This is a genomic window from Thorsellia kenyensis (assembly GCF_042432445.1).
In the GTDB taxonomy this organism is placed as follows: domain Bacteria; phylum Pseudomonadota; class Gammaproteobacteria; order Enterobacterales; family Thorselliaceae; genus Thorsellia; species Thorsellia kenyensis.
Map to the genome: position 1 here is coordinate 1 of NZ_JBHLXE010000090.1, position 57671 is coordinate 57671.

Genomic DNA, 57671 nt, shown 5'->3' on the forward strand with positions numbered 1-57671 from the left:
AGAACTAACAGGCATAACCAGAGAAAAAATTATCGTGGGGTATGCACTTATGTCTTGAATTCACCAAAAAATGGAAATGCGCTTGTCTAACAAATCACAGTAACTAACGGTTGTAAATAGAGTCAGTATTATATCTTCTGCTGACTGTAAATTTAAGGAGATAATCTTGAAATTTCCCACGCCGTTCCTTCATTTTTATCCTTCAATTCATACTTGAATCTATCATGTAATCTATGTACTCCTCCTTGCCAAAACTCAATAGAGTGTAAAGCGATTTCATATCCCCCCCAATTATTTGGAAAAGGAACTTTTTCTTCTGCGTAAGTTTCACACAAATGATGATAGGTTTCTAAAAGAGGCTTTTTACTTTTTAGTTGAGTTGATTGTTTCGAGCTAATAGCCGCAATCTGACTCTCTTTAGGGCGACTATAAAAATAGTCTTTTGAAATATCAATTGAGGTTTTTTTTGCAATACCTATTGCAATTACTTGTCTTTCAAGCATATACCAAGGGAACAGCACACTGACTTGGTTATTATCGTCTATACAACGGGCCTTATTACTCTCGTAATTGGTAAAAAAGGTGATGCTGTGGGCGAGTTCATCTAAGGCTTTCATTAAAACGATTCTTGAAGACGGTTGGTGTTGTTTGTTTACTGTGCTTAATACAAATGCACTTGGATCAGGAATATTAGCTAATTTTGCCTCTTCCAACCATTTGATTAATAGTGTTAAAGGATTATTTGGTAACTCTTGACGTGTTAATTGGCCCTTATCATATTCTCTACGTAAGCTGGCAAGTTGCTTATTATCCATAAATAAATCCTCTGAATTTGAATCAAATTGTGCGCGTTTATTCAAGAAAAAAGTACACGCAGATAGGTTATATTGTTTAATTTAATGAATAAATATATCTCAACATAATAATTTATTGTCCTCGATAATATAACATAGGAGAAAAATATTTTTGAACTCGATAAGTTATATAAGAGTTTTATTTTATTATTTTAATGAACGCTCTTTAGATTGAATAGTTTTAAATCCAAAGTAAATACGCGTGAAGATAGTAATCGAGGCTAAAAAGGCAAATATCAGTGCTAAAAGAGAAAAATATGCCGGAAATATGCAAAAAGCACAAAAAAATAAAATGGTTTCCGTTCCTTCGGTCAGTCCATTTAAATAATAAAAACTTTTGTAGGCAAATTGAGGTCTATCAAGTTTAAATGTCTCTGCATGGATTGCAAAAGCTAAAAAACTGCTCCCCGTTCCTATAAATGTCATCAGCAAGATAGCAGCACTCAATGCATTTTCAGTTGGAGAGGCTATTGCAAATGCAACAGGTATTGAGGCATAAAAAAGGAAGTCCAGGCAAATATCTAAAAATCCGCCAGAAGGGGTATCTTCTTTTAAAGTTCTGGCCAGTGCCCCATCAAGTCCATCACAAAGGCGATTTATCATGATCCCTATTAGTCCGAACCAAAAATAACTTAAACTTATAGCAATTGCAGCCATTAGACCAATAATAAAACCCACTATTGTGATTTGGTTTGATTTTATTCCTTTATTAATTAACAGTTTAACTGTCGGTGTCAGTAAGGGCGTTAATTTGGGTGTAATTTTAGCATCCAGCATTAATATTAACTCGTTTTGTAGGTAAATTATCAGGATTAGAGTCAATTTGATTTAACGCCTATTCCATGTGTGATATTTTTTTAACCAATTAAGTGTCCAGGGCTTAATTCTACTCTTTTGCCATAAACCCGCAATATGTTTATTTCCTTCACTCCAAGTAGGGTAGGGGTGAGGAGTTCTTAAAATTTTCGATAGACCAAGTTTATATTTCATGGCTAGAGTAAATTCACTTAGCATATCATCAGCCCTTTTCGCTACGATGCAAACTCCAATAATCGAATCTGAATTAGGTACCGTGAGTACTTTTATAAAACCATGATTATCAAGCTCTGTAATTGCTCTATCAAGCTCATCTAACGAAAAATGAATCACATGATAGGGAATATTTTTCTCTTTTGCCTCTTTTTCAGTTAATCCAACCCGTGCAATACAAGGCGAAATATAAGTACAAACAGGCAAAATACTTTCGTCTACTTTGAATTTTTTAAATCGACCAAATAGAGCATTTACCGTAGCGTACCAAGCATGATGTGCTGCTAAATGGGTGAATTGTCGGCCTCCAACACAATCACCTGCAAGATAAATATTACTAAACGGTAGTTCTAAATATTCATTTGGTTCTTTATGTGTAATAACATGCGTATCATTTTTTGCAGTTTCTGTTGCACCATGATTTGACTTGCGCGTTAGGGATAAACTATTTATTCCTAGGTTCTCTAATCCAACCTCAGTCAGTCTAGGTTTTCTACCTATCGCCGTAATAAAAACATCAAAGTTCAGCAATGTCTCATTCTGAATTTCATGTTTATGCTGACGCCCGATGTCACATTTTTGATTAATCCTTGCATAGTAGGGTAAAATTGATTCCTTTGATTTATGCAGTGAGGTTATTTCAGCATTAAATAAGATATTAACCCCACTTTTGATTAAACTCTCTTTAGCTATTGTGATGACGTCATTATCCTCTTTACTGAGAATATTTTCCCCTCTGGCAATTATGGTCACTTGGATACCAAGGTGACTAAAACTCTGCGCCAGTTCCAAAGCAATAGGACCAGATCCTTGTATGAGTATATGGCGAGGTTTTTTAGTTCTAGCAGAAAAGGCATCCCAAAGAGTATCTGTTGTCAAAGTGGGAACCTCCTCAATACCAGGTATAAGGGGCATTTTTGGCTCAGAACCTGTGGCAATAATGATGCTTTTGGTTGTTACTGTTTTCGTCCCACCTTGTCTACCAGTGATATTTATTTGCCAAGGTGTGATAATTTGAGCATTCCCTATGACCACCTCAACACCTAAGTCGGTATAGCGTTCTATACTGTCTTTGGGAGCTATTTTAGCAATTCTTTGCGTGATTGATTTAAACAAATGTACGAAATCTTCATCGGTCAAATCTATGATTCGTTTTTGCACAAATCCTTTAGAACCAAGCTCCCTTGCCGCATGGAAATAGGCCGCACTACTTATTAACGATTTACTTGGAACACACCCATGATTGAGACAATCACCACCCATCTTATCTCGTTCAATTAATAGAACCCTAGCCTTTACACTAGAGGCAATATAGCTACTTACAAGGCCAGCTGCGCCGGCGCCTATGACAACTAGGTTGTAATCAAAGTGATTAGGCTGTGTAAACGGTTTAAGTTGTTTTTTTCTCTTAACAAAGGAGAGGGTCTTCTTTATCACAATAGGGAATAAGCCTAACAAAGTCAGTGTAATAAGTATGGGAGGGGAAAATATATCTTCCATTTGTTTTATTTTGGAAAGTTCTGTGCCTGCAAAAACGAAAATCATGGTGCCGGGCAACATGCCTATTTGGCTAATTAAATAGAATCTTAGAGAATTAAATTTTGTCAATCCCATCACAATATTGATGAGGAAAAAAGGAAATATAGGAATGAGCCTTAGTGTTAAGAGGTAGAGCCATCCTTCTTTATCTAGACCTTGATTTATTTTTTCGAGAGAGTCTCTAAATTTGTTCTGTAATAGGTTACGTAATAAATACCTTGAGGATAAAAATGCAATAGTTGCACCTAGGCTTGAGGCAAATGAGACAATCAAAAGCCCAGTGGTAAAACCAAAAAGTGCGCCTGACAAAAGTGTTAAGATAGCAGCTCCAGGTAATGAAGCACTGACCATAACAAGATAAATAATAAAAAACAGAGTAGCATAATATAAATAGTTAGTGGGGGACTCATGTAGGGTTATCTGCCATTGTCTATAGTGATTTTGAATTCTATCTAATGTTAAATGGTCTGAGACATCAAAATAAAAAAAAGCGGCTATTAGTAACAACCAAAGAAGAATAATCGCTATTTTTTTGAACATTTTAATATCCTTAAGTGAAAATAAAAACGGCGTAATATCGCTACGCCATCTTAAACGAAAACTAATGCATCAGTTAGACTGGAGTATACTAAATTCAAATCAAGAGGCGGGTTTCAATATTACTGCTCGCCCAATCAATAGCAATTAGAATAATATTGTTTCCTGCAACTATGAGTAATTTTAGTATAAAAGTATTAAATCAATTTATCTACCAGTGAATAAAAGTTATGCTTTATCAAATAAACTTAAATATTTGCCATATCCTTTTTCAGCAAGTTCAACTTTAGGAATAAAACGCATACTGGCTGAATTCATACAGTATCTGAGTCCAGTTGGCGCAGGGCCATCATCAAATACATGCCCTAAATGAGAGTCACCAAATTTACTTCTTACTTCTGTACGTTTCATAAAAAAGCTGTTGTCTTCTTTTTCTACTATGAAATTGTCATCAATGGGTTTTGTAAAGCTTGGCCAACCTGTGCCAGAATCATATTTATCAGTTGATGAGAATAGAGGTTCACCGCTGACAATATCTACATAGATGCCTTCTTCTTTAAAATCCCAATAGCGGTTATCAAAAGGTTTTTCGGTGCCATCTTCTTGTGTTACCTTATATTCAATATCACTTAGCATTGCTTTAATTTCTGCATCAGAAGGGCGTTTGTATACTACATCATTACCAGTTAAAAGGCTAACATCAGCATTTTTATCAGTTGGCATTGTCCCTTTTTTCTCATCAATTAACTGGCGTAAAGTAATTGGATTAGTTTTTCTATCTATACCGAAAATTCCATCTAGATATTGGTCACGACCAGAACCATGGCGATAATAACGATAGCGTAAAGGATTGTTAATGTAATAATCTTGATGATAATCTTCAGCTACATAAAAAGTATCTAGTTTGATAAATTCTATTTTTAAGGGTTGTGGAAATATTTTGGCCGCATCAACTTCAGCAATGAAACGCATCGCTTCGGCTTTTTCTTCTTCAGAGCCATAGAAAATAGCAGGACGATAGTGTTTCCCCCTGTCGACAAATGAACCTTCTGAGTCAGTGGGATCAATGCCACGCATGAAAGCATCAAGCATAGCTTCATAACTTAGCACAGTAGGATCGTAAGTGACCTCGATGACTTCTAGATGACCTGTTGTACCGGAAGATACTTCTTCATAAGTTGGATTTTTTGTTGTGCCGCCAGCATAACCTGAAACAACATCAATGACACCTTCGATTTTTTCCATATCTGCTTCAGTACACCAAAAGCACCCACCGGCAAGAACAGCTTTTGCATATTGGCCATTATTCTCTTGCTTATTAGCTGTTTCATTAGCATGACTAAAAGGAGAAAAGATATAGAGTAAAGGGATAACTATCATCATTATGATGAGTGCTCCCCATTTTGTTAGCCTTAAATTAGACACAGTTGGGTTATTCATAGACACTCCTAAGCATCAAGTTTATAAAATAATACGTAAAACTAATAAAATAAATTAAATAAGGAATGTTGCATCCTAGTGTAAGACTAACAAATTCATATTTACCTAAAGACTACTTTCAAATTAAATTAAATTAATGTTTTAGTTATGTTTGTTACCAGCTAGTCTGAGTATTAGGTAAAGTTTTTTGTGCAAGTGCTATTCTTCTACCAGTAGTAAGATCGCAAGGGTTCGCTAGCTAATCATAACTTTTAGAATCTTTGTGTTTTGATTGTTCAGGTAGTTTATGAAAAGTGATTTTTTTGAAGAGTAACTTAATCGCTTGATAGTGGATTAATGTTATTGCTTTGAGCGTTACTAAAGGTGATCGCCAAAAGGCTTTATTTAGGTTTTTCTTAGTCAAAGAGGAAAAATTTCCTTTTAATGAGGTAACCAGCATTTTATTATTATCTTTGTCGTAGTAATCGATATTGATATAAAGTAAGTCATCTGTAATATCAAAACGAAAAAGATACTTCCCTTCTCTAGGTAAAAAGGGAGAAACATGGAAGCATTTATCGGCATTAATCCAAATACATGGTTCAATATTCCCTTGATTTTTATCGTGTTTACTTTGAGATGTTATAGGGGGTAAACATACATAAGTGTGAGTTTGACCAAAGGTGTTATTTACCTCGCAAATAATAGTCTTAATATTTTTATTCTCATCTTTGCATACCCAAAAACTCACAGGGTTGAAAACATAACCGAAAATTCTCGGCATGCAAATGAGAGTAATATCTTCGTATAAGGGGCACTCATATTTAGCTAACAAATCATGTGCCCATTGTTTTAAGCTGCGTTCGTCTCGATAACCATGATCTTTTGGATTAAAACTATGTCGATTATAGTGGTGTTGCCCAATTGGCAATTCCGTCCTTTTAGATGCATTATCAATTAATTCAAGGGGTAGTGATAGGTAATAGACATGATATTTGAATGCATTTACTTTTGGTAAAAAGCGTTTGTGCATGACTTCTGCATTGAGTACTTTTGCATCGGTTATTAGCGTGTCGGTATTTAACATGATTATTTCCTTAATCATCACTCGTTAGGCATTATCCCTAAAGCCTTTTTATCCTTTATGTTTCGGATTTATTTGCCAAGGAGGAGAAATTCCCATTTTTGCAGCTACATTGACGGCACTTAAAAGACCATCTTCGTGGAATCCATATCTTTGCCAAGCACCACAATACCAGATTTTATTTGTCCCTTGAATTTCGTCTATTCTTTTTTGTGCATTAATAGCACTTTGATCGAATTTTGGGTGCTCAAATTGATGAGATTCAAAAGTCAGAGCATCTCTAGGAGGGTTTAACGGATTTAATGTGACAAGAATAGGGCTTTGGGTATTTAAAGGTTGTAAATTATTCATCCAATAAGTCAAACATAGCTCATCTTGCTTAGAGGCTTTTTCATTTGATAGATAGACCCAACTAGACCAAGCTTTTTTACGTTTGGGCATAAAATCAGAGTCTTGATGCGCAAACGTAATATTAGGTTGATAGTGAATGTTGCCTAAGATTTGCTTTTCTTGTTCTGTCGGATTCTTCAATAGGTTAAGGGCTTGATCACTATGACAGGCAAATATGACTTCATCAAACTGAACTGGTGGCTTATCACTAAAAGTTATGGTGACTTTTTCATTTTCACGGAATACAGAGTCAATTTGGCTATTGAGTTCAATAGTTCCTTTTAATTTAGAGATAATGCGCTTAACATATTCTCTGCTGCCACCTTTAACTGTAAACCATTGTGGTTGATCATTCACAGTTAAAAGGCCATGGTTATCAAAAAATTGAATCATAGTTTTGGCTGGAAATCTTAGCATATCTTCAAGAGGAGTACTCCAGATTGCACCACCCATTGCAAGCAAATAGTAGTTTTTAAACCATTCGCCAAGACCTAGTTCTTCTAAACATTGCTGCATGCTAGCATTAGGGTTTTTATCAACAAAATAGAGGGCTTCTTTGTTAAACCTCAAAACATCTTTAAGCATTTTATAAAATTTGGGATTAAAAAAATGGCTCTTTTGCGCAAAAAGATAACTCAGTTTTCTTGTACCATACTCAATTTGTCCCTCATTAATACTTACACCAAATGACATATCACTTTTTGAGATAGGTACATGTAAATGTTCAAATAGGGCTGTTAAATGTGGATAATTTCGATAATTAAATACAATAAAACCTGTATCTACTGCAATAGATTGGCCTTCGGACTCAACATCGATTGTGCGGCTGTGTCCTCCTAGATAATCATTTTTTTCAAAAAGTGTTATATCGCAATGAGAGTTAAGAATATACGCTGCACCCAATCCTGATATGCCGCCACCGATAATTGCAATTTTTTTTCTGCTCATTTTGACCCTTGCTGTATTATGTTAACTGATGATTATTTTATCATATTCTTAATTCTTAATTCTTAATTCTTAATTCTTAATTCTTAATTCTTAATTCTTAATTCTTAATTCTTAATTCTTAATTCAATATTGTAGGCTAAATTCATAGCATACGGAATTATGTACTTCTTTGAAGTATATTGAATGTAATGACTATTTTTAATAGTAAAGCGTAACTTTTATAGAAACATAAAATTGGTTTCTTTCATTTTAATAGCAACAAGAATGACTAATTGATGTAATCTAATTGCACTGCTCTATAATTAATTCATAATATAGCTAAAGTATATCTTTCGAGTTGATAAGTCTCAAATTACATATAATTAATATACACGCAACATCATTTAAAGTGGTAGAGTGTTATACTTGTTGAAGAAACGCAATTAAAAATAATCCAAATAACGTAAACTAGTTGAATTCACCCATTTTTAACTGTTATTTTTGTAGTTTGCATTTTATTTGAAAATTGATTTAACTATTAAATGAGTTGATAGAGCATCTATTGCCATTTGAGGGGTATTATGATTAGTCAAACATTAAAAACAAAATCTACAGATGTTTTTTTAAATGCATTATCCTGCCTAAATACAGGGACGTTAAAACTCACGTTACCTAATGGCAAAATTTATGAGTTTGAAGGACAAAATAATGGTCCTCATGGGCAAATTGAAATTCATGATTTTAGTGTCATTTCTCATTTGGCATTAAAAGGGGATATCGCGTTCGCTGAAGATTATCGAGACGGTAAATGGGATAGCCCTGACATTGCTAGTTTAATAGAATGCGCTATTTTGAATTATGATGCTTTATCTAGATACATTTCAGGAAGTTGGTTGCAGCGTTTTTTAAGCCAAATTTATTATTTGTTTAAAAAAAATACCAAGAAAGGTAGCCGTAAAAACATTCATGCTCATTATGATTTAGGGAATGAATTTTATAAATTATGGCTCGATAAAACAATGACATACTCCTCTGCATTATACTTAAATGATACAGAAGATTTATCATCGGCCCAAAATAATAAATACGACAGAATTTTACATCGTGTTGCTGATGCAGGCGAAAATGTGTTAGAAATTGGCTGTGGTTGGGGTGGGTTTGCTGAAAGATTAGCAAGTTCTACTGCTAAAGAAACATCGAACCTTAGGTTAAAAGGTTTAACCATTTCCCCTTCTCAATTAGCTTTCGCCCAACACAGATTAAAGCCTTTTGAGCAACGGGTAGATTTAGTATTAGAAGATTATAGGGACGTAAAAGGAAAATTTGACTCAATTGTATCCATTGAAATGTTTGAAGCGGTAGGAGAAGAGTATTGGAAAACCTATTTCGATAGAGTTAAATCATTACTTACTCAGAAGGGTAAAGCAGTTATTCAAACGATTACGATTGATGATCCTTTCTTTGAAGATTATCGAAAAAGTGGCGATGCGATAAGGAGCTTTATATTCCCTGGTGGTATGCTTCCTAGTCCTAGTCGCTTTGAGCAAGTAGCAAATGATTCAGGATTGAGTGTTACAGACAAATTTTTCTTTGGTCAAGACTATGCCACTACGCTATTAGTTTGGCTGAAAAACTTTGATGAACAGAAAGAAATTATTTTATCCCAAGGTTTTGATACCCCATTTATTCGATTATGGCGATTTTATCTTGCTTATTGTGCAGGTGCTTTTCGTGCGCAAAGAATTAATGTTATGCAAGTCGAATTAAAGCCTAATAGTTAATTTTGAGCTAAAGAATATATCTTACAGTTCAAAACTTCCTTAATAAATTCTCAATAAGGGAAAATAAAATGAGCATAAAAAAAATTATAGCCAGTTTAAGCGCACTTCTTGCCGGCTGTGGCGGCATTGATGGTCAGCAATATACTGAATTGTCTCCTGAGCTTAAATTAGAGTCCTATTTCAATGGCCCAATAAAAGCTTGGGGATTTATTCAAGATCGCAGTGGAAACGTAATAACTCGTTTTGATGTGGTTATGGAAGGCTCTTGGGATGGGAATAAAGGACGACTAGATGAAGTTTTCACTTACTATGATAATGGTAAAGTACAAAATAGAACCTGGGAAATTACTAAAATTGATGAATTTACCTATGAAGGTAAAGCGGGAGATATACTAGGTACAGCTAAAGGCAGTGCGCATGGAAATGCAATAAACTGGGTTTATGAAATGGACGTACCAGTGGATGATACGACTTATCGCTTAAAATTTGATGATTGGATGTGGGCAATGAATGACGGCGTTGTCATCAATCGCTCTTATATGAAAAAATTTGGCATTACCGTTGCTGAATTAACCGTATTTATGCAAAAGGTACCAGATGGAAGTATTTCCTTAAAACCAAGCAAAGATTCATCACTTTAAAATAAGAAGGGTAAACCTAAACAACAGTACATAAACACTATTCAATAAGTCTGAATTCAACATAGTTGATTAAATAGGCAAATTGGACAACATGACAGATATAAAATTATTACTCTGTAATATTAACTTGAACCTTCTTTTTACAAGTGGAAATCATTCGTGTTGAGGTAACTAAAATATGGCTCAGATGAAAACTAAAACTATTTGGATATTAGGGGCTAGCAGTGGTATAGGCTATGAACTAGCAATCTTATTAGCTAAGCAAAGCCATCAGCTTATTTTAAGTGCTCGCAATGAGAAACTCTTATCTGAACTTCATGATAAATTGCAACCAACTGCTAGTGTTGAGCATTTAGTTGTGCCTTGTGATTGTAGTGATTATGAAAATCTAAAAGAGGCAAAGGCTTTGATTAGCGAGAGAATCAAACGTATTGATAGTGTGATTTTTATGGCAGGTCAATATGAGCCATTATCTATTCTGGACATACAGAAAAAACATATTGATAGCATCATTAAAACAAATCTTAATGGACCAATGTACCTTACCGAATTAGTACTTCAAGAACTACTTACACAAAAAGAGAGTCAACTGATTTTCTGTGCAAGTGTCGCAGGTTTTGTCGGTTTACCAAATGCACAACCCTATTCAGCTTCTAAAGCAGCTCTAATTAATTTTGTACAATCATTGCATGCAGAGCATGCCAAAGATATTGATATTAAAATAATTAATCCTGGTTTTGTTAAAACACCGCTAACTGATAAAAATAGCTTTAAAATGCCTTTCATCATTACCGCACAAGATGCGGCCGAATCGATTATGAAATCTATTCATAAGCGTAATGTATTTGAAATTCATTTCCCCAAAAAATTCACGTTCATTATGAAATTATTAGCGCTTTTACCTTATCGTGTCTTGCATAGATTAGTAAAGCGTTAATTCAACTTAGAGATAGCCTAAATGAGATTACTAGTTATAGAAGATGATGTTAAAGTCGCTCAATTTATTCAAAAAGGGTTCAAAGAGTTAGGCCACAGTGTAGACTTGGCCTGTGAGGGCAAAAAAGGCCTTTTTTTAGCAATGACAGAAGCTTATGATGCGATAATTTTAGATAGGATGTTACCTGAGGTAGATGGATTGACTATATTACAAACTCTTCGCGCATCTAACCATAAAACTCCAGTGCTCATTTTAAGTGCCCTGGGTAAAGTAGATGACAGAGTTAAAGGATTACGCTCAGGTGCTGATGATTACCTCGCCAAACCGTTTGCCTTTGAAGAGCTTTTAGCTAGAATAGAAATTTTAATTGAACGTTGCTCTAAACAAGATATCAGACAGACACAATTGGTGGCATTTGATTTAGTGATGGATTTATTAGCAAGGCGAGTTTCTAGAGCTGGTATGGAAATTGACCTTCAATCTAGAGAATTTCGTTTACTAGAATATTTACTACGACATAAAGGACAGATGGTCACTAGAACTATGCTTCTTGAGCATGTATGGGATTATCATTTCGATCCGCAAACTAATGTAATTGATGTTCATATTAGTCGTTTACGTAACAAAATTGATAAAGGCTTTGAGCAAAAAATAATAAAAACTATACGTGGTTCTGGATATATCATAGAAGATAATTCAGCATCTAATCCCCTTTAAATGCAAATGATTTATGTCTAGAACTATCAAAAATTTTCGTCAAAGCTCTAGTTTTTTTATGGCAACGCTCTGTTCTATTTTATTACTTGCTGTAGCAGGGTTTGTCTTTTATTTTACTCATGTAGTAAACAGTGATGCTTTTTTAGCAGAATCAAGAGCTGCGATTGATGCAAAAATAGAAAAGTTGATATTGCTAGAGCAGATTGATAAAGAAGCACTCTTTATGATGCTCTCAATGCAAGAAGATAATCCCCAAGATGATTTTGTTTATGCTCTTTTTTCTGAAAATAAATCACTTTTAAGTGGTGATAAAGACTTTTGGACTCCCTTACTCGCGCAATTAGAAAAAAAACAGGCCTCATTAACACAATACCAAATTGCTCGAGAAAAAGCAGCAGACTCCTCTTCACAATTTCAACGACTAGAAAGCCTAGCACTTGAAAAAAACTATTTATCTAAAGTTGTTCAATTGGATTCGCGTAATTACTTAGTGGTTGCTAGGAATATTGATGAATTTAGAACGGCTAGGTGGTTTGCCATGACTTTTGGCTGGGTAGTTTTAGTTATAACTCTCGTACTTATTTTATGCTTTTATGTGATAGGGCAATTTGTAGTAAAAAAAGTGAATTCGATTTCCCAAATAGCGAATGAAATTGTAACGACAGGAAATATCAGTAAGCGAATCGTTCGTGATAGTCATTGGGATGATTTGAGTAAACTAGAAATTGTGCTGAATAAATTGCTTGATGAAATTGAATCATTAATGCTTGGCATGAAAAAAGTGACTGATGATATTGCTCATGATTTAAGAACACCTCTCACGCGATTAAGAAACTCCTTAGAAACGGTTGAACCTGCAAATTTGAGAGAAGATCTATTAAGGGAAGCAGATCTTTTACTCGCTATGTTTAATGGCTTACTGCGTATTACTGAAATTGAAAGTGGTAGAAGACGATCTGCCTTTGAATGGTTATCATTAGACGAAATTGTCAGTGATGCAGAAGCTTTTTATGCCCCTTTAGCTGATGAAAAAAACATCTCAATTAATTGTATGATTAAATCCACTCGATTTTTTGGCGATAGAAATTTATTATTCCAAATGTGTATAAACTTAATTGATAATGCCTTGAAATACACTCCGAATGGCGGGGCTATTGATATTACACTATTGGCACGCGATGCTGAAATAGTATTGAAAATAAAAGATACAGGCTGTGGCATAGACACTAAAGAAATAGCACATATATTTAAAAGATTATATCGAGTTGAATCAAGTCGCCACAGTCAGGGTAATGGACTGGGTTTATCAATTGTTGAAGCCATTGTTCATCTTCATAATGGCATGATAACAGTAGAAAACTTAAACCAAACTGACTCAAGAAAAATCAGTAAAGAGCGTCTCAATCAAGTGGAAAAAAACTATCCTCTTGAGCACACTCTTAAAGGCACTTTGTTTACAGTGAGTTTTCCTTTACCAAACAGTTGATACAACTATTATAGTGCGAGTATTTCGACAAATTTTTACGTCAAGACCTGCTGTATTTTATTTGCGATTCTAGATATTTGGCTATAAAGATAAAACATTTTTACAAATAAGATAACGATTTATAATATTGAGATAATCAGCATTGATGCCCCGCCATTAGTTATAAATTAAATACCAATTTAGATAACCTGATTAAGTTCTTAGTTATAACTGCCTCAATTAAATATTTTGTTGAAAAAAGGAAAATGCTAGCCTTTTTGTCTGTGATATGGTATAAATCGCGCCGCAAAGTTCTATTAGGTATTTTTTGCTTTATATTTTATTTTTAGCAGTGAATAATACGTACTGATGGCGATAATGCGATAACCGCTGACGTAATCTTAATATTACGTATGTGTAAATACACACATGCATCGACACAATTACCGGGGTGCTCCGCTGATGGGAAATATAGCAGTTTGCTGCTAAATTACACCGTCAATCGAGTCGGTTAATTGGGATGTATGGAGGCAAAACCCCAACTTTATTATATAGAGGTCTATTATGACAACAGTTTCAATGCGCGATATGCTTCAAGCAGGCGTCCACTTTGGTCACCAAACTCGTTACTGGAATCCAAAAATGAAACCTTTCATTTTTGGTTCACGCAACCGTGTTCATATCATCAATCTTGAAAAAACAGTTCCTATGTTTAATGCGGCATTAGCTGAATTAAGCAAAATTTCTGCACGTAAAGGAAAAGTTTTATTCGTTGGTACTAAACGTGCTGCGGGTGAAGCAATCAAAGAAGCTGCGAAAAGCTGTGATCAGTATTATGTAAATCACCGTTGGTTAGGTGGTATGTTAACTAACTGGAAAACAGTACGTCAATCAATTGGTTTGTTAAAAGATTTAGAAAAACAATCTCAAGATGGTACTTTTGAAAAGTTAACCAAAAAAGAAGCATTACTTCGTACTCGTGAGCTAGAAAAATTGGAAAATAGCTTAGGTGGTATCAAAGACATGAATGGTCTTCCTGATGCACTTTTCATCATCGATGCTGAACATGAGCATATTGCTATTAAAGAAGCAAATAACTTGGGTATTCCTGTTTTTTGCGTAGTTGATACGAACTCTAACCCAGATGGCGTTGATTACATCATTCCTGGTAATGATGATGCTATTCGTGCAATTACACTTTACCTAACTGCAGCAGCTGATGCTGTTCGTCAAGGTCGTTCACAAGAAGTTGAAATTATTCCTGCTGCTACAGAGAGCGTTGCTGAATAATTATCAAACTGATTGAATTATTAATTTGTTTGATTTTTTGCAAGGCCAAATGATTAAATTCAATTGATTAATACATTAAAAGGCCTTATATAGGCCTTTTTTATTTAAATTTTTGTTATTCAAAATAACCAACCTATTCTAAGAGGATTTAAATATGGCAGATATTACTGCGGCACTCGTAAAAGAACTGCGTGAACGTACCGGTGCAGGTATGATGGAATGTAAAAAAGCACTAGTTGAAAGTAATGGTGATATTGAATTAGCGATTGATAATATGCGTAAGTCAGGTCAAGCAAAAGCAGCTAAAAAGTCTGGACGTGTTGCAGCTGAAGGCATCATTTTAGCTAAAGTTGCTGATTGCGGTACTTATGGTGTTTTAGTTGAACTTAACTGTGAAACTGACTTCGTTGCAAAAGATTCAGGTTTCGTCGCTTTTGGTAACGAAGTCGTAGATGCGGTACTTGCTGGTAAGATGTCAGACATTGCAGCAGTTCAAGCAAAATTCGAAGATCAACGTACTGCACTAGTGGCTAAGATTGGTGAAAATATCACTATCCGCCGAACTTCTGTTGTGGAAGGTGAAAAATTAGGTTCTTATTTACATGGCGCGCGTATTGGTGTTATCGTTGCAGCAAAAGGTGCTGATGAAGAAACAATTAAGCACGTTGCTATGCATATTGCAGCAAGCAAGCCTGATTATGTCAAACCAGAAGATGTCCCAGCTGACGTTGTAAACCGTGAGCATCAAATTCAATTAGACATTGCAATGCAATCAGGTAAACCTCGTGATATCGCTGAAAAAATGGTTGAAGGCCGTATGCGTAAATTTACAGGTGAAGTTTCTTTAACAGGTCAGCCATTTGTTATGTCTCCAGACAAAACAGTTGGTCAAATGCTGCAAGAAAAAGGCGCTGATGTCTCTAACTTCGTACGTTTTGAAGTCGGCGAAGGTATTGAGAAAGTTGAAACTGACTTTGCAGCTGAAGTTGCTGCAATGAGTAAAGGTGTTTAATTTTAGCTTTTAGTTTAATTTAGATCTATTTTTTAGGGGTGTTATTGCACTGACATTAACACCTCTTTTATTTATTATCAGCTTAGTATTTATCATTGTGTTGTGTGTTGATTTTTTCGCAGTCAATGATAAGTATTAATTGTTATATAGTTAAAAACATTAAAAAGAGGCCTAGCATGACAAATCAACCTTCCCCCCTTTATCACCGAATTCTTTTAAAATTGAGTGGAGAAGCCTTGCAGGGAAGCGAAGGCTTTGGAATCGATCCTGCAATTTTAGATAGAATGGCTCGAGAAATTAAAGAGTTATTAGATTTAGGTGTTCAGGTCGGTGTTGTTATTGGTGGAGGAAATCTTTTTCGTGGTGCAGGGTTGGCTAAAGCAGGTATGAATCGAGTGGTAGGAGATCATATGGGAATGTTAGCGACTGTTATGAATGGTCTTGCAATGCGTGATGCTTTGCATAGAGCGAATATTAATGCTAAGTTAATGTCAGCAATCTCTCTTACAGGAGTCTGCGAAGATTACAACTGGGCTGATGCGATTGGATTTTTAAAAGAGAGAAAGGTGGTTATTTTCTCTGCAGGTACAGGCAATCCTTTTTTTACTACTGACTCTGCTGCGTGTCTTAGAGGAATTGAAATAGAAGCAGATGTTGTTTTAAAAGCGACTAAAGTTGATGGGGTTTATGACGCTGATCCTGAAAAAAATCCTAACGCGAAGATGTTCAGCCATCTGACTTATCAAGAAGTTTTAGAAAAAGAGTTAAAAGTGATGGATCTTGCTGCGTTTACGCTAGCAAGAGATCATAAAATGCCGATAAGAGTTTTTAATATGAATAAACCAGGCGCTTTACGTAATGCCATTTTAAGTGAATCAGAAGGTACCTTAATCAATGAATTTTAAGGTGCCATGTAAAACAATACATTTGAAATTTTATCAATAAAATTAGGAAAAAATTATGCAAACAATTAAAGACATCACGAAAGATGCAGACAGCAGAATGGAAAAATGCTTAGAAGCATTTAAAAATAATATTTCAAAAATTCGTACTGGCCGTGCAAGTCCAAGTATCCTTGATGGTATTCATGTTGATTATTATGGTTCCTCAACACCACTACGTCAACTAGCCAGCATCACTGCAGAAGATGCAAGAACGCTTGTCATTAATGTATTTGACAGAACTGTAGGCCCTTTAGTGGAGAAAGCAATTATTAACTCAGATTTGGGATTAAATCCTTCTTCTGCTGGGACATCAATTAGAGTTCCGTTACCGCCTCTTACAGAAGAACGTCGTAAAGATTTAATCAAAATTGTTAAAGCAGAAGCAGAGCAAGGAAGGGTTTCGGTAAGAAATGTTCGCCGTGATGCTAATGATAAATTAAAAGCACTTTTAAAAGACAAAGAAATCAGTGAAGATGACGAGCGTCGTGCACAAGATGAAATTCAAAAAATGACTGATGCAGTCATTAAAAAAGTAGATGTAGCACTGGCTGAAAAAGAAACTGAACTAATGAGCTTCTAAAATAGGTCTGATTGAGGCTTAACTCTCATGGGGAAAAGATTGCCCCCATGCATTTTACAATCTTTGTAGTTTAGCGAGTTTTTGGCATGAAACAATATATCGCCATTTTAGGTTCAACTGGCTCTATTGGGGAAACAACCCTTAGAGTGATAGATGCTCATCAGGACAAATATGAGGTGTTTGCATTAATTGCAGGGATCAATGTTGCTTTGATGTTTGAACAGGCACTGAAATACAAACCTGCCTATATTGTCATGGCAAATCAACAGGCATCTGACGAGTTAAAAAAGCGATTTATTGTGCACTTTAAAGATCGTCCAAAGGAATTCTCCTGTGAGATTTATCATGGAGAAGAAGCCATGTGCCAAGTCGTTGCAATGGGAGAAATAGATCAAGTAGTTGCAGCGATAGTCGGTGGAGCTGGCCTCATTCCTACCCTTGCGGCTGTGAAAGCTGGTAAACGTATTTTGCTTGCTAATAAAGAATCTCTTGTGATGGCAGGTGATTTTTTTATGCAAGCAGTCAAAGAGAACAAGGCAACTATATTGCCAATAGATTCAGAGCATAACGCCATTTATCAATCTTTACCTGAAGCATTACAACAGCCATTAGGACAAAAAGCCCTTCGAGATGCAGGCATAAAATCTTTGATATTGACTGGTTCGGGAGGCCCTTTTTTAAAACGTAATTTGTCCACTTTTTCCGACATTACAGTAGCAGAAGCAATTGCTCACCCAAGATGGAGTATGGGAAGTAAAATTTCTGTTGACTCTGCTACTATGATGAACAAAGGATTAGAATTTATTGAAGCAAGGTGGTTATTTAATGCCAGTGCAGAAGAAATCGAAATTGTTCTGCATCCTGAATCCATAATTCATTCTATGGTTAGATATCTTGATGGCAGTGTGATTGCTCAAATGGGGAATGCTGATATGGCCATTCCAATCAGTCATGCGTTAAATTATCCAGTAAGACGTCATTCACCTGCTAATGGCATCGATTTTTTTCAGCAAGGTACACTGACCTTCATCGAACCAGATCCTAAAAGGTACCCATGTTTATTTTTAGCTAAAGAGGCTTCTAATAGCGGGCAAGTGGCAACAACGATTTTGAATGCTGCTAATGAAATGATTGTTGATGCTTTTTTGCATCAACGAGTCTCTTTTAATCAAATCTATGAATTAAATCTCCATGCACTAGAAACAATGAGTTTTCAGAATCCTTCTAATGTTGAAGATCTGATCCTAATAGATACAATAGCTAGGATTAAAACCACAGAGATTATCAATAAAAAGGCCTTAGTTTAATCATGGAAAATCTAAATATCCCGGAGCATGTTGCCATTATTATGGATGGCAATGGGCGCTGGGCCAAATTACGTGGTAAAATGCGCATTACAGGTCATAGGGCTGGAGCGAATGCAGTAAGATCTACAGTGCGTGCAGCGATAAAAAATAATATAAAAATGCTGACACTGTATGCATTTAGCAGTGAGAATTGGAAAAGACCTAGTGCTGAGGTTAAGGCTTTGATGGAGTTGTTTTTGCGTTCATTAAAAAATGAAGTGCCTAAATTACACGAAAATAACATTAAGCTAAAAATTATTGGGGATGTGAGTGCTTTTAGTGATCGTTTACAAAGCGAAATAAAAATAGCAGAAAGTTTAACAGAAGATAATGATGGTTTAATTTTAAATATTGCTGCTAATTATGGAGGACGCTGGGATATTACTCATGCACTAAAAAATATTACGGATAAGCTTAAAAGTGGTGAACTTGATGTTAATACCATAACTGAGAAATTAATTGACAATGAAATTCAACAGCATTCTGTCCCTGATGTTGATTTATTAATAAGGACAGGTGGGGAATTTCGTGTAAGTAATTTTCTGCTATGGCAAATTATTTATGCTGAACTTTATTTTACAGACATCTATTGGCCTGATTTTAACGAAGAAGCATTCAATGAGGCAATTAAAACTTTTAGCCAGCGGGTCAGACGATTTGGTGGCATTTAAAGATTTAGCTTGAGTGTTATCTTCAAATGCTTATAAGGAGCTTAAGTGTTTAAACAACGATTAATATCATCATTAATTTTAATACCTATTGCAATTTTGTCACTTTTTTATTTTAAAGAGATTTGGTTTACTGCTATGTTAGCCATGATTGGAGGATTGGCTGTGTGGGAATGGTCAAGAATGATGAAACTTGATGATCCTAGATTGAGAATATTTCTGGGTGGACTATTTACAGCAAGTGTTATTCTGATTGCTGTTGTACTTAATCCTACTCAAAAGGCACTTGTCAATCATATGATATTGAGTATTTCTGTTGGATGGTGGATAGCTGCGATTGGCTTAGTTTTAACCTATCCAAAATCTTCAATGGTATGGGAACACGGCTATTTATTAAAAGTCCTATTTATATTTTTTATCCTATTACCTTTTATCGTTGCTATGGTTGAATTGCGAGATAAAAGTCCATGGTGGGTTTTGTATGTTTTAGTGTTGGTTTGGACAAGTGACACTGGGGCATACCTTGTAGGAAAAAAATGGGGTAAACATAAAATGGCACCGAAGGTTTCACCAGGTAAAACATGGCAAGGATTTGCTGGCGCCATCGTTCTGTCGTCTTTATTGCCTATTTCAGTGAGTGTTTTATACCCTCAATTTATTGAAATTAAACCTATTATCTTTGTGTTGATCTCCTTAATTACGGTGATAGTGTCAGTCTTTGGTGATTTAGCTGAAAGTATGTTTAAACGTAATGGTGGGATTAAGGACAGTAGCAATCTTATTCCAGGTCATGGGGGAGTGCTAGATAGAATTGATAGCCTTACTGCAGCAGTTCCAATTTTCTTTGTGTTGTTTCAATATATCCATAATCTAGCAGCTTAAAACTCGTTAGATAAAAACATTTGAAAGCATAAAAATTATAATTATTAAGTCACAATAGGAAAATATGTTTAGCGTATTAATTTTTTTACTCACAATAGGTATTTTAGTGGTTATCCATGAATATGGTCATTTTATTGTGGCTAGAAAATGTGGTGTTAAAGTCGAACGTTTTTCTATTGGATTTGGAAAGAGGTTATATAGTTGGTATGACAAACAAGGTACTGAGTTCACTATTTCTTTGATACCGCTTGGTGGTTATGTCAAAATGTTGGATGAAAGAGCAGGAGATGTCTTAGCAGAGGACAAACCCTATGCTTTTACTCAAAAGAGTTTATCGAAACGAGCCTCTATTATTGCAGCAGGGCCTATAGCCAATTTTTTACTGGCAATAATTATTTTCTGGATATTGGCAATGATAGGCACTGAAGCGAGAAAATCAGTAGTTGTTTCTGTAGTACCTGATTCAATAGCAGCACAGAGCGGCGTAACGCCGAATATGGCTATAGTTTCTATCAATAACCAAGAAGCTAAATCGTCAATAAAAGTCGGTCAAATTTTAACGCAAGCGTATCAAGACAAGCTAAAGCAAATAGAAATTGAATTGGCTGATCCCTCTGATGATTCACTTACGATTACCAAAACACTTTTATTGGCAGACTGGACGTATGATGCTAAAAATGAATTGCCTTGGGCTAGTCTAGGACTTGTTTTCCCAGATTATCCTGCAACTATTTCTAGAATCAGAGAAGGATCTGCCGCTCACCTTGCCGGTCTACAATCGGGAGACACGATTGTAAAAATCAACGCTGAAAAAATAGAAAACAGAGAAAAACTCATCCAATTTATTAGATACAGTCCACAAGAACAAATATCCCTCACCGTTCTTAGAGATGGCCAAGAAATTATCCTAAATATCACACCTACTAAAATTATTGAAAAGCAGGGTGAAAAAAGTATCACGAGAGGGCAAATTGGGATTGAATTTGCAAATAATACGTTAAATGATGAATATATTATTAATTACCGTTATAATCCAATTACTAGCGCATGGATTGCTATTCAACGATTCGGTACTAGTATTAAATTAATCGGGTCGTTTTTATTTCAAGCTATTACTGGTAATGCTAGTATGAATGATTTAGCAGGCCCAGTAGGTATAGCTCAAGCCGCTGAGGCGCAATTTTCATTTGGCATAACGGCTTACTTAGCTTTCTTGGCATTTTTAAGTATTAATTTGGGTGTAATGAATTTATTGCCAATTCCTGTACTTGATGGCGGACATCTGTTATTTTTAGCCATAGAAAAAATAAAAGGGAGCCCAGTTTCAGTAAAAGTCCAACAAAATTTTTACTTAGTGGGTGCATTTTTATTACTGTCACTTATGGTCATTACTTTCATAAGTGATTTTATGAGACTTTAAATTACTAAGTCTCAGCTCGAGTTTAATGAGAAAATAGTTTAATATCTATTTATCATAGATACTCAAATACATTATTATGCAGTATAATCACCGAAGATTTACATTAACGTTAACAGTAACTAACCTATGAAAAATATACTCATGTCATTTAAACGTAATCCACTTAAGCATTTTATTGCTGCCTCTTTAATTATTGCAAGTAGTTCATTGCTTGCAGAAGATAGTTTCGTTGTTCAAGACATTCGTTTTGAAGGCCTTCAACGTGTAGATGAAGGCGCCGTTCTTCTAGATATGCCCTACAGAGAAGGGGATACAATTGATGATTTCGCTGTAGGCGAAATAATCAAAGCATTATTCGCTTCTGGTAATTTTGAGGATGTAAAAGTACTCAGAGATGGTAATGCACTTATTGTAGAGGTATCAGAAAGACCTACGATAGCAAGTATTACTTTTTCAGGCAATAAAGCTGTTAAAGAAGAACAATTAAAGCAAAATCTTGAAGCAACGGGTGTAAAAGTTGGTGAAGGATTAAATCGTAACGCTTTAGCTGACATTGAAAAAGGATTGGCGGATTTTTATTATAGTGCAGGTAAATATAATGCAGCGGTAAAAGCGGTTGTTACTCCATTACCTAGAAACCGAGTTGATTTAAATATTGTTTTCAGCGAAGGTGAGTCAGCAGAAATAAAACAAATCAATATCGTTGGAGCGAATTATTTCACTTCCAAAGATTTATTGGCCAAGTTTGATCTAAAGGATACGGTACCCTGGTGGAATATCATGGGTAATCGTCAATATCAAAAACAAACACTCGCTGGTGATTTGGAAAAACTGCGCAATTTTTATCTTGACCAAGGATTTGCTAAATTTAGTATTGATTCGACTCAAGTCAGCTTGACTCCAGACAAAACTGGAATATTTGTAACAATAAATATTACTGAGGGTGAACGCTACCAAGTTGGTAATGTGAGAGTTCAAGGTGAGCTTGCTGGCCTTGGCGCTCAAATTGAAGAACTTGCGTATATCGAACCAGGTTCTTTATTCAGCGGTGAAAGAGTTACAGAAATAGAAAATTCAGTCAAAGAACTCCTCGGAACAAATGGCTTTGCTTACCCACAAGTACTTGTAGAACCCGAATTTGTAGAAGGTGATGCGAATGTAAATCTAATAGTAAACGTGAGTGCTGGCAGCCGTTTTTATGTCAGATACATCTCATTCGAAGGCAATGAATTGACTAAAGATGAGGTACTTCGTCGTGAACTACGTCAATTTGAAGGTGCTTGGCTTGCCTCTGACAAAATTGAGAAAGGACGTGAGCGTTTAAACAGACTTGGCTACTTTGATAGCGTCGAAGTAGAAACTGTACGTGTTGCGGGCAGTGATGATCTTGTGGATATTGTTTATCGAGTCAAAGAGAGAAATACAGGATCGTTCAATGTCGGTGTAGGTTATGGTACTGAAAGCGGTTTGAGCTTTCAAGTGGGTGTTGAACAAGACAACTGGCTCGGAACAGGTAATACAGTCGGAATCAATGCAAGTACGAATGATTCAGATACTTCAGTTGATTTATCTTTAACTGATCCATATTTTACTCCAGATGGCATAAGCCTAGGAGGAAGGATCTTCTATAATGCATTTGACGCAGCGGATGCAGATTTAGATAGCTATACAAACACAGCATACGGTACTGATATATTAATGGGTATACCTGTAAGCGAAACAACAACACTGAGAGCAGGTGTAGGTTACGTTCATAATGATGTTAAGGATATCCAGCAGAGAATCGACACAAAACGTTATTTTGAAGGTCTAGGTAGGGAATTGACTAATCAAAGCGGTAACCGCTATTCATTTACAGCTGATGATTTTAACTTGACCCTTGGCTGGACATATAATGACTTAAATAATGGATTTTTCCCGACCAGTGGGTCTCGCATTAATTTAAATTCAAAAGTTACGATTCCAGGATCTGATAATCAGTACTACAAACTAAATGCTGATGCATCAACTTATTATCCAATTGATAGTAAAGATAAATTCGTTATTCTTGGCCGTACGCGTTTAGGCTATGGTGATGGATTTGGTGGCAAATATATGCCATTTTATGAAAACTTCTATGCGGGGGGATCAAGTTCACTGCGTGGATTTACCGGAAATACAGTGGGTCCTAGAGCAATTAACGTGTCTAATTGCACAGGTGATGATTTAAGTAAATGTACTTTAGGAGCACCGGGTGATGCTATCGGTGGTAATGCAATAGTCACGGTAACTGCCGAGCTTATAACACCTACGCCATTTTTAAGCGAAGAGTATAGTAATTCAATCCGAACCTCATTATTTGTAGACGCTGCAAGTGTTTGGGATACTAAGTGGAAAAATACTGCTGCGACGAAAGATAAAGATATCCCAGACTATGGTTCTCCTAGCCGCTATAGAGCTTCGTCAGGTGTTACCATTCAATGGGTATCGCCAATAGCTCCGTTAGTTTTTTCATATGCTGTGCCATTGAAAGACTACAAAGGGGATGAAACAGAAGAGTTCCAATTTAATATAGGTCGTACCTTCTAATAAGTATTAACAAAAAATATTTAATACCTGGATTATTTGATTATTAAATAATCCATACCTTACAAAAGTTGAAAGGAGTAGAGCGTGAAAAAATTTTTAAAAGTAGGTCTTATTGCTGCAACAATAATGAGTTCAAGTGCTTTTGCTGCAGACAAATTAGGAGTTGTGAACATTGCTTATGTCTTCCAAAACATGCCAGAACGCGCTGAAATAGCTAAACAACTTGAAGCAGAATTTAAACCGCGTGCAGAAATGCTCCAAAAAATGGAAAAAGAACTTCAAGATAAATTGAAAAAAATCAATACGGAAGGCGACAAAATGAAAGACGCAGACCGTGAGAAATTAGCAAATGAAATCAAAGCGCTTAGCGAAAAATTCTCTACTGAAGCTCAAACTTTCCAAAAAGATAATCAAGACAGAGAAGCGGTAAAACGTAACGAAATGCTAGAAAAAATCCAAGCTGAAGTGAAAGCTATTTCTGAAAAAGAAGGTTTTACAGTTGTTGTTGATTCTACAACTGTAACTTACCGAACTGATGCAAGTGATATTACTGAACGTGTTCTTGAAAAATTCACTAAAGCAAAATAAGGGCTGATATGTCAGGGCTTACTTTAAAAGAAATTGCAAGTCAAATCCAAGCAGAGGTATTAGGAGATGAAAACTTTACTATTCATAGACTAGCCTCTCTTTTGACTGCACAAAACGAAGACATTACGTTTTTATCCAATTCAAAGTATCGCTCTGATCTGAGTTTATGTAAAGCAGGTGCAATAGTACTAACAAGAGAAGATGCTGAGTTTTGCCCAGCTTCTATCAACCGCTTAGTTGTTAAAAATCCTTACTTTGCGTATGCTCAAATCGCCAAATTATTAGATACCACTCCTAAACCAGCTGAAGGAATCAATCCTACTGCTGTTATAGCAGAAGATGCGGTCTTAGGTAAAAATGTCTCGATAGGTGCAAATGCTGTCATTGAATCAGGTGTTCAACTAGGCGATGATGTAGTTATTGGACCGGGTTGTTTTGTAGGAAAGTATACTAAAATAGGCGCTAGAACGAAGCTTTGGGCTAATGTTAGTGTTTATCATGAAGTTGAAATTGGTGAGGATTGTTTATTTCAGTCTTCCACTGTTGTTGGATCAGATGGATTTGGTTATGCAAATCATCAAGGTCAATGGATCAAAATTCCACAATTAGGGCGCGTTATTATTGGAAATCGTGTTGAAATAGGTGCATGCACTACTATTGACCGTGGTGCTCTTGGAGATACCATCATCGAAGATGGTGTGATCATTGATAATTTATGCCAAGTAGCGCATAATGTTAAAATTGGGAAAAACACAGCGATTGCTGGATGTGTAACTTTAGCAGGTAGCTTGACAATTGGTGCTAACTGCCAAATTGGTGGAGCAAGTGTTTTAAATGGCCATATGGAAATTGCCGACGGCGTTATTGTCACTGGCATGGGTATGGTAATGCGGCCTATTGATAAGCCCGGTATTTATTCATCAGGTATTCCTCTTCAGACGAATAAGGAGTGGCGCAAAACTGCGGCATTAGTATTGAATATCGATAAAATGAATAAGCGCATCAAAGCGCTAGAAAACCAAGCAAAGTCTTAGGTTTAACTAGGTGACAACATTAAGTCAATCCATTGATTTGATGTTGTTGATATATTAAGAATAATAACTAATGCAAATATATAAAGTTGCATTAGTTATTATTCTATTTTGACAGGTAACTATTTTGACTACTCAAACTGATATTACTGTAGATATTGAAGAAATTTTAACATTATTACCTCATCGTTATCCTTTTTTACTTGTTGATAGAGTAATTAGTATTGATTTAGGTAAAACACTGACCGCAATCAAAAATGTGACATTTAATGAGCCTTTTTTTCAAGGCCACTTTCCTGGTAAACCAGTCTTTCCAGGCGTACTAATTTTAGAAGCAATGGCTCAAGCAACCGGTATTCTTGCATTCAAAAGCATGGGTAAACTAGCTGACGGGGAATTATATTATTTCGCTGCAGTGGATGAAGCTCGCTTTAAAAGACCTGTAATGCCAGGAGATCAACTGGTGCTTGAAGTTGAATTTATCAAAGAAAAGCGTGGTGTAGCAAGGTTTAAAGGGGTAGCAAAAGTAGATGGGCAAATTGCTTGTGAAGCCTCTATGATGTGTGCACGCCGTCGCGTAGGAGATTAATGTATGACCCAATTGATGCCTGATATTCATAAAAGTGCAGTAATTCATCCAAGTTCTGTGATAGAAGCAGGGGCCAAAATTGGTGAAAATGTCACCATAGGGCCTTTTTGTACAGTGAGTGGACAGGCAACAATTGGTGCAAATACTATTCTTAAATCTCATGTTGTGATAGAGGGAATTATTGACATTGGCGAAAGTAACATCATTTTCCCTTTTGCTGTTTTAGGCGGAGTGAATCAAGATTTAAAATATGCCGGAGAACCAACGAGGGTTACTATTGGTCATAGAAATTCAATTCGGGAAGGTGTGACTATTCAACGTGGTACGATACAAGGTACTGGTGTGACCGTTGTCGGTAACGACAATTTATTTATGGTCAATGCACATATTGGACATGATTGTATCGTAGGAGATAGATGCGTTTTTGCAAACAGCGCGACTGTAGCTGGTCATGTAACGATAGGTGATTATGTTATTATTGGTGGCTTAAGTGCTGTCCATCAATTTTGTGTCATAGGCCCTCATGTTATGGTCGGTGGTTGTTCAGGCGTTGTTCAAGATGTACCACCTTTTGTGATAGCTCAAGGTAACCATGCTACACCGTATGGTGTCAATATTGAAGGACTAAAACGCAGAGGATTCAGCAAACCTCAAATTCAAACTATTCGTCAAGCTTATAAAGCACTTTATCGTCAGGGGAATAGTTTAAATGATGCGAAAGAAGAGATTACTGGATTAGCTAACGAGGAACCTGCACTGACTCCTTTTGTTGATTTTTTTGCTGCCTCAACTCGTGGGATTATCCGTGGGGGAAACTGATCTTCAATTACGCCAATATAGTGATGAGCAGATTACTATTGGATTAGTGGCAGGCGAGGTCTCGGGCGATATATTAGGTGCCGGTTTAATTACTGAATTAAAAATGCGCTACCCTAATGCTAAATTTGTAGGAGTCGCAGGGCCACGTATGAAAGCTCTTGGCTGCGAGGCCTGGTTTGAAATGGATGAGCTGGCTGTGATGGGTGTGGTTGAAGTGTTAGCTCGACTACCACGTTTACTCTCTATAAGAAAGCAGCTTTTAAAACGTTTTACAGCGTTGCAACCGGATGTATTTATTGGTATTGATGCTCCTGATTTTAATCTCACTCTTGAACATAGATTAAAACAAACTGGTATTAAAACTGTTCACTATGTGAGTCCTTCTGTTTGGGCATGGCGTCAAAAGCGAATTTTTAAAATAGCTAAGGCAACTCATTTAGTTCTTGCACTACTTCCATTTGAAAAGGCTTTTTACGATAAGCATCAAGTCCCATGTCTCTTTGTGGGGCACACTTTAGCCGATAAACTCCCTCTAGTTGCAGATAAAATCGCTGCAAGGCAAGCCCTGAATTTATCAATAGATGGTCAATATCTCGCCATCTTACCAGGTTCAAGAACAGCTGAAATGTCTTTGTTAAGCCCGGTATTTTTAGCTTCCGCCATTAGATTAAAATCCCAATTCCCCAACTTACAATTTATTGTCCCTATGGTCAATGCCACAAAAAAGGCCATATTCGCAGAATTTTTAAAAAAATATGCACCTGATATTAATGTGCATATTTTTGAAGGCCAATCTACGGAAGTTTTGACTGCCGCTGATGCAACACTCCTAGCTTCGGGTACCGCGACATTAGAATGCATGCTGGCTAAATCTCCTATGGTTGTTGGTTATAAGATGAGAAAATTAAATTATTGGATAGGCAAGCAATTAGTCAAAACAAAGTTTATTTCTTTACCTAATTTATTAGCCGATAAGCCTATCGTTTTGGAGTTACTTCAAGATGAATGCCACGTTGAAAATATTGTTAAGGGTCTTACACCTCTCTTAGAATCACAAGATAATAATTTTGCGCTCAAATCTATATTTACTGACTTACATAAAAAAATCAAATGTAATGCTGATGAAAAAGCCGCAGAGGCAGTGATATCTTTAATAAATAAAAAAAGTGATTTTTGATTTTTCTTTAACTGAAAGTTGAATCTACAATCTATAATCAAGCGATTTAATACTGGTAATTATTCTATGACTACTTTAGTTCATATTTTAGGCTCTCCGATATCCCACCATACAGCAACTGTTTTGGCTTTTTTTCAAAGGTACCATGAAAAATATTTACAAGATCACGATGCGATAGAGTTTCTAGTGGCTTATGATCCTTTAGAATCGATAGATCTTGATGCAATTGCTTTAAAACACCTTAATCTTAAAATTCATTTTTATCCAGGTAAAAAAGCCCTTGCAGCAGCATTTAGGCAACATTATTTAGCTTACCCTACTGTAGAATATTTTTTGCATGGGCAATTTAATCCTACCATTTGGTTGGATATCTTGTTAGGAAAAATAGATCCCAAACGCTTAAAATGGCACGTTTGGGGAGCAGATCTTTATGAAGAGGAAAAATCTCTTAAATATAAACTTTTTTATATCATGCGCAGGCTTGCTCAGGCTAAAATAGGTCAAATCTATTCAACCAAAGGGGATGCTAGAATTTTAAAATCAAGAATATCTAACCCTAAAACAAGTACTTTATATTTTCCAACTAAAATGAATCTTTCTTTGACTCCAACTGAGAGCCAAAAACAACAAAGATTGGATAGACTAAAAGAGAAATATGTCCAGGATCGTAAAACAGTCCTTTTAGGTAACTCTGGGGATAAGACAAATAATCATATACTGGGTTTAACAAAACTATATAAAACGTTTGGCTCTGAAGTGAAGGTGATTATTCCAATGGGATACCCTCTCAATAATAAAGACTATATTAATAAAGTAAAACAGCATGCTGCGTCACTATTTTCTGACGAGAATGTACATATATTAGAGGAAAAAATTGAGTTTTCTGCCTATTTAGAATGCTTAGAATCTTGCGATTTGGCTTATTTTTTATTTGAACGGCAACAAGGAATAGGTACAATTTCGTTGTGTATCCAACTAGCAGTCCCTTTTGTTTTGCATCCATTAAACGCATTTATTGATGATCTCAAGGAAGAGAACATTCCATATCTAACTATCAAAGATAACATGAGCTATGAGCAAATATGTGACACTCAAACTAAGTTGAATCAACTGAAGTTGAATAAGATCAGCTTTTTTGAACCGAATTATTTGGGCGGATGGCACCAAGCACTCGGGTTACTTAAGGAGGATTAACGTGACTTTGGTTGAATTCAGTTTATTGCTGATTATCTATTTACTGTCGGTGGGATTTGTCGGCGGAATGACGATTATTGCCTATCGTAGGGATAAATTTAATTTTCATATTTTATTTTCGCTACTCTTTTTGCTCACATTTTATTTTGGTTTTCCATTTACATCTATATTAGTCTTTAATTACCAAGTTCAAGTTGAATCTATCAGCTCACTTTGTTTCACACTATTAAGTGCAACTGCATTTTACGGTCTGTATTCATTGATTTATCATGTTAGACTTATTCCTCAAACGGGTAATTTTTCCTCTAAATCGCATCAATGGCTCTCATTTACGAAAATTGAAGCCTACTTAACCATCACATTTTTACTCCTAATCGCACTTGGTACCTTAGGTGTTTTTTATGTACAAAACGGATTATTACTCTTTAAACTTTCAGGCTATAGTGATATTTTTTCCAATGATGTTTCAGGGGTTGCTTTAAAAAGATTTTTTTATTTTTTTATTCCTGCTGTACTTATTTTTTATTTTTTAAAGCCAACACAAATCCGGTGGTTAGCTTTTTTGGCTATTTGCAGTTGCTTCGGTTTTTTTACTTATGTTGTAGTAGGAGGAACCCGAGCAAATATTTTGATTGCTTTTGCTCTTTTTTTATTTATTGGGATCACAAGGCAGTGGGTTAAACTTTGGATGCTAGGCCTAGCAGGCTCTTTTGGGATTGTAGGGATGTTCCTACTTGCCATCAGACGATATGGGATTGAATTTAACGATCCCGAGGCATTTTATCATTTTCTTTACTTAACACGAGACACGTTTTCTCCATGGCAAAGTGTGGCTAATATATTTGATCATTATGATGCAATTGACTATCAAGGGTTAATGCCCATATTAAGGGATTTTTATGTTTTTATTCCCAGTAGCATTTGGCCAGAGAGACCCGATGCCATCGTTAATACTGCTAACTATTTTACCTGGGAAATTTTAAATGTATTCTCTGGTCTGGCGTATTCCCCCACTATGTTAGGATCCATTCTTATTATGGGTGGGGTTGGTCTTATACCTGTTGGCGCTTTTTTTGTGGCATTAATTATCAAATGGTTTGATGGGCTATACAAAGCAAGCTTGGTTGAAAGTAATATTTATACTCAAGCCATATTAAAAGCATTTTGTTTTGGTGCAATTTTTAATATGATAGTCCTTGTAAGAGAAGGACTAGATGCATTTTTCTCAAGATTGATATTTTTTGTACTAATTTATTGTTTATGTGTTATTTTAGCTAAAGTGACTTATTTAATCTTAGTATCTGGTCGCTATGTTTATACAAAAATAAAACAGTAAGAAAATAATTTTTAATCATTGTTATTCAATAAGGGGTCACAATTGAATAAGACTGCCACCTATGATATTAGAGGCTTTGCTATTTCTGGTTTTAAAAATGAATCGCAATTTTTAGACTTTTTATTTGCCAATAAAACGGTCAAAACAGGTGCTTTAGTTGCTATTAATGCCGAAAAAATTCTTACGGCAGAAACCAATGCACAATTAACAGAGTTGATTCAAAGCGCAGAGTTTAAATATGCTGATGGAATAAGCATAGTTAGAGGAATAAGAAAAAAATTTCCAGGTACGGAAGTTTCACGCATTGCAGGGGCTGATTTATGGCTATCTTTGATGCAACGAGCAGCCAAAGAAAATACACCTGTTTTTTTAATAGGTGGTAAACCTGAAACCTTACAAGCCACTGAAACCAAATTGATTGAATCGTTTGGTACACTGATAGTAGATAGGCAAGACGGTTATTTTACTCAAGAAGATGAAGAAGCTCTAATTAACCGTATTAAAGCGAGTGGTGCAAAAATAGTTACTGTCGCTATGGGTTCTCCTAAACAAGAACTCTTTATTAAAGCATGCAAAGAAATTTACCCTAATGCTCTTTATATGGGTGTTGGTGGGACGTATGATGTTTTTACAGGACGCGTAAAAAGAGCCCCTTTAATATGGCAAAAATGGGGTTTAGAGTGGTTGTATCGCTTGATTCGCCAACCTAGCAGACTCTCTAGGCAATTAAAATTATTCAAATTTGTCTATTATTACTATTTTAACAAACTTTAAATGAGGGCATTGCCCATCAGTGTTAATGGATAAGATGAAGAACAATCGAGATAAAGCACTGTATAAAATCCAAGATAAAGAGATCTGTCCTGCCTGTGGTGCAGATCTTTTAATTAAATCCAGCCGTCACGGCCCTTTTTTAGGCTGTGCAAACTATCCTCAGTGTGATTACATTCAGCCTTTGAAAGAAAGAAAAGAGAGTCTTGTATTAAAGGCGTTACCAGATAACCTATGCGATGTATGCCAAGAACATCTTGTAGTACGCCAAGGTAAATTTGGTTTATTTATTTGTTGTGTTAATTATCCTGATTGCGACTATATTGCACCTAATGTTGACGATGGGGTTAATGTAACTTCAAATAAATGTAATGAGGATGTTGCCTGCCCAAAATGTAGGATTGGTCAATTGATGGCAAGACAATCTAGATATGGCAAGACTTTTTTTGGATGTTCTTCCTACCCTAAATGTAAATTTTTGGTTAATTATCCGCCTGTAAAATATCAGTGTCCTCTATGTAATTTCCCTATTTTAGTCGAGAAAAAGCGAGTGAAAGGCCTTGTTTATGCATGTGCTAACAAACGCTGTGACTTTGAAATTGATTCTATAAAAGAATCTGAAAACAAACTGTCTTCAGATTAATTACTGAATACTACATTCCATTTTTACCTCTGTATAAGGGACTTAAATCTTATGATCACGCATATGCAACTTCACTCTGTTGACGCACTTATTCAGCGATTAAACGAGGGTGAGCTCATCGCTTATCCAACAGAAGCCGTATTTGGCTTAGGGTGCGATCCTGATAATGAACAAGCTGTTTTACATCTGTGCGCTTTAAAACAGAGACCTATTGAAAAAGGATTGATTTTGGTTGCAAGTCACTTCGAATTATTAACCCCTTATGTGGATATTTCTTTACTTACCCAACAACAATTAGAAAAAATACACGCTTCCTGGCCGGGACCTGTAACTTGGGTAATGCCAACAAAAAAAGATATTCCATATTATCTTAAAGGACAATTTGATACCTTGGCGGTAAGGGTATCTGCACACCCTATAGTGAGGGCGTTGAGTTTAGCATTTAACAGGCCCTTAGTCTCGACCAGTGCAAATGTCACAAGCCAACCGCCAGCAAAAACAGCAGAAGAAGTATTTATTCAATTTGCAGATAAGGTATTTATTTCTGAAGGTAAAATAGGGGATTTGGATAAGCCTACGTTGATAAAAGAGGCCTTAACAGGCAAAGTGCTGAGATATTAATGTCATAGTGCTCAAGATATTGTCTGGCATATACCTATCAAAGCTTATAATTTTAGAATGGTCTTTTTTTTCACTAATGCCTAATCCCACATTGAATTAGGCATTATTAATATGACTTAGTGTGAATCAGTCCTTAGCCTTGAGGACTCCAATGATATTGACTGCCTATCCCTAGTGGAATTTCAAATCCCCAAAAAATGAATAATGTTGCAGTAAGTACCAGCAATAAACCAATTGAATAAGGGATCATCATAGAGCAAAGCGTACCAACCCCTGTTCCTTGGAAATATTTTTGGCAATAAGAAATTAATAATGGATAGAAAGGAAACATTGGTGTCGCTACGTTAATTGCTGAGTCACTGATTCGAAAGCTTGCCTGAGTCAGTTCAGGAGAAATTCCTACCGCCATGAGCATAGGCACTAATACTGAGGCCATTACGGACCATTTAGCAGAGGCCGAAGTAATTAAAATATTCAGAATACCAGTTAAGATAATGACCCCAACAATTGTTACACCACTAGGTAAGTCCAAACTTCTAAGCATGTCAGCACCAGAAAATGCTAATAATGTGCCAATATTTGACACTTTGAACATATATAGAAATTGAGCGCAGAAAAAAGCAAACACAAAAAAAGAAATGAGTGTAGTAAGAATACTTTCCATAGATTTTACTATATCATTTGTATTTTTAAATTTCCCCGTTACATAACCAAAAACAATACCAGGAAGAGCAAAAAAAATAAAAATAATGGGTACTATCATGCTCATAATCGGTGCTTGGTTACTCGTTAATGACCCTTCAAAGCGTAGAAGAGAGTCTTGTGGATAAGCCCATAGAGTTAAACCAATGCAAAGCCCTATAAAGCTAAGCATGGCATATCTAAATCCTTTAGCCTCTTGTTTAGACATATAGGTCATTTCTTCTGTAGATCCCTTATTTTCACCATAAGTAATAGGAATATTTCTATTTAAACGTGGTTCAACCCACTTATCAGTCACAACCCAACAGACTCCGATGACACCTATTGTTCCCCCTAAACTGACAAAATAGTTACTGAGTACATTGACGCTGTAATTAGGATCAATAATATTTGCAGCACTTTGTGTAAGACCTTGCATGATAGGATCGATAGTTGAAGGCATGAAACTCGCAGAAAAGCCACCAGCTAGACCGGCAAATGATGCTGCAATACCCGCAAGAGGGTGCCTGCCATAGTTATAATACATTAAAGCAGCTATTGGCATTAAAAATACATATGCAGAGTCTGATGCCACATGACTGACTACTGCCACAAAAGCAACTAACGGGGTCAGTGCTTTTTTGGGGGTAATACGAAGTAGTTTTTTAAGTAAAGCTTGTAAAAAGCCACTTCCTTCAGCAATACCAATGCCTAAAGTAGCGACGATGGTAATACCAAGAGGTGGAAAACCCATGAAATTACTGACCAGTTTATTGATTAGATCGAGCATACCTTGTTCACTCAGCTGGTTAATCACTGCAATCGGTTCATTCGTCAAAGGATGAATATAACTGAATGAAATTTTTGACAAAAAATAGGAAAGAAATAAACAGATCAGAAAGGCAAAAAAGATCAAAACGGTAATATTAGGTATTTTATTGCCGACGCGTTCAATGGTATCTAAAAAACTCCCCTTTTGCATAGTGGGTGGATTGGCATTATCGGTTGTCATTATACACTCCTTTAATTGTTATAAGATTAAAAATGAGAACGGGAATTTGATGCGTTGCCATTTAGGTAATATGCGTGGTGCAGCTAAAAGAAATAAAGTCTATTATTGCAATACGTAAATTTGACGATCTCTTTCTCTTTTTGTCTGTTTTCTTGCAGATGTAGATATGCAAAATGAACTTCATATATGGAACATACTTTTGTTTAGGTTATGTCAAATTAATGCATCAAATGAGCCATTTCTTATAATAACAGAAATAAATGGTACTGCTAGATTTCGTGTTAAATGAAATCTTACCAAGATGCATAATTAATTGTAATACTTACAATAATTTATTTGATGATGAAGGAAAAATTTATCAAAATAAAAAAAAATCAAGAGGCGAGTATTAAACCTACATCTTGGCAAATAATTTGCTACAATATCTATTATTAGCCTGTTATTTTAAGGTTCAATTTAATTAAAGAGATGAAATATATGTTTGCAAACTTATCTGAAAGATTATCTAAAACACTACGGAATATCAGTGGACGTGGTCGTTTAACAGAAGAAAATATCCAAGATACATTACGCGAAGTGAGAATGGCCCTATTAGAAGCCGATGTCGCTTTACCGGTTGTCCGTGAATTTATAAAACAAGTCAAAGAGAGTGCTTTAGGCCAAGATGTAAATAAGAGCCTAACGCCTGGCCAAGAATTTGTAAAGATTGTTCAAAGACAATTAGAAATTGCGATGGGTGATGTCAATGAAAGTTTAAATCTTGCCGCTCAACCTCCTGCAGTTATTTTAATGGCTGGCTTGCAAGGAGCAGGAAAAACAACCAGTGTAGGTAAACTAGCAAAATTTTTAAAAGAGAAACATAAGAAAAAAGTACTTGTGGTCTCTGCGGATATTTATCGTCCTGCAGCCATTAAACAACTTGAAACTCTAGCAAATCAACTTGACGTCGCTTTTTTTGCATCGAACACAGAGCAGAAGCCTGTTGATATAGTGACAAACGCTTTGCAGCACGCTAAATTGCAATTTTTTGATGTGCTGATTGTCGATACTGCAGGTCGTCTCCATGTTGATAGCGACATGATGGATGAGATAAAAAAAGTCCATCAAGTGCTTAATCCGATAGAGACACTCTTTGTTGTTGATGCGATGACAGGACAGGACGCCGCTAATACTGCCAAAGCATTTAACGAGGCTTTACCATTAACTGGTGTAATATTGACCAAAGTTGATGGGGATGCTAGAGGGGGGGCTGCGCTTTCAATAAGACATATCACGGGAAAACCGATAAAATTTTTAGGGGTGGGTGAAAAAACAGACGCATTAGAACCATTTTACCCAGAAAGATTAGCATCAAGAATCTTAGGTATGGGAGATGTACTTTCTCTTATTGAAGATCTTGAAAGTAAGGTAGATAAAGCCCAAGCTGAAAAAATGGCAAATAAGCTCAAAAAAGGGGAGTCTTTTGATTTAAATGATTTCTTAGAGCAACTTCAGCAAATGAAAAAAATGGGTGGGATGGCTAATTTAATGACGAAACTTCCAGGTATGGGAAACCTACCTCAAGGGGCTATGGATATGGTTGGAGATAAATCCATGGCAAAAATGGAAGCAATTATCAACTCTATGACGCTTAAAGAACGCTCTAAGCCAGAGATAATTAAAGGTTCTCGAAAAAAACGAATTGCGACTGGTTCAGGAACTCAAGTGCAAGATGTAAACCGTCTTCTAAAACAATTCGATGATATGCAAAGAATGATGAAGAAAATGAAAAAAGGCGGCCTTGCTAATATGATGAGAGGAATGAAAGGAATGATGCCCCCTGGTATGTTAGGCAGATGATTTATTTCTTTTCAACGGCTTTATTCGGTTTGAGTCTTGCTTTTTAGCTTAAATTAAGTAGAATACCTAGTCTTATTTGAAATGGGCAAGAATGCTCATTTTTTATAAGCGGGGTTAAAATTTTAGTATTTAGTTTATTAAATCAATAGCTTAACCCAAAATTACTTTACCTTTAAGATAAATACCCTAATTTAATTTAGCTCTATTTATCCAATTTATATAATGAGGATGTTATGGTAACAATTCGTTTAGCTCGTGGCGGTTCTAAAAAACGCCCATTTTATCAAGTGGTTGTGACAGATAGTCGCAATTCTCGTGATGGTCGCTTCATTGAGCGTTTAGGTTTCTTCAATCCAGTAGCTTCTGGTCAAGCTGAAACTTTACGTTTAGATCTTGATCGTATCAACCACTGGATTGGTGTTGGTGCAACTGTATCAGATCGTGTAGGCCAACTTATCAAAGAAGCTAAAAAATCAGCGTAAGTTGCTTTAAGCTTGTTTGAATCAGCAATCTTTTAACATCAGTAATGAATATTTATGCAATCTAAAGCTAAACATACGCTAAATCGTCCTATTGTTGTCGGTAAAATCGGAGCTCCTTATGGAGTCAAAGGATGGTTAAAGTTATTTCCTTCAACGGAAGATAAAGAAGCTATCTTTGATTATATGCCTTGGTATTTAAGATCTAAAGGCCAACTCAAATTAGCCGAAGTCGATGAATGGAAGTGGCATGGACAAGATTTGATTGTTAAATTAAAATCTATTGATGATAGAGATATTGCGCATTTATTGACTAATGCTGAAGTCGTGATAGAAGAAACTGATTTACCTCTCTTAGATGACGGGGAATATTATTGGAAAGACCTCATTAATTGTCGTGTTTCTACTGAAGCAGGCTATGATATGGGTGTTGTAACCGAATTGATGGAAACTGGATCTAATGATGTATTAGTGGTCAGGGCAAATTTGAATGATGCATTTGGTGCAAAAGAGAGACTAATTCCCTATCTTGATGAAACGGTGATTAAATCTGTTGATATTGTAGCAAAAAACATTATTGTTGATTGGGATCCTAGTTTTTAATGCACATTGGTGTAATTAGTCTTTTTCCTGAAATGTTTCAAGCGATTACCGATTATGGCGTGATTGGTCGAGCAGTAAAAGAAAAGCGTTTAAAGGTAGATTTTTTTAATCCTAGAGACTTTACACACGATAGACATCAAACTGTTGATGATCGTCCATATGGCGGTGGTCCAGGGATGTTAATGATGGTGCAACCTTTAAGTGACGCAATTTTGAGTGCCAAATCTCACCTAGGTGAAGAAACGAAAGTGATTTATTTATCACCTCAAGGCCAAAAGTTGACACAAACAGGTGTATCTACATTAAGCCAACATTCGACTCTTATTTTAATTTGTGGTCGTTACGAGGGCATTGATGAGCGTGTGATTGAAACTTTAGTTGATGAAGAGTGGTCTGTCGGCGATTATGTGCTGAGTGGTGGAGAATTACCTGCCATGGTACTGATTGACGCTGTAGTGCGCTTATTACCAGGTGTTTTAGGTCATGCAGAGTCCGCGGTAGAAGATTCTTTCGTTAATGGATTATTAGATCATCCTCATTACACGCGACCTGAATTATTAAACGGTTTGCAGGTACCAAAAGTTTTACTTTCTGGTAATCATGCAGAAATTCGTCGGTGGCGATTAAAGCAATCCCTCGGACGTACTTGGCAAAGAAGACCCGATCTTCTTAATCATCTAGCTCTGACTGATGAGCATAAAAAATTGTTGACGGAATATCAACAAGAACAAAATTAATTCTTATTTTGTTTTTCATTCAGTTTATCTAGCAATAGGAAAAAATTATGAGCAACATTATTAAACAATTAGAACAAGAACAAATGAAAAAAGACGTCCCTGCATTTCGTCCTGGTGATACAGTCGAAGTGAAAGTATGGGTTGTTGAAGGATCAAAAAAACGTTTACAGGCTTTTGAAGGCGTAGTTATTGCTATTCGTAATCGTGGTCTTCATTCTGCATTTACTGTACGTAAAATTTCAAATGGTGAAGGTGTTGAGCGTGTATTCCAAACACACTCTCCTGTCATTGACAGCATATCTGTAAAACGTCGTGGTCTTGTACGTCAGTCTAAACTTTACTACTTACGTGAGCGTACTGGTCGTTCTGCACGTATTAAAGAGCGCTTAAATCGTGTAAATTCACGCGGTTAATATTTGATATAATCAAATTTTAACAATAGAAAAAGCTCGGTTTTTGCCGAGCTTTTTCTATTGTAGATTATCTTCTGTTTTTATTTAACAGGAAATAAGAAAACTAAATAATGAATAATAAATAAGAAACTATAAACTGCTTGAATTCGTATGTTTAGTCAGTAATAATAAATAGACATTAATTCCATCGTCTCTATTTATGTGAGATGATGCCACCTGAAAACTTTATAAGAGTCTGATATGTCAATGAATGATGAAACATTGCCTTTAATATTTACAGATAAAGCTGCTAATAGGGTAAAAACATTAATTACCGAGGAAGAAAATCCTAATCTAAGATTGAGGGTTTATATCACTGGTGGTGGTTGTAGTGGCTTCCAATATGGCTTTATGTTCGATGAGAAAGTGAACGAAGATGATTTCACTATAGAAAAGCAAGGGGTTGCACTTGTGGTTGATCCTATGAGCTTACAATATCTCATTGGCGGTACGGTAGATTTTTTAGATGGTTTAGAAGGATCTCGATTTGTTGTGAATAATCCTAATGCAACCAGTACCTGTGGCTGTGGTTCCTCCTTTAGCGTTTAATTCTTTAATGCTTCATAATAGATCCTATACCTATGATTAGCACATTCGCAAAAGTATCGGTATAGGATGTTGTTTGAATTCTTGACTTTAGCATTAGCCAATTGAGTATTTTTTGTTAATAAATTCATCTAAAAGAGTGTTAAGCCCTTTGATGGTTTGTTGTTTGGAAAAAAATAGATGATAAAGTTCAGCTATAGATCTTTTTAGATAAAGATTATGTTCTTCAATGTTTTTTTCGGTTTGCTTTTGAGTCTTGGCATGAAATTTTGTCCATACTAATCCCTCAGCTGTCATCTCATACTTTTGATTGGCTAGTGTTTGTTGACATTCAACTAATTTTTTAGCTAAACTTTCTTCCATTAGCCTAAACGTATTATCAGATAATGTAAGAGATATTTGAGGTAAATATTGCATTGCTAGCTCAATAATGATATGAAAATCTTTGGCTTTTTTTGCACTTGCAAGCTGCTTCATGAGATCCATATACTGAGTTTTATCTTCACTATCAGCGAGTTTATCTGGATGAAATTTATGCGCAAGCTGCCTATACAGTTTATTGATCTCATCGTTATCTAATAATTTTTCTGCTTGCGAACTCTCTTGGTTTTGCTGTGCAAAATCGTTTTCTTCATCTGTATTAAAATCAAAATCAAAATCAAAATCAATTTGTTCTTCTTGACTAGAAAAAAAATCATTTTTTTCTTGTTTCTCTAATTCATTTTCTAATGCATCGACAATAGATAGAAGCTCTTGCATATCAAATTCAAATTCTCCTAATTCATTCCGCTCCTCAATGTAATTGGGATCTGGTTTAAAAAAAGGATCGCTAAACAAGTTATCTCGGAGATCTGGATTCGTCAGCAGAGCAACCCACTGCTCTTTTGATAAAAGAGGAAGATCTTGTTCATATTCTTCCTTAAGTGTTTCTTGCAGAATTTTTAATAGATTATTGATTTGAGAATGGAGATCTAATGTTGGATTAAGGGTCACCTTCGGATCAATACCAAATTTTTCAAAGCGAGCTTTAATGGCCTCAGCTTGAAATTCAATAACATCATCTAATTGAACACTTTGCTCTCCTATATTAAATGGATTACTAGTGATGTTATTCTTTAAGTCGTTGATCCAAATTAATAAAGCATCAAGGCGGTTATCAGATAATGATTTATAGGGAATAAAACGGATAAGCTCAATAATTACGCCTTTTAGGCATTTACAGTAGTTAATTTCAGTTTCAGCAATCATTGACTGCGTTTTTTCAAAAAGTGCTTTTTTATCTTTAGATAATTTTGTTATTTGTGATTCTATTTTTTCTATTTTGTTTTTAAGATCATGGATTCGCTTCCATTGACTTTTAGAAACGGATCTAGGTTTTTGCTCGATAAGATTAAGATTTTTATTCATTTAGTAGTTCTCATTTTTTTATGATACGAATTTATACACGGATCAAAGAAACGATTGTAGTAAGGTTAAAATGAAATTTAACTTATTTTTTTAGTGCAGCTTTGCACAATTCTAGTGTTACCTTATATGATTTTTCAAAAGCTTTTAATGGTAAAAATTCAAATGCTGAATGAAAATTATGGGCTCCAGTAAAATAGTTGGGTGTGATTACCCCTTTTGCAGCAAGTGCACTGCCATCGGTACCGCCCCGCATGGGGATAATTTTAGGCTCAATTTGTAATGTCTGAAAGACAGATTTTAATAGATCAATTGAAGTCGTATCACCACCATTTTGAAGACTATTCGCAATATTGCTATACACATCTTCAATATGGCAATTTATTTTTGCCGTAGGATAGTTTTTTTGCATTTTTTCGATTTGCTGCATAAGAAACTGTTTACGTTTTTCATAATTTGTTAAATCAAAATCTCTGATAGAAACCCCAGCTTTAGCTTCATTTTGATTAGCTTGTAGCGAGTTAAACCAAAAATAACCCTCTCTACCTTCAGTATGCTCTGGTGTATCTTTAATATCAAAGCATCCCATTAAATCTTGTATGATACGAAGAGGATTGACTAAAACATTTTTTGCTGACATTGGATGCGCAGTCACTCCTTCGATATGAATAAATGCAGTGCCAGCATTAAATGTTTCATAAATAAGTTCGCCTGTCTCACAACAATCTATTGTATATGCGAAGTCTACTTTAAATCTAGACAGATCTAATAACTTTGAACCTCTCAAGCCAATTTCTTCATCGGAAACAAAGCTGATATAAATATCACCATGTGGAGTATCCGGGTTTTCATTAAAATAGGCAACCATTTCCATGACAGCAGTGATGGCTGCCTTATTATCCGCTCCAAGAACACTTGTGCCATCACTGAAAATAATCTCTTCATTAAGGTATTTTTTTATTTCAGGGCGTTCATTCACGCGCAACCAGATATTCTTTTCGGAGTTAAGGCATAAATCTGAGCCTGTAAAGGTTAATACCTGTGGTTTTATATCTGGGTTTAAGCCGACATCGACAGTGTCTGTATGAGCACAAAATCCAATAGTATAGGCATTTTTTGTATTACCTGGTATTCTTGCCGTCACATTGGCATATTCATCAATATGCACATCTAGGCAGTTCAATTCTGTCAATTCTTTAGCCAAGCAGTGAGCCATATCCCATTGTCCTTTAGTGCTGGGAACCTGAGTGGCAGACGCGTCACTTTGACTCGTAATGCTTAGATAGTTAAAAAAACGAGATTTTAGCTTTTGTTGTATTGGGGTTGTAATTGTCATGGGAGCTCCTTGCTCAGTAATTTTTGATGACTTTGCATTTTAAAATGAATAATTTACGTAATTACTTTTAAAAATGCTTTTAGGGATGTATCAGTTATTTATTGTAGTAAACATGATAATAGATTTACTCAAATAGTGAATTTATCTCGTCAAAACTGAATCCCCTGCTTTGCAAAAATCGTGCAATTTTTGCTTTTTCGTCAAGAGGAGCTTTGGGATTAAATGAGATAAATTTTTTGTAGGCTATTTCTTTTGCCAACTCAAACCAATCTATACCAGATTCTTCTAGGCATTGATTAATTAATGCTACATTGATGCCTTTTTGATATAGGTTTTGCTTTAGTTTGTTTTTCCCTGTACCTTTTTTATGTTGTGTAGCGATATAGTTTCGAGTAAACCTAACATCATCTATCCATTTATGCTCTTCGCAATAGAGGATCACTTCATCGATTATAGCTATTTGCTGAGTGCTTAATTGATTATTACTGCTAGAAAAATCATAATCTGTGTGCGAAAAATCCTCAGTAAATTCATCAAATTGTTTCGCGTTTTTATTTTGAATGGGGTGAGAGGATTTATTTTTTAATAAACAAAATTTATTTAATTTAATACTTAACTCATGGCTACTATGATCTCGTTTTGCCAAATAATATTGGGCAAGATTAAGGAGCGTTTTAAAATTAAGTGATTCTTTCATACTTAAATTCATAGAAAACTCCTCATTACATCCTCATCAATTATTTATTTTTATCTATCGTGGTAACTGTGGGTTGAGCAGTCTGTTGCTGCTTGAAAATAGCCTTAAGCTCAAAAACACCGAATAAAAAGAGTCTAATTTTTTGACCAGATGTTAATGGGCCTGATTTGGCAGACATCACAGACATCATTAACACTTTGAGGCAGTTTGTTATCGCCATAAAAGCCAAAATAAAATAGAGGAAATAGTGAATAGGTGGCTTGACGGGGTAAACTACATTATACAGTAAGAAAAACCAAACTGAGAGCATGAGTAGACGGCCAAGATGAATGAGCATAGTAGATCCTTAAATAGTTTCAGTTAATTTAAATGAGAGATTGGCTATTGACGCCATAAACAGGCCTTGCCCTTTTTCATTACAGTGTCTAATCTTTGTTCATGCGCATTTAATTCTTCATCGGAAGCATACACAATACGCAATGGTTTTTTCTTCTCAATATAAACAGGTTCATTGGTTTGTATGATTTTTTCTTGCTCATTTTCTAAAGAAGCCAAAGAGAGAGCTGTTTGTCCTCCCGTCATCATTAAATAGACATCAGCTAAAATTTGGGCATCTAGCAAAGCGCCATGTAATGTTCTTTTACTATTATCAATACCTAGCCGAGAGCATAATGCATCTAAACTATTCCTTTTACCTGGAAACTGCTTTCTGGCCAGTTGTAATGAGTCTGTTACTTGGCAAATTGAGTTTGTGCTTAATTCTTTACCCAGCAAGCGAAATTCATAATCCATGAAACCGACATCAAAGGGGGCATTATGAATAATTAGTTCACTGCCTTTAATGAAATCAATAAATTCGTCAAAAATCTCTGAGAATTCTGGCTTATCATCCAAAAATTCATCCGAAATCCCATGAACTCTGAAAGCTGGGAAGTCAACTAATCTATTGGGTTTTAAATACACATGAAAGTGTTTTCCTGTTAGGCGCCTGTTGATGACTTCCACTGCCCCAATTTCAATTATCCGATGCCCTTCATAGGTAACACCAAATTTATTCATTCCCGTAGTTTCTGTATCAAGAATAATCTGACGTGTTTGCATTTTTATCTGTCTTTATCGGTTTATAAGAAAACAAAAGTGAAAAAATAGAGTAATAATCTCAATATTTAAATTATATCACAGCTAAAAAAATCATTTAGTATATAAAAATTGTATAATGCTATTTTTAATGAAAATAGAGAACTGACAAGGATAAGAATTGAAACAGATTAATATTTTTACGGATGGCTCCTGCCTTGGTAATCCAGGGCCTGGTGGATATGGGGCTATTTTGCGTTATAAAGAGCACCAAAAAGAGTTAAGTGCAGGTTTTTTTATGACCACTAATAATCGAATGGAATTACTAGCAGTGATTGAAGCTTTAAATTCATTAAAGGAACCTTGTCAGGTTATTTTAATGAGTGACAGCCAGTACATGAAAAATGGTATCACAAAATGGATTTTTAACTGGAAAAAAGATGACTGGGCTGTGGCTAAACGAAAATCGATAAAGAATATTGATTTATGGAAAAGGTTGGATGATGCTGTTAAACCACATAAAATTGAATGGCTTTGGGTAAAAGGGCATTCGGGGCATCCTGAAAATGAACGTTGTGATGAATTAGCAAGGAATGCAGCGTTGTCTCCTCGATTTGAAGATGATGGTTATCTGCCCAGTGATGATTAGAGTCGATTTAAAAATTTACCTAAACATACCTCGTTGAATTAATGACATATGAGTTACCATTCGCTAAAATAGCTTTACCTTAAGGAGGTAAATGATGTCGACACCTATTACACTAATAACTGGCAGTTCACTTGGAAATGCCGAATATGTTGCAGAAAGCCTTGAACCTTTTTTGGCGAATTCAGGTTTTAATCCTGAAATCAAGCATGGGCCAGAATTAGCGGAGGTCCCAAAAGTAGGTTTTTGGTTAATTATTTGCTCGACACATGGTGCGGGAGATGTTCCTGATAATTTACTCCCTTGGATAAATGATATTATTGACTCTTCCCCTGAGTTAAGTCAGGTCAAATTTGGAGTCATAGGCTTAGGGAGTTCGGATTATGATCTATTTTGTGGCGCTATTGACACAATAATACAAGAGCTCCTTCGCTGTGGAGCCACAAAAATTGGTGAAACACTCAAAATAGACGCACTTGATGATAGATTACCTGAAGAGATTGCTCAAGCGTGGATTGAAGAGTGGATAGATATAGCCCAAAGTAATTAAATTATCACTGATATAAATTAGCTAGTTTTATATTAAAATAATGAATTAATTTTTATTTACAAGGATTTATTATGCTCAATGCAATCAAAATTTTTTTACAACATATACTGCCAAAGCAAGCTTTAACCGTGTGTGCAGGTTACTTGGCTAAAAAAGAGTTAGGTTGGTTCACACAGTTAATTATTAAAGGATTTATCAAATTATACAAAGTTGACATGAGTGAAGCCATTCATTCTGATCCTAAAGACTATGCAAGTTTTAATGCCTTTTTTACGCGTGCTTTAAAAGAAAACATGAGGCCTTTCAGTGAGAAAAATCAAGAGCTTGGATTTCCTGCAGATGGGCAATTAAGTCAATTTGGAGATATTGAAGGAGAAGAATTAATTCAAGCTAAAGGACATACCTACTCTCTAACAGCCTTACTTGCGGGTAATCCTCTTTTGGTAGATGCTTTTGCTAATGGTAAATTTGCAACAATTTATCTTTCTCCAAAAGATTACCATAGGTTGCACATGCCTTGTGATGGCGTTTTGCGAGAAATGATTTATGTACCTGGCTCACTTTATTCAGTTAACTTATTAACTGCAGCGAATATACCTAATTTATTTGCGCGTAATGAGAGAGTGATCTGTATTTTTGATACTGAATTTGGTCCTATGGCTCAAATTTTAGTGGGAGCAACCATAGTAGGCTCAATTGAAACGGTATGGTCTGGTGTAATTACCCCACCACGTGACGGCATCATACAAAGATATACTTACCCTAAAGAGGGCGAGGTTGATGATTCATTAGTGATTAAATTAAAGAAAGGCGAAGAGATGGGGCGTTTCCAGTTAGGCTCTACAGTAATTAATTTATTCAGTGAACAAAAAGTAGATTTTTCTGAGGATTTAGTAAAAGGACAGACAACACGTTTAGGTCAAACGTTTATGGTAAAGCAATCTAATTAGGTTGCTTATCTGCTTGCTATAAAGAATGATTAGGTTTTTTTTCTTTACACCTCTTAATCTGGTGGATAAAGATTAAGAGGTGTTGTTTATTATTTATAAGTTTTTTATATATTGATAACAACATCCTTAGTAGTCCGCAAAAGCTGGTAATACAGATAAAATGCCATGTTATCAATCTTAATCTATTTGCTTATTAGCCTTCATTATACATATCTAAATTTTCCACATCGTGGCTGGCTTTAATGGCTAATTTGTCGGCCTTGCGGATCGCCTCTAACCGATTAAAATAAGCTTCATTCACCTCATCACTCGCGTAAATTCCATCGAAAACAGAGCAGTCAAATTCGGTCAGTTGAGGATTTTCTTCTCTTATTGCTGCTTTCAAATCTTCTAAATCTTGAAAAATAAGTTTGTCTGCACCAATCAGTTGTCTAATCTCTTCTAATTGCCTGTCATGAGCAATTAACTCCGTGACGCTAGGCATATCTATACCATAGACATTAGCAAAACGAACTTCAGGGGCGGCAGACGCTAGGTAGACATTTTGGGCACCAGCTTCTTTAGCAAGGTTCATTATTTGCTCAGATGTTGTACCTCTAACAATCGAATCATCGACGAGTAGCACATTTTTCCCTTTAAATTCGCCCGCATTCGCATTCAGTTTACGTCTTACAGAAGCGCTTCTTGTTGCTTGACCAGGCATGATAAAAGTACGCCCTACATAACGATTTTTAACGAACCCTTGACGATAAGGTTTGTTGAGAATTCTAGCGATTTCAAGTGCAGAATCGCAAGAAGTTTCTGGAATAGGGATAACAACATCAATCTCTACCTCCTTCCATTCCCGTGCTATTTTTTCCCCGAGTTTTTTACCCATATTTAATCGAGCATTATATACTGAGACCCCATTAATCAATGAGTCAGGTCTTGCAAAATAGACATATTCAAAAATACAAGGACGTAATTGGGTCTCTTCAAGACAAAGGCGGGCGTGTAGCTCACCTGTTGCGCTAATGTAAATTGCTTCACCAGGCAAAATATCTCTTATCAATTTAAATCCCAGGGTATCTAATGCAACACTTTCAGATGCGACCATATATTCGGTTTTTTCAATCTGTTTGCTCTCGTGTGTAGAGAGAGATTTTCTTTCACCAAGCACAAGAGGCCTGATTCCGAATTTATCTCTAAAAGCAATTAATCCATAGCCACTTATCATTCCAACGCAGGCATACGCTCCGGTTAATCGGGCGTGTGTTCTTTCTATTGCATCAAAAATAGCATCTGGTGTTAAAGCGGATGATGTACATTGGTTTAATTCACTGGCAAGCACATTAAGCAACACCTCAGAGTCGGATGTTGTATTAATATGCCTTTTATCCTTTAAGTAAAGAGACTCTCTTAGACTGTCTGCATTAGTTAAATTACCATTATGTGCGAGCGTAATACCGTAAGGATAATTGACATAAAATGGCTGGGCTTCAGAAGCACTAGAGCTACCCGCGGTAGGGTATCTTACATGACCAATCCCCATGTGACCTTGAAGCCTTTGCATATGTTTTAGTGCAAATACATCCTTGACAAGACCATTTGCTTTTCTTAACCGAAATGCACCTTGGGTATCAAGAGTAACAATACCTGCAGCATCTTGACCTCTATGCTGTAAAACCGTTAAGGCATCATAGATAGATTGATTAACAGGGGAAACTCCAACAACACCGACAATTCCACACATAACATAGCTCCTAGAGGGGGTAGTTAAGCCTAAAATTAAATTTTAGGCTTGTTCATATATTCTGAAAATAATTGAGACGAAGTTTTTAAGTAATCAAAAAACCAATGCTGAATCGGTTTGAATTTAGGTATTAACTGTGAATTTTGCCAATCTTCAGATGTCCCTAGACCAGTAAAAGCATCAGCAAATAGCAACATTGCAGCCATCAGTAATATACCTCTGACAGCACCAAAGCACATCCCAAGCAACCTATCAGTACCGCTAAGCCCTGTTTTATCTACGAGTTTACCAATTAAATGATTCACAATACCAGAGACAATAAGAGTAGCACAAAAAAGAAGAGCGATAGCTGTTGCATTTCTTAAAATGATATCTTCTATACCAGTAAAAAATGCCGCTAGATAAATATAAAATTTACTGGCAATAAAAAAAGCAGCTATCCAACCAATTAATGAGAGGGCCTCTCTAACAAAGCCTCTGATTAAACTAATAAGGGTAGATACACCCACTATTCCTAAAATAATATAATCAATCCAAAGTAGTGTATTCACAGATATTTACCATGTTAAGTAAGAATAAACCGAAAGAGCTTTCTATTAAAATTGTATTTATGTACTTATTTTAAAGCCACTATTTTACCATCAAGTCCAGTCATCTCTTTGAGATTAGGTATCTCAATCTCAAGGGCTTCTTTTGAATCACTAGGGCCAATGAATACTCTGGTGAGTGTCGTTGTTTTAAGTAAAAAGGCGTTATATTGTTTTGTTTTTAAAAATTCAACCAGTTCTACCGCACGTTCATGATTTGATAGAGTGGCGAGTTGAATGATATATTTTCCAGTAGCAACATTTTTTGTAGCCTGATCTGTTGGTGAGGAATTGGTTGAATTACTATTATTTAGTTGATTACTTAAGTTCTCTATAGAAGGCTCTTGGTTTATATCAGGAGGTGGATTAGAAACAGATTGCATCGTTTCTTCAGGACTTACAGCTTGATTCGGAACAATTGGTTGCTGTGTTATGCTATTGTTCAGCTGATTTTGAGCTTCATAATTAGCAATAGCGACTTCTTGTTTTCCTTGGTTTTTTGATTCATCGTTTTGCAAATAGGTACTTGTGGGTGTATAAAGTGGTATGGCCTTAGGATATTGATCGTCATTCCATTTTTTACCATCAAATAGACTAGGTAAAATAGCTACACTTATTCCAACCAGTATGACAGTGCCAACTAATTGTTTTTGAAACTTGCTCGCCACCGAATACTCCTGCTTTGTATGTTTAATTATAATAAGAATCTTGTATTAATCTAGTTGCATAGGCTCAGGGCAAAGAGCGAGATATTCAGCTACCGTATAAAAAGATCCGCAAATCACAATAATATCACCCGTTGCTAGTAATGAGTTTACTTTCTCTAGTGCTATATTCATTGTGTTATAGGTAAATACCATTTCATCAGAATTTAAATTAGGGAGTGATTTTAATTTATCAGATAAAAGATAAGCACTAGCGCCTCTTGCTCCGTCAAGGGATATACAATGCCAACTATCAATAACATCGGTCAGAGGTAATAGAGTGTTTTGGATGTCTTTATCTTGTAGCATACCAATAATTAAGTGGATTTGGCAATTGTGTGTTTGTGTACTTATCTCTTTTTTTAGTTTTACTAGCTGATTAGTTAAGTATCTAGATGCGTGTGGATTATGTGCGACATCTAAGATCACTTGTGGGATTTCTAGTGATTTGATAGTTTCAGTAGGGTCTTTTTCCTGTACTATAGTGATTGTTTGTGTTTTAACTACCTGAAATCTTCCCGGCATGGAAACTTTTGATAAAGCCATACGAATGATTTCTGGGGTGATACGATCTTTCCCACCATTTAAAAAGCCACTTATATAAAGTGTAGCAATAGCTGTTGCAGCGTTTGCGAGGGGAACTTTTGGGTAAGGGAGATTGTTTAGACAAAAATCTGGGCCGTGCCAATGCCAATAATCAGCGTTTTCTGTATAATGCCATGATTGACCCACTTCAAATAAAGGGGTGTTTAGGCGTTTAGCTTCCTCTATCATGGTTTCTGGGACGAAAGGCTCACCGATCACAGCTGGGTTATTGCTTCTAAAAATCCCAGCTTTTTCTTTCGCAATGGCCTCTCTATCATCTCCTAACCAATCGATGTGATCAATATCAATTGAGGTAATAACTGCTACGTTGGCATCTATGATGTTGCATGAATCTAATCTGCCTCCTAATCCTACTTCAAGGATAACGATATCTAGTTGAGCTTGTTTAAATAGATGAAGTGCACTTAATGTACCGAATTCAAAATAGGTAAGTGTTAGGCTGCCTCTATTGTTCTCTAAATAATTAAAAGCATCAACATGTTTGATATCTGCTAATTCCTGGCCATTTATTCTCACTCGTTCATTATAATGGAGTAAATGAGGGGAACTATAAACACCGACCTTAAATCCAGCTTCTAAAAAAAACAATTCAAGTGATCTGCAGGTGGTTCCTTTTCCATTAGTCCCACCAACAGTAATAATTAATGGGGCAGGTTTTAATAGATCTAAATTTTTAGCCACTTCAAAAGAGCGTTGCAATCCCATGTCGATTGACTGGGTATGAATTGTTTCCAAATAGGCAAGCCAAGTGTCTAGATCATCATTGATTGATGGAGGAGTTTTATTATTTGTCGCGTCTAAGATCTCTTTCATAACAGCAATTAAAGTTGGAACGACACATAATTTATATGTGCCGTTTGATAAATAGTTAAGTAGAAATTATTCTCCACTTACTGGTTCGACATCAAGAGGATCTGCATTTAATACGTCAGCAGATGGTTGTGGTTGATTGGTTAATTTTGCAATCAAACAAGCAACTCGCACACGCATTTCAGGGCGACGGATTATCATATCTATAGCGCCTTTTTCTATTAAAAATTCACTACGCTGAAATCCAGGAGGGAGGGTTTCTCTCACTGTTTGCTCAATCACTCTAGGGCCCGCAAAACCTATTAAGGCATTAGGTTCAGCAATATTAATATCCCCTAGCATCGCTAAGCTTGCGGAAACACCACCCATAGTAGGATCAGTCATGACTGAAATATAAGGTAAACCTTTTTCACGCATTTTTGCAAGTGCAGCACTCGTTTTAGCCATTTGCATGAGAGAAAGTAAAGCTTCTTGCATTCGTGCTCCACCACTGGCAGAAAAACAGATAAAAGGGCAGTTATCTTCAATTGCTTGCTCAACTGCTTTGACAAAACGAGCACCCACAACAGAGGCCATTGAGCCACCCATGAATGAGAATTCGAAAGCCGCAGCTACAACAGGCATTTTTGCCAGTTGCCCCTTCATTACGATAAGAGCATCTTTCTCTCCTGTCGATTTTTGGGCTGACACAATTCTATCTTTGTATTTTTTGGTGTCTCTGAATTTTAATGCATCTTTGGGTTCTAATTCAGAACCGAGTTCTAAGGCACTGTCTTTATCTAAGAAACTCAGTAATCTGTTACGTGCAGTGATACGCATATGGTTATCACATTTTGGACAGACTTCTAAATGGCGGACAAGTTCTGGGCGAAAGAGCATTTGGTCGCACTTTGTACATTTTGTCCAGGTACCTTCAGGGATATTTGCTTTTCCTGTGGCAGAAATTGTGGGTTTATTAAAAATTCGTTCAAGCCAGCTCATGATGATAGCCTATATGATTAATCGTTAAAAAAAAGTGAGGTATAAGTTTGCCTCACCTAAGTTATTTGTTCTTTCTTCTTTACATGAAAAAAACCTATTTGAGTTCTAGTATGCATTATATAAGATACTACAACCTTAGCAAAGGGGGTAAATGATTTAAAACAGGTTATCTTCATGAATCATGTTATTTTTAGTATTGTATCGACAATTGAAGGAAATGAAAGAAAAAATTAACTATACTCAATAATTAAGTAAGTCACTCTTATAAGTCACTCCTATTGGTTACGTTTTATTTTACGCCTTTCTTTTATAAATTCTATGACGGCAGGAAGAATAGAAATAAAAATAATTGCAATGATCAGAATTTTCAGGTTTTCTTTTACAAAAGTAGTTTGCCCAAAAAAATAACCAGCATAGCTAAAACTCATGACCCATAGAATTGCCCCTGTCACGTTAAATAGGGCGAAATGAGTGTAGTTCATTTTCCCCATTCCTGCGACGAAAGGAGCAAATGTTCTAACAATCGGAATAAAGCGAGCTATAATAATCGTTTTACCCCCATATTTCTTGTAAAAAGCATGTGTTTTGTCAAGATGCGCAGGTTTTAGCCATTTTGCGTCTGGATTACTGAAGAGCCGTAAGCCAAAATATTTTCCAATCATGTAATTGACAGCATCTCCTAAAATAGCGGCAACCAGCAACAAAAGCACTATCATATGCACATTAATCGGGGATTCTGGTAAAGATGCAAGGGCCCCTGCAACAAAAAGCAGCGAGTCACCAGGTAAAAATGGTGTAACTACAAGGCCTGTTTCACAAAATACAATTAAGAAAAGGATGCCATAAACCCACACACCATATTCTGAGATCAGTTCTTTGAGGTGCACATCAATATGCAGGATAAAGTCTACTATAAGTAATATATATTCCATTGGTAATTCCTAGTTATTTTTGGTTAAACTAACAACATAAATATTTGAACGTATCAAGAATAAGGACAAAACTTCATTATAACTGGTTTAAAATTCATTGGGGATAAATAGCGGACCTTTTGGTAATTTAGGAATACCAAAATGCTCAGGATAATCTACGTCAACAAGATATAAACCATAAGGCTTAGCCGTAGGAGCCGCTAATTTTCGATCCCTTAAAAGTAATAGTTCACCTAACCACTCTTTTGGTTGATGGTTTTTGCCTATTTCCATTAAACTTCCTGCAATATTACGTACCATATGATGTAAAAATGCATTGGCTTTGATTTCAATCACTACATATTTATCAAATCGATGTACTGAAATCGAATGGACATTTCTAAATGGGGTATGTGACTGACAAGTGATTGCTCTAAAACTAGTGAAGTCATGCTCGCCAAGTAAGTCTTGAGCTGCATCATGCATTATCTTTTCATTAAGCGGTTCGTAGCATTGAGTTACTCCATAGGGTAAGATTGCTGGTTTTAACCTATCGTTGAAAATGACGTATCGATATTGCCGAGCTGTCGCAGAAAATCGAGCATGAAAATCAATTGTTACGGGTTTTATGAATTTCACGGCAATGTCATCAGGCAGTTTACTATTCACTCCCAAGGTCCAAGCACCCAATTCTCTTTTTGCGTGGGTGTTAAAATTGATAAGTTGACATGTGGCATGGACTCCAGCATCAGTCCTTCCTGCACAATTGATATTGATAGGTTCATTAGCGATCGAACTTAACGCTGCTTCTACTTCGCCTTGTACAGTTTTGGCATGGGATTGTTTTTGCCAACCATGATATCTAGCCCCATCATATTCAATTCCCATAGCATAATAAAACATTATCCTTTCAGAGTCATCGCATGGAGTACATGGAGTAGTAGTTGAATTAATATTTTCAGAGTATATTTGCATTTTATTATAGTTAAGAAACTTGTATAGTCTAATTTTTAGACTCATTCATTAGATTTGCTGAAATTACATATAAATTTTATACGTGCCATAAATTCGAGTTAAGTACTCAGCTATCACTGTTTAAAAAGCCCCCACTTTGGTGGTGCCAAAGCTGCTTATATACACCATTGAGTTCTATCAGTTCTTGATGTGTTCCAGATTCAATGATTTCACCTTTATCCATGACTATCAATTTATCCATAGCGGCGATTGTCGATAGGCGATGCGCAATTGCAATAACAGTTTTTCCTTCCATTAAACGATATAAGCTTTCTTGGATTGCAATTTCCACTTCAGAATCAAGTGCGCTCGTGGCTTCATCAAGTAATAAGATGGGCGCATTTTTTAAAATAACTCTAGCAATTGCCATTCTTTGCCGCTGCCCCCCAGACAGTTTAACTCCGCGCTCACCAACATGCGCATCATAACCAGTTCTTCCCATATGATCACTCAGCTGCATAATAAAGTCATGTGCGTGTGCTTGTTTTGCAGCTTCAATCATCTCATCATCCGTCGCTGAAGGGCGCCCATATTTTAGATTTTCTCTTACAGAACGATGGAGCAAAGAGGTATCTTGTGTAACCATCGCAATATTCTTCCTGAGGCTGGATTGCGTTACATTTCTAATTGATTGATTATCAATAAATATATCTCCACTATCTGAGTCATAAAATCTTAACAATAGATTAAGTAAAGTTGATTTGCCTGCTCCAGAACGTCCAACAAGCCCTACTTTTTCTCCAGGTTTGATGGTAAGATTTAATGAATTCAAGACTTCTTTTTCACCACCATAGCTAAAACTTACTTGATTAAAGTTAATCATCCCTTGCTCAACACTCAGCGGATAGGCATTATCTGCGTCAGTGATGTCTACCTTTCTAGATAAAATTTGTAACCCATCTTGGACTGTTCCGATATTTTCAAAAAGATGAGATATTTCCCACATAATCCATTGGGACATTCCATTAAGTCTTAAAGCTAAAGCGATTGAGGCTGCAACTGCCCCTACTCCCATCAGACCTTGCATCCAAAGGAATAATCCCATGGCGCCTGTGGCTAGTGTCAAAAAGGCGCATAAGGTATAGTCGATGGCATAAAACCCGGTAACAAGTCGCATTTGAGAATGTACTGACCCCATAAATTCAGCCATTGAATTCTTAGCGTATTCAGCCTCTTGACTTGCATGAGAAAAGAGCTTTACTGTTGAAATATTGGTGTAGGCATCGGTAATTCTTCCTGACATTAAAGAACGTGCATCAGCTTGTTTTTTGGAAACAATTCCTAATTTTGGAACAAAATAAATATTAGTTAGAATATAAAAAAACAACCAAGCTAAAAAAGGAGTAAGCATTAACAAATTAAAACTGCCCACAACCAAAAGGATCGTTATAAAATAGATGCCAACAAAGACCAAAATATCCATGAATATCATGGTGACATCCCTTGCTGCGAGAGCTGTTTGTAGCACCTTAGTTGATACCCTGCCTGCAAATTCATTTTGGTAAAAGCCCATGCTCTGATTGAGCATATGCCTATGAAATTTCCATCTAAGAATCATTGGATAATTTCCCATTAGGGTTTGATGCTTAAGGAGACTTTGCAACGTTACAAAAACTGGGCTTAATAGCAGGATAATTAATAGAAAAATTAGACGATGCCCCTCTTTATCCCATAAATCCTCTGGTTTTGTCTGACTTAGCCAATCAATCACATTACCTAGAAAGCTAAATAATATAGCTTCAAAAACACCGATCAATGCAGTGAAAACTGACATGACGATAATATAACGGCGCATACCATAGCTGCAGGACCAAATAAAAGGGATCAGTTTAGTTGGGTAAGCTGAAGGTAATGCTTCAGGAAAGGGATCTATTCTTTTTTCAAACCAATTGAACACAAAAACTCCTAGTAAAAGCCAAATTAAACTAAATGGGTTATATTATAACTGTACATTTTCTTTTTCAGTTTACACGAATATGAGGTGAGAATTTAGTGTTTTTTACGAATATTTTTAAGGCATAAAGATGCCAAAGACAAATAGCAAGACAAATAAAGCAGATTTTTAAGGCTATTTATTTTCACGTTGTGATATTATAATTATTCAATCCCCTATCTTGAAATATCATGCAGGTAATCACATGAGATTAAAAAAATATTTCTTTTTCTTCATTTTTGTTTTTTCCAATTGTTTGTTACAAGCGAATGCTTCTTCTGAGGAAGAAAGGCAATTGAAAAGCATTCAAAAGCAAATTTCACAAAAAGAGAGTAAGCTTAATAAAACAAAAGAAGAAGTAGATAAGTTAAATAAAACTTTACGAACACAAAATGAAAAAATTCAAACCATAGAAAAAGAACTAAAAAAAATCTCTACCGAATTGTCTACATCTAGGGGCATAGCGAAGAAAAATGAACAAGCGATTTATTCTTTGAGAAACAGCATTAAAGAAGAAAAAAGTAAACTGGAAAAACAGATACAACTTGCTTTCAAACAAGGTCAGAGTAGTTCTCTAGAAATGTTGTTTGCCAATACAGATGCCCAAAAAAATGATAGAATGGTGGGTTATATCAATTATGTCAATAGAGAACGTGAGGCAACAATTACAAAAATTCAGCAGCAAGAAGCTTCAATTCAAAAAAAACAAGATGAAATAGCGCTTCAATTAAAAGAACAAGAAAAATTAGTTGCCCAAGAACAAAGTAAAATTAAAGCATTAAAAGAAGTTAAAGCCAGTTACGCCAAAAATCTTAAAGCCCTTGATACAGAAGCCCAATACACTGAAAATCAAATTATTGCTTTAAAAGATGATGAAATCAACCTAAAACATCAAATCGACAGGGCGATTAAAGCAGCTGAAAAAGCTGCACCAACAACAATCACTAAGCTTCCACCTCTTCCAGCGAACAGCCAGATGACAAATAATAATTATCAATGGCCAGTAAAAGGAAAAGTACTCACCTCATTCGGCGAATCTCTAGGGGGTGAATTAACAAGTAAAGGGATGGTTATTGAAGCACCTATTACTTCAGATGTTAAAGCAATAAAAGAGGGCAATGTGCTAATAGCTGATTACTTACAAGGTTATGGGCAAGTTATTGTTATTGATCATGGCGGTGATTATATGAGCCTATATGGTTATAATAATAATGTTCTTGTCAGTACTGGTGATAGAGTCAAAGCAGGACAGGTAATCAGCAAAGTAGGGTTAGTGGAAGGTGGTTATAGGAGTGCGCTCTATTTTGAAATTCGATTTAAAGGCGAAGCCATTGATCCTAAGAAATACCTTGCGCGCTAAGTGGATTGTACACTTTTGAAATGAATTGTTGATTAAAATAGCCATTTGTTCAATTTAAATTGACATTAATCAATGTAAATGCATGAAAGTCTTGCACAATCGTGCAATAGAGTTACAATTTATTCAACATTGTTCATTGATGTTTCCCTGGTGTTGGCGCACATATTCGCGCACCCCAATAGTGTATTGGGGTTTTTTTTTATCTGTTTGCTGCTATCTAATTAAACTCCCTTTTTTTTCGTATCATTTATAACAATTAACTCATCTAATTTTTACAGTAAAATCTCTTTAAAGTGATAGATTTATTAAGTAAAAAAATGCATAATCATAGGCAATACAAACCTAGAAACATTTAGTAACAACTAGCTCGTTAGGTTTAAAAATATGTTTTTAGGCGTTTAAATGATAATAAAGTATTATTATCATTATTTTTACGTCGATTTTCGCTAATAAATTCAATTAAAATCATAGTTTTAGTATCTTGGCCATTAGACTAACAGGAGCAACGTTCACCATGAAAAGTGGTCTCATTAAAGTTAGGACAAAAATATTATTAGGATTCTCAGTGATTATTGCCATGATTTTTGTAGTGGTATTTACCAGTATTTTTAGGGTTAATTCAATTGCTGATTCTCTTGAATATGTAGATAAATTTAATAGTGTTAAACAAAGACATGCGATTAATTTCCGTGGAAGTGTTCATGATAGGGCTATTGCAGCTAGAGATGTTATTTTAGTTGAAACCAGCAGTGATGTACCTGCAGTTGTTGAAAATATTAATAAATTAAAAGCAGATTATGATAAATCTTATGATGCTCTTTATAAATTGATTAATGAAAATATTGAAGAAATAACGCCAGAAGAGATGGCAATTCTTAACAAAATTCAATCTATCCGCGAAAAAACTTTACCTCTAATTGATGAAATCATTGAAAACAGATTGAATAAAAATTATGTCCGTGCAGAATTAGTTATGATGGAAAAGGCGAGACCTCTTTTTATTGAATGGCTCAACACGATTAATCAATTTATTGATCTTCAAGAGCAATCTAGTGCTATTGAAACACAAAAAGCGTTGTCTAATGCCACTGAATTCCAAGCATTTATGCTAGTACTCCTTGTAATAGCTACTGTTGTGGGTTTAATTTCAGCAATTTTAGTCGTTCGATCAATATCAAGATCGCTGGGTGACGAACCAAGTCATGTTTCAGCTATCGCAGATGAA

General features: G+C 35.8%; 55 protein-coding genes (1 of these 55 running past the window's edge). 35 read left to right on the plus strand and 20 right to left on the minus strand.

Going from position 1 to position 57671, the window contains the following annotated elements; all coding sequences use genetic code 11:
* Positions 1 to 152 precede the first annotated feature (152 nt).
* The 6 genes from pdxH to ACFFIT_RS08205 form a co-directional block, all read right to left on the minus strand.
* Positions 153 to 815, minus strand: coding sequence for a pyridoxamine 5'-phosphate oxidase (gene pdxH / locus ACFFIT_RS08180; protein WP_385877166.1), 663 nt, complete (start codon positions 813 to 815; stop codon positions 153 to 155).
* Positions 816 to 1001: 186 nt separating this feature from the next.
* Positions 1002 to 1631 carry a CDP-alcohol phosphatidyltransferase family protein gene (locus tag ACFFIT_RS08185; RefSeq protein ID WP_385877167.1) on the minus strand — a complete coding sequence of 210 codons (630 nt, stop codon included), beginning with the start codon at positions 1629 to 1631 and terminating at the stop codon, positions 1002 to 1004.
* A 51-nt stretch (positions 1632 to 1682) separates the two neighbouring features.
* Entirely contained in the window at positions 1683 to 3962 is a 2280-nt protein-coding gene (locus tag ACFFIT_RS08190) for a dihydrolipoyl dehydrogenase family protein (RefSeq protein WP_385877168.1), read from the minus strand.
* A 225-nt stretch (positions 3963 to 4187) separates the two neighbouring features.
* The gene (msrB, locus tag ACFFIT_RS08195; RefSeq protein WP_385877169.1) at positions 4188 to 5399 is read right to left on the minus strand and encodes a peptide-methionine (R)-S-oxide reductase MsrB; all 1212 of its coding nucleotides are present in this window, start codon (positions 5397 to 5399) and stop codon (positions 4188 to 4190) included.
* 238 nt (positions 5400 to 5637) lie between these two features.
* Positions 5638 to 6465 (minus strand): DUF1365 domain-containing protein, encoded by an 828-nt coding sequence (locus tag ACFFIT_RS08200; RefSeq protein ID WP_385877170.1) that lies wholly within the window; start codon positions 6463 to 6465, stop codon positions 5638 to 5640.
* Between the two features lie 48 nt (positions 6466 to 6513).
* Positions 6514 to 7800: an NAD(P)/FAD-dependent oxidoreductase gene (locus ACFFIT_RS08205; protein ID WP_385877172.1), complete on the minus strand. Its 1287-nt coding sequence runs from the start codon at positions 7798 to 7800 to the stop codon at positions 6514 to 6516.
* A gap of 560 nt (positions 7801 to 8360) precedes the next feature.
* On the opposite strand from ACFFIT_RS08205, the gene ACFFIT_RS08210 reads away from it, so the two are divergent.
* From ACFFIT_RS08210 to tsaC, 24 genes are all read left to right on the plus strand, one after another.
* The gene (locus ACFFIT_RS08210) at positions 8361 to 9560 is read left to right on the plus strand and encodes a class I SAM-dependent methyltransferase (RefSeq protein ID WP_385877173.1); all 1200 of its coding nucleotides are present in this window, start codon (positions 8361 to 8363) and stop codon (positions 9558 to 9560) included.
* A gap of 68 nt (positions 9561 to 9628) precedes the next feature.
* Complete coding sequence (locus ACFFIT_RS08215) at positions 9629 to 10201, plus strand: DUF3833 domain-containing protein (protein WP_385877174.1); 573 nt, start codon at positions 9629 to 9631, stop codon at positions 10199 to 10201.
* Positions 10202 to 10379: 178 nt separating this feature from the next.
* The gene (locus ACFFIT_RS08220; RefSeq protein ID WP_385877175.1) at positions 10380 to 11138 is read left to right on the plus strand and encodes an SDR family NAD(P)-dependent oxidoreductase; all 759 of its coding nucleotides are present in this window, start codon (positions 10380 to 10382) and stop codon (positions 11136 to 11138) included.
* A gap of 21 nt (positions 11139 to 11159) precedes the next feature.
* Positions 11160 to 11855, plus strand: coding sequence for a winged helix-turn-helix domain-containing protein (locus ACFFIT_RS08225; RefSeq protein WP_385877176.1), 696 nt, complete (start codon positions 11160 to 11162; stop codon positions 11853 to 11855).
* 13 nt (positions 11856 to 11868) lie between these two features.
* A complete protein-coding gene (locus ACFFIT_RS08230; RefSeq protein ID WP_385877177.1) occupies positions 11869 to 13341 on the plus strand; it encodes a sensor histidine kinase in 1473 nt (490 codons plus the stop codon).
* A gap of 543 nt (positions 13342 to 13884) precedes the next feature.
* Entirely contained in the window at positions 13885 to 14610 is a 726-nt protein-coding gene (gene rpsB / locus ACFFIT_RS08235; protein ID WP_385877178.1) for a 30S ribosomal protein S2, read from the plus strand.
* Between the two features lie 154 nt (positions 14611 to 14764).
* Positions 14765 to 15622, plus strand: a complete 858-nt coding sequence (gene tsf / locus ACFFIT_RS08240; RefSeq protein WP_385877179.1) for a translation elongation factor Ts — start codon at positions 14765 to 14767, stop codon at positions 15620 to 15622.
* Positions 15623 to 15798: 176 nt separating this feature from the next.
* On the plus strand, positions 15799 to 16527 hold the full coding sequence (pyrH, locus tag ACFFIT_RS08245; RefSeq protein ID WP_385877180.1) for a UMP kinase: 729 nt from the start codon (positions 15799 to 15801) through the stop codon (positions 16525 to 16527).
* Positions 16528 to 16582: 55 nt separating this feature from the next.
* On the plus strand, positions 16583 to 17146 hold the full coding sequence (gene frr, locus ACFFIT_RS08250) for a ribosome recycling factor (RefSeq protein ID WP_385877181.1): 564 nt from the start codon (positions 16583 to 16585) through the stop codon (positions 17144 to 17146).
* Positions 17147 to 17232: 86 nt separating this feature from the next.
* Entirely contained in the window at positions 17233 to 18453 is a 1221-nt protein-coding gene (gene ispC, locus ACFFIT_RS08255) for a 1-deoxy-D-xylulose-5-phosphate reductoisomerase (RefSeq protein ID WP_385877182.1), read from the plus strand.
* A 2-nt stretch (positions 18454 to 18455) separates the two neighbouring features.
* A complete protein-coding gene (gene uppS, locus ACFFIT_RS08260; RefSeq protein ID WP_385877183.1) occupies positions 18456 to 19163 on the plus strand; it encodes an undecaprenyl pyrophosphate synthase in 708 nt (235 codons plus the stop codon).
* Positions 19164 to 19208: 45 nt separating this feature from the next.
* Positions 19209 to 20042 (plus strand): phosphatidate cytidylyltransferase, encoded by an 834-nt coding sequence (locus ACFFIT_RS08265; protein ID WP_385877184.1) that lies wholly within the window; start codon positions 19209 to 19211, stop codon positions 20040 to 20042.
* A gap of 64 nt (positions 20043 to 20106) precedes the next feature.
* Positions 20107 to 21462 carry an RIP metalloprotease RseP gene (gene rseP, locus ACFFIT_RS08270; protein WP_385877185.1) on the plus strand — a complete coding sequence of 452 codons (1356 nt, stop codon included), beginning with the start codon at positions 20107 to 20109 and terminating at the stop codon, positions 21460 to 21462.
* 141 nt (positions 21463 to 21603) lie between these two features.
* The gene (gene bamA / locus ACFFIT_RS08275; protein ID WP_385877186.1) at positions 21604 to 24030 is read left to right on the plus strand and encodes an outer membrane protein assembly factor BamA; all 2427 of its coding nucleotides are present in this window, start codon (positions 21604 to 21606) and stop codon (positions 24028 to 24030) included.
* Between the two features lie 84 nt (positions 24031 to 24114).
* Positions 24115 to 24618, plus strand: a complete 504-nt coding sequence (locus ACFFIT_RS08280; protein WP_385877187.1) for an OmpH family outer membrane protein — start codon at positions 24115 to 24117, stop codon at positions 24616 to 24618.
* Positions 24619 to 24626: 8 nt separating this feature from the next.
* Positions 24627 to 25652, plus strand: a complete 1026-nt coding sequence (gene lpxD, locus ACFFIT_RS08285; RefSeq protein ID WP_385877188.1) for a UDP-3-O-(3-hydroxymyristoyl)glucosamine N-acyltransferase — start codon at positions 24627 to 24629, stop codon at positions 25650 to 25652.
* 142 nt (positions 25653 to 25794) lie between these two features.
* Positions 25795 to 26238, plus strand: a complete 444-nt coding sequence (gene fabZ, locus ACFFIT_RS08290) for a 3-hydroxyacyl-ACP dehydratase FabZ (protein WP_385877225.1) — start codon at positions 25795 to 25797, stop codon at positions 26236 to 26238.
* A gap of 15 nt (positions 26239 to 26253) precedes the next feature.
* Entirely contained in the window at positions 26254 to 27057 is an 804-nt protein-coding gene (gene lpxA, locus ACFFIT_RS08295) for an acyl-ACP--UDP-N-acetylglucosamine O-acyltransferase (RefSeq protein ID WP_385877226.1), read from the plus strand.
* Complete coding sequence (gene lpxB / locus ACFFIT_RS08300; RefSeq protein ID WP_385877189.1) at positions 27044 to 28234, plus strand: lipid-A-disaccharide synthase; 1191 nt, start codon at positions 27044 to 27046, stop codon at positions 28232 to 28234. The genes lpxA and lpxB overlap by 14 nt, the downstream gene beginning before the upstream one ends.
* Positions 28235 to 28300: 66 nt before the next feature.
* Complete coding sequence (locus ACFFIT_RS08305) at positions 28301 to 29428, plus strand: TDP-N-acetylfucosamine:lipid II N-acetylfucosaminyltransferase family protein (protein ID WP_385877191.1); 1128 nt, start codon at positions 28301 to 28303, stop codon at positions 29426 to 29428.
* 1 nt (position 29429) lies between these two features.
* Positions 29430 to 30764 carry an ECA oligosaccharide polymerase gene (gene wzyE, locus ACFFIT_RS08310; RefSeq protein ID WP_385877192.1) on the plus strand — a complete coding sequence of 445 codons (1335 nt, stop codon included), beginning with the start codon at positions 29430 to 29432 and terminating at the stop codon, positions 30762 to 30764.
* Positions 30765 to 30806: 42 nt separating this feature from the next.
* Positions 30807 to 31538 carry a lipopolysaccharide N-acetylmannosaminouronosyltransferase gene (wecG, locus tag ACFFIT_RS08315; protein WP_385877193.1) on the plus strand — a complete coding sequence of 244 codons (732 nt, stop codon included), beginning with the start codon at positions 30807 to 30809 and terminating at the stop codon, positions 31536 to 31538.
* Between the two features lie 34 nt (positions 31539 to 31572).
* A complete protein-coding gene (locus tag ACFFIT_RS08320) occupies positions 31573 to 32178 on the plus strand; it encodes a DNA topoisomerase family protein (protein WP_385877194.1) in 606 nt (201 codons plus the stop codon).
* 51 nt (positions 32179 to 32229) lie between these two features.
* On the plus strand, positions 32230 to 32799 hold the full coding sequence (gene tsaC, locus ACFFIT_RS08325; protein ID WP_385877195.1) for an L-threonylcarbamoyladenylate synthase type 1 TsaC: 570 nt from the start codon (positions 32230 to 32232) through the stop codon (positions 32797 to 32799).
* A 133-nt stretch (positions 32800 to 32932) separates the two neighbouring features.
* Here the strand turns inward: tsaC and ACFFIT_RS08330 are convergent, their stop codons facing one another.
* Positions 32933 to 34492 carry an AbgT family transporter gene (locus ACFFIT_RS08330; protein WP_385877196.1) on the minus strand — a complete coding sequence of 520 codons (1560 nt, stop codon included), beginning with the start codon at positions 34490 to 34492 and terminating at the stop codon, positions 32933 to 32935.
* A 477-nt stretch (positions 34493 to 34969) separates the two neighbouring features.
* Between ACFFIT_RS08330 and ffh the strand changes: the two genes are divergently transcribed.
* The 6 genes from ffh to erpA all read left to right on the plus strand — a co-directional run bounded on the left by ffh (position 34970) and on the right by erpA (position 39151).
* Positions 34970 to 36331, plus strand: a complete 1362-nt coding sequence (gene ffh / locus ACFFIT_RS08335; RefSeq protein ID WP_385877197.1) for a signal recognition particle protein — start codon at positions 34970 to 34972, stop codon at positions 36329 to 36331.
* Positions 36332 to 36564: 233 nt separating this feature from the next.
* Positions 36565 to 36813, plus strand: coding sequence for a 30S ribosomal protein S16 (gene rpsP / locus ACFFIT_RS08340; protein WP_385877198.1), 249 nt, complete (start codon positions 36565 to 36567; stop codon positions 36811 to 36813).
* A gap of 54 nt (positions 36814 to 36867) precedes the next feature.
* Positions 36868 to 37413 (plus strand): ribosome maturation factor RimM, encoded by a 546-nt coding sequence (gene rimM, locus ACFFIT_RS08345; protein ID WP_385877199.1) that lies wholly within the window; start codon positions 36868 to 36870, stop codon positions 37411 to 37413.
* Positions 37413 to 38150, plus strand: coding sequence for a tRNA (guanosine(37)-N1)-methyltransferase TrmD (gene trmD, locus ACFFIT_RS08350; protein WP_385877200.1), 738 nt, complete (start codon positions 37413 to 37415; stop codon positions 38148 to 38150). Before rimM ends, trmD begins: the two co-directional genes overlap by 1 nt.
* 47 nt (positions 38151 to 38197) lie before the next feature.
* Positions 38198 to 38563 carry a 50S ribosomal protein L19 gene (rplS, locus tag ACFFIT_RS08355; protein WP_385877201.1) on the plus strand — a complete coding sequence of 122 codons (366 nt, stop codon included), beginning with the start codon at positions 38198 to 38200 and terminating at the stop codon, positions 38561 to 38563.
* 246 nt (positions 38564 to 38809) lie between these two features.
* Positions 38810 to 39151: an iron-sulfur cluster insertion protein ErpA gene (erpA, locus tag ACFFIT_RS08360; protein ID WP_385877227.1), complete on the plus strand. Its 342-nt coding sequence runs from the start codon at positions 38810 to 38812 to the stop codon at positions 39149 to 39151.
* 93 nt (positions 39152 to 39244) lie between these two features.
* On the opposite strand, the gene ACFFIT_RS08365 is transcribed toward erpA, so the two are convergent.
* The 5 genes from ACFFIT_RS08365 to dnaQ form a co-directional block, all read right to left on the minus strand.
* Positions 39245 to 40555 (minus strand): J domain-containing protein, encoded by a 1311-nt coding sequence (locus ACFFIT_RS08365; protein ID WP_385877202.1) that lies wholly within the window; start codon positions 40553 to 40555, stop codon positions 39245 to 39247.
* Positions 40556 to 40637: 82 nt separating this feature from the next.
* The gene (gene pepT, locus ACFFIT_RS08370; protein WP_385877228.1) at positions 40638 to 41882 is read right to left on the minus strand and encodes a peptidase T; all 1245 of its coding nucleotides are present in this window, start codon (positions 41880 to 41882) and stop codon (positions 40638 to 40640) included.
* Between the two features lie 130 nt (positions 41883 to 42012).
* Positions 42013 to 42597, minus strand: coding sequence for a regulatory protein RecX (locus tag ACFFIT_RS08375; RefSeq protein WP_385877203.1), 585 nt, complete (start codon positions 42595 to 42597; stop codon positions 42013 to 42015).
* A gap of 28 nt (positions 42598 to 42625) precedes the next feature.
* Positions 42626 to 42922 (minus strand): DUF1145 domain-containing protein, encoded by a 297-nt coding sequence (locus tag ACFFIT_RS08380; protein WP_385877204.1) that lies wholly within the window; start codon positions 42920 to 42922, stop codon positions 42626 to 42628.
* A 44-nt stretch (positions 42923 to 42966) separates the two neighbouring features.
* Complete coding sequence (dnaQ, locus tag ACFFIT_RS08385; protein WP_385877205.1) at positions 42967 to 43686, minus strand: DNA polymerase III subunit epsilon; 720 nt, start codon at positions 43684 to 43686, stop codon at positions 42967 to 42969.
* Positions 43687 to 43843: 157 nt separating this feature from the next.
* Between dnaQ and rnhA the strand changes: the two genes are divergently transcribed.
* The 3 genes from rnhA to asd all read left to right on the plus strand — a co-directional run bounded on the left by rnhA (position 43844) and on the right by asd (position 45808).
* The gene (rnhA, locus tag ACFFIT_RS08390) at positions 43844 to 44311 is read left to right on the plus strand and encodes a ribonuclease HI (RefSeq protein ID WP_385877206.1); all 468 of its coding nucleotides are present in this window, start codon (positions 43844 to 43846) and stop codon (positions 44309 to 44311) included.
* 94 nt (positions 44312 to 44405) lie between these two features.
* Positions 44406 to 44858, plus strand: a complete 453-nt coding sequence (gene mioC, locus ACFFIT_RS08395; protein WP_385877207.1) for an FMN-binding protein MioC — start codon at positions 44406 to 44408, stop codon at positions 44856 to 44858.
* Positions 44859 to 44929: 71 nt separating this feature from the next.
* On the plus strand, positions 44930 to 45808 hold the full coding sequence (gene asd / locus ACFFIT_RS08400; protein ID WP_385877208.1) for an archaetidylserine decarboxylase: 879 nt from the start codon (positions 44930 to 44932) through the stop codon (positions 45806 to 45808).
* Between the two features lie 193 nt (positions 45809 to 46001).
* Here asd and purF read toward each other — a convergent pair whose 3' ends face one another.
* The 8 genes from purF to ACFFIT_RS08440 all read right to left on the minus strand — a co-directional run bounded on the left by purF (position 46002) and on the right by ACFFIT_RS08440 (position 55050).
* Positions 46002 to 47540, minus strand: coding sequence for an amidophosphoribosyltransferase (gene purF, locus ACFFIT_RS08405; protein ID WP_385877209.1), 1539 nt, complete (start codon positions 47538 to 47540; stop codon positions 46002 to 46004).
* Positions 47541 to 47575: 35 nt separating this feature from the next.
* Positions 47576 to 48091 carry a CvpA family protein gene (locus ACFFIT_RS08410; protein WP_385877211.1) on the minus strand — a complete coding sequence of 172 codons (516 nt, stop codon included), beginning with the start codon at positions 48089 to 48091 and terminating at the stop codon, positions 47576 to 47578.
* A gap of 65 nt (positions 48092 to 48156) precedes the next feature.
* On the minus strand, positions 48157 to 48795 hold the full coding sequence (locus ACFFIT_RS08415) for an SPOR domain-containing protein (protein ID WP_385877212.1): 639 nt from the start codon (positions 48793 to 48795) through the stop codon (positions 48157 to 48159).
* 45 nt (positions 48796 to 48840) lie between these two features.
* On the minus strand, positions 48841 to 50250 hold the full coding sequence (folC, locus tag ACFFIT_RS08420; protein ID WP_385877213.1) for a bifunctional tetrahydrofolate synthase/dihydrofolate synthase: 1410 nt from the start codon (positions 50248 to 50250) through the stop codon (positions 48841 to 48843).
* A gap of 66 nt (positions 50251 to 50316) precedes the next feature.
* Positions 50317 to 51228, minus strand: a complete 912-nt coding sequence (gene accD / locus ACFFIT_RS08425) for an acetyl-CoA carboxylase, carboxyltransferase subunit beta (RefSeq protein WP_385877214.1) — start codon at positions 51226 to 51228, stop codon at positions 50317 to 50319.
* Positions 51229 to 51503: 275 nt separating this feature from the next.
* Positions 51504 to 52160, minus strand: coding sequence for a DedA family protein (locus ACFFIT_RS08430; protein WP_385877215.1), 657 nt, complete (start codon positions 52158 to 52160; stop codon positions 51504 to 51506).
* An 87-nt stretch (positions 52161 to 52247) separates the two neighbouring features.
* Positions 52248 to 53042: a tRNA pseudouridine(38-40) synthase TruA gene (truA, locus tag ACFFIT_RS08435; RefSeq protein ID WP_385877229.1), complete on the minus strand. Its 795-nt coding sequence runs from the start codon at positions 53040 to 53042 to the stop codon at positions 52248 to 52250.
* Positions 53043 to 53220: 178 nt separating this feature from the next.
* Positions 53221 to 55050: an ABC transporter ATP-binding protein gene (locus ACFFIT_RS08440; protein WP_385877216.1), complete on the minus strand. Its 1830-nt coding sequence runs from the start codon at positions 55048 to 55050 to the stop codon at positions 53221 to 53223.
* 241 nt (positions 55051 to 55291) lie between these two features.
* Between ACFFIT_RS08440 and ACFFIT_RS08445 the strand changes: the two genes are divergently transcribed.
* Together ACFFIT_RS08445 and ACFFIT_RS08450 are read left to right on the plus strand one after the other, a co-directional pair.
* On the plus strand, positions 55292 to 56446 hold the full coding sequence (locus ACFFIT_RS08445; protein ID WP_385877217.1) for a murein hydrolase activator EnvC family protein: 1155 nt from the start codon (positions 55292 to 55294) through the stop codon (positions 56444 to 56446).
* A 514-nt stretch (positions 56447 to 56960) separates the two neighbouring features.
* Positions 56961 to 57671: the 5' end (the start) of a methyl-accepting chemotaxis protein gene (locus ACFFIT_RS08450; protein ID WP_385877218.1), read on the plus strand. Its footprint extends 1305 nt past the window's final position; 711 of the gene's 2016 nt are visible here — the first part of the coding sequence; it begins with the start codon at positions 56961 to 56963; its stop codon lies off the right edge, out of view.

Bases quoted from the DNA above. Each gene is read 5' to 3' on its own strand.
- pdxH (WP_385877166.1), bottom strand. From the start codon at position 815: ATGGATAATAAGCAACTTGCCAGCTTACGTAGAGAATATGATAAGGGC.
- ACFFIT_RS08185 (WP_385877167.1), bottom strand. From the start codon at position 1,631: ATGCTGGATGCTAAAATTACACCCAAATTAACGCCCTTACTGACACCG.
- ACFFIT_RS08190 (WP_385877168.1), bottom strand. From the start codon at position 3,962: ATGTTCAAAAAAATAGCGATTATTCTTCTTTGGTTGTTACTAATAGCC.
- msrB (WP_385877169.1), bottom strand. From the start codon at position 5,399: ATGAATAACCCAACTGTGTCTAATTTAAGGCTAACAAAATGGGGAGCA.
- ACFFIT_RS08200 (WP_385877170.1), bottom strand. From the start codon at position 6,465: ATGTTAAATACCGACACGCTAATAACCGATGCAAAAGTACTCAATGCA.
- ACFFIT_RS08205 (WP_385877172.1), bottom strand. From the start codon at position 7,800: ATGAGCAGAAAAAAAATTGCAATTATCGGTGGCGGCATATCAGGATTG.
- ACFFIT_RS08210 (WP_385877173.1), top strand. From the start codon at position 8,361: ATGATTAGTCAAACATTAAAAACAAAATCTACAGATGTTTTTTTAAAT.
- ACFFIT_RS08215 (WP_385877174.1), top strand. From the start codon at position 9,629: ATGAGCATAAAAAAAATTATAGCCAGTTTAAGCGCACTTCTTGCCGGC.
- ACFFIT_RS08220 (WP_385877175.1), top strand. From the start codon at position 10,380: ATGGCTCAGATGAAAACTAAAACTATTTGGATATTAGGGGCTAGCAGT.
- ACFFIT_RS08225 (WP_385877176.1), top strand. From the start codon at position 11,160: ATGAGATTACTAGTTATAGAAGATGATGTTAAAGTCGCTCAATTTATT.
- ACFFIT_RS08230 (WP_385877177.1), top strand. From the start codon at position 11,869: ATGTCTAGAACTATCAAAAATTTTCGTCAAAGCTCTAGTTTTTTTATG.
- rpsB (WP_385877178.1), top strand. From the start codon at position 13,885: ATGACAACAGTTTCAATGCGCGATATGCTTCAAGCAGGCGTCCACTTT.
- tsf (WP_385877179.1), top strand. From the start codon at position 14,765: ATGGCAGATATTACTGCGGCACTCGTAAAAGAACTGCGTGAACGTACC.
- pyrH (WP_385877180.1), top strand. From the start codon at position 15,799: ATGACAAATCAACCTTCCCCCCTTTATCACCGAATTCTTTTAAAATTG.
- frr (WP_385877181.1), top strand. From the start codon at position 16,583: ATGCAAACAATTAAAGACATCACGAAAGATGCAGACAGCAGAATGGAA.
- ispC (WP_385877182.1), top strand. From the start codon at position 17,233: ATGAAACAATATATCGCCATTTTAGGTTCAACTGGCTCTATTGGGGAA.
- uppS (WP_385877183.1), top strand. From the start codon at position 18,456: ATGGAAAATCTAAATATCCCGGAGCATGTTGCCATTATTATGGATGGC.
- rseP (WP_385877185.1), top strand. From the start codon at position 20,107: ATGTTTAGCGTATTAATTTTTTTACTCACAATAGGTATTTTAGTGGTT.
- bamA (WP_385877186.1), top strand. From the start codon at position 21,604: ATGTCATTTAAACGTAATCCACTTAAGCATTTTATTGCTGCCTCTTTA.
- lpxD (WP_385877188.1), top strand. From the start codon at position 24,627: ATGTCAGGGCTTACTTTAAAAGAAATTGCAAGTCAAATCCAAGCAGAG.
- lpxA (WP_385877226.1), top strand. From the start codon at position 26,254: ATGCCTGATATTCATAAAAGTGCAGTAATTCATCCAAGTTCTGTGATA.
- ACFFIT_RS08305 (WP_385877191.1), top strand. From the start codon at position 28,301: ATGACTACTTTAGTTCATATTTTAGGCTCTCCGATATCCCACCATACA.
- ACFFIT_RS08320 (WP_385877194.1), top strand. From the start codon at position 31,573: ATGAAGAACAATCGAGATAAAGCACTGTATAAAATCCAAGATAAAGAG.
- tsaC (WP_385877195.1), top strand. From the start codon at position 32,230: ATGATCACGCATATGCAACTTCACTCTGTTGACGCACTTATTCAGCGA.
- ACFFIT_RS08330 (WP_385877196.1), bottom strand. From the start codon at position 34,492: ATGACAACCGATAATGCCAATCCACCCACTATGCAAAAGGGGAGTTTT.
- ffh (WP_385877197.1), top strand. From the start codon at position 34,970: ATGTTTGCAAACTTATCTGAAAGATTATCTAAAACACTACGGAATATC.
- rpsP (WP_385877198.1), top strand. From the start codon at position 36,565: ATGGTAACAATTCGTTTAGCTCGTGGCGGTTCTAAAAAACGCCCATTT.
- rimM (WP_385877199.1), top strand. From the start codon at position 36,868: ATGCAATCTAAAGCTAAACATACGCTAAATCGTCCTATTGTTGTCGGT.
- trmD (WP_385877200.1), top strand. From the start codon at position 37,413: ATGCACATTGGTGTAATTAGTCTTTTTCCTGAAATGTTTCAAGCGATT.
- rplS (WP_385877201.1), top strand. From the start codon at position 38,198: ATGAGCAACATTATTAAACAATTAGAACAAGAACAAATGAAAAAAGAC.
- erpA (WP_385877227.1), top strand. From the start codon at position 38,810: ATGAATGATGAAACATTGCCTTTAATATTTACAGATAAAGCTGCTAAT.
- ACFFIT_RS08365 (WP_385877202.1), bottom strand. From the start codon at position 40,555: ATGAATAAAAATCTTAATCTTATCGAGCAAAAACCTAGATCCGTTTCT.
- ACFFIT_RS08375 (WP_385877203.1), bottom strand. From the start codon at position 42,597: ATGAATTTAAGTATGAAAGAATCACTTAATTTTAAAACGCTCCTTAAT.
- ACFFIT_RS08380 (WP_385877204.1), bottom strand. From the start codon at position 42,922: ATGCTCATTCATCTTGGCCGTCTACTCATGCTCTCAGTTTGGTTTTTC.
- dnaQ (WP_385877205.1), bottom strand. From the start codon at position 43,686: ATGCAAACACGTCAGATTATTCTTGATACAGAAACTACGGGAATGAAT.
- mioC (WP_385877207.1), top strand. From the start codon at position 44,406: ATGTCGACACCTATTACACTAATAACTGGCAGTTCACTTGGAAATGCC.
- asd (WP_385877208.1), top strand. From the start codon at position 44,930: ATGCTCAATGCAATCAAAATTTTTTTACAACATATACTGCCAAAGCAA.
- purF (WP_385877209.1), bottom strand. From the start codon at position 47,540: ATGTGTGGAATTGTCGGTGTTGTTGGAGTTTCCCCTGTTAATCAATCT.
- folC (WP_385877213.1), bottom strand. From the start codon at position 50,250: ATGAAAGAGATCTTAGACGCGACAAATAATAAAACTCCTCCATCAATC.
- accD (WP_385877214.1), bottom strand. From the start codon at position 51,228: ATGAGCTGGCTTGAACGAATTTTTAATAAACCCACAATTTCTGCCACA.
- ACFFIT_RS08430 (WP_385877215.1), bottom strand. From the start codon at position 52,160: ATGGAATATATATTACTTATAGTAGACTTTATCCTGCATATTGATGTG.
- truA (WP_385877229.1), bottom strand. From the start codon at position 53,042: ATGTTTTATTATGCTATGGGAATTGAATATGATGGGGCTAGATATCAT.
- ACFFIT_RS08445 (WP_385877217.1), top strand. From the start codon at position 55,292: ATGAGATTAAAAAAATATTTCTTTTTCTTCATTTTTGTTTTTTCCAAT.